50 protein-coding genes and 1 pseudogene (3 of these 51 only partly in view) are annotated in these 57,671 nt (G+C 58.1%); 24 read left to right on the forward strand and 27 right to left on the reverse strand.

Going from position 1 to position 57,671, the window contains the following annotated elements:
- Positions 1 to 1,038: the 3' portion of a PhoX family protein gene (locus ABJD00_RS02620; protein ID WP_413829252.1), read on the forward strand. The gene continues 864 nt to the left of window position 1, outside the view; 1,038 of the gene's 1,902 nt are visible here — the last part of the coding sequence; its start codon lies beyond the left edge, outside the window; the stop codon is at positions 1,036 to 1,038.
- 88 nt (positions 1,039 to 1,126) lie between these two features.
- On the opposite strand, the gene ABJD00_RS02625 is transcribed toward ABJD00_RS02620, so the two are convergent.
- The 6 genes from ABJD00_RS02625 to zwf all read right to left on the reverse strand — a co-directional run bounded on the left by ABJD00_RS02625 (position 1,127) and on the right by zwf (position 9,413).
- A complete protein-coding gene (locus ABJD00_RS02625; protein ID WP_413829253.1) occupies positions 1,127 to 2,053 on the reverse strand; it encodes a Hint domain-containing protein in 927 nt (308 codons plus the stop codon).
- A gap of 219 nt (positions 2,054 to 2,272) precedes the next feature.
- The gene (locus ABJD00_RS02630; protein WP_413829254.1) at positions 2,273 to 3,892 is read right to left on the reverse strand and encodes a long-chain-fatty-acid--CoA ligase; all 1,620 of its coding nucleotides are present in this window, start codon (positions 3,890 to 3,892) and stop codon (positions 2,273 to 2,275) included.
- 149 nt (positions 3,893 to 4,041) lie between these two features.
- Positions 4,042 to 5,529 carry a peroxidase family protein gene (locus ABJD00_RS02635; RefSeq protein WP_413829255.1) on the reverse strand — a complete coding sequence of 496 codons (1,488 nt, stop codon included), beginning with the start codon at positions 5,527 to 5,529 and terminating at the stop codon, positions 4,042 to 4,044.
- Between the two features lie 184 nt (positions 5,530 to 5,713).
- Positions 5,714 to 7,291, reverse strand: a complete 1,578-nt coding sequence (gene pgi, locus ABJD00_RS02640) for a glucose-6-phosphate isomerase (protein WP_413829256.1) — start codon at positions 7,289 to 7,291, stop codon at positions 5,714 to 5,716.
- A gap of 5 nt (positions 7,292 to 7,296) precedes the next feature.
- Positions 7,297 to 7,965 (reverse strand): 6-phosphogluconolactonase, encoded by a 669-nt coding sequence (gene pgl, locus ABJD00_RS02645; RefSeq protein ID WP_413829257.1) that lies wholly within the window; start codon positions 7,963 to 7,965, stop codon positions 7,297 to 7,299.
- On the reverse strand, positions 7,962 to 9,413 hold the full coding sequence (gene zwf, locus ABJD00_RS02650; protein ID WP_413829258.1) for a glucose-6-phosphate dehydrogenase: 1,452 nt from the start codon (positions 9,411 to 9,413) through the stop codon (positions 7,962 to 7,964). The genes pgl and zwf overlap by 4 nt, the downstream gene beginning before the upstream one ends.
- Positions 9,414 to 9,613: 200 nt before the next feature.
- On the opposite strand from zwf, the gene ABJD00_RS02655 reads away from it, so the two are divergent.
- On the forward strand, positions 9,614 to 10,555 hold the full coding sequence (locus ABJD00_RS02655; RefSeq protein WP_413829259.1) for a radical SAM protein: 942 nt from the start codon (positions 9,614 to 9,616) through the stop codon (positions 10,553 to 10,555).
- Positions 10,556 to 10,570: 15 nt separating this feature from the next.
- Here the strand turns inward: ABJD00_RS02655 and ABJD00_RS02660 are convergent, their stop codons facing one another.
- Positions 10,571 to 10,840, reverse strand: a complete 270-nt coding sequence (locus ABJD00_RS02660) for an usg protein (protein ID WP_108837783.1) — start codon at positions 10,838 to 10,840, stop codon at positions 10,571 to 10,573.
- 229 nt (positions 10,841 to 11,069) lie between these two features.
- On the opposite strand from ABJD00_RS02660, the gene gyrA reads away from it, so the two are divergent.
- The gene (gene gyrA / locus ABJD00_RS02665; RefSeq protein WP_413829637.1) at positions 11,070 to 13,772 is read left to right on the forward strand and encodes a DNA gyrase subunit A; all 2,703 of its coding nucleotides are present in this window, start codon (positions 11,070 to 11,072) and stop codon (positions 13,770 to 13,772) included.
- 255 nt (positions 13,773 to 14,027) lie between these two features.
- Here the strand turns inward: gyrA and ABJD00_RS02670 are convergent, their stop codons facing one another.
- From ABJD00_RS02670 to ABJD00_RS02680, 3 genes are all read right to left on the reverse strand, one after another.
- Positions 14,028 to 15,503, reverse strand: coding sequence for a carboxypeptidase M32 (locus ABJD00_RS02670; RefSeq protein WP_413829260.1), 1,476 nt, complete (start codon positions 15,501 to 15,503; stop codon positions 14,028 to 14,030).
- Entirely contained in the window at positions 15,500 to 16,648 is a 1,149-nt protein-coding gene (ctaA, locus tag ABJD00_RS02675) for a heme A synthase (protein WP_413829261.1), read from the reverse strand. The genes ABJD00_RS02670 and ctaA overlap by 4 nt, the downstream gene beginning before the upstream one ends.
- 63 nt (positions 16,649 to 16,711) lie before the next feature.
- The gene (locus ABJD00_RS02680) at positions 16,712 to 17,449 is read right to left on the reverse strand and encodes an RNA methyltransferase (RefSeq protein ID WP_413829262.1); all 738 of its coding nucleotides are present in this window, start codon (positions 17,447 to 17,449) and stop codon (positions 16,712 to 16,714) included.
- 125 nt (positions 17,450 to 17,574) lie between these two features.
- On the opposite strand from ABJD00_RS02680, the gene ABJD00_RS02685 reads away from it, so the two are divergent.
- Entirely contained in the window at positions 17,575 to 18,201 is a 627-nt protein-coding gene (locus tag ABJD00_RS02685) for a thiamine phosphate synthase (RefSeq protein WP_413829263.1), read from the forward strand.
- Positions 18,202 to 18,227: 26 nt separating this feature from the next.
- Here ABJD00_RS02685 and ABJD00_RS02690 read toward each other — a convergent pair whose 3' ends face one another.
- A complete protein-coding gene (locus ABJD00_RS02690) occupies positions 18,228 to 19,421 on the reverse strand; it encodes a HupE/UreJ family protein (RefSeq protein ID WP_413829264.1) in 1,194 nt (397 codons plus the stop codon).
- On the opposite strand from ABJD00_RS02690, the gene ABJD00_RS02695 reads away from it, so the two are divergent.
- From ABJD00_RS02695 to ABJD00_RS02720, 6 genes are all read left to right on the forward strand, one after another.
- Complete coding sequence (locus ABJD00_RS02695) at positions 19,420 to 20,223, forward strand: DUF4198 domain-containing protein (RefSeq protein ID WP_413829265.1); 804 nt, start codon at positions 19,420 to 19,422, stop codon at positions 20,221 to 20,223. The two genes, ABJD00_RS02690 and ABJD00_RS02695, sit on opposite strands and share 2 nt — an antisense overlap.
- A 41-nt stretch (positions 20,224 to 20,264) precedes the next feature.
- Complete coding sequence (locus tag ABJD00_RS02700; RefSeq protein ID WP_413829266.1) at positions 20,265 to 21,158, forward strand: PfkB family carbohydrate kinase; 894 nt, start codon at positions 20,265 to 20,267, stop codon at positions 21,156 to 21,158.
- Positions 21,155 to 22,075, forward strand: a complete 921-nt coding sequence (locus ABJD00_RS02705) for a pseudouridine-5'-phosphate glycosidase (protein ID WP_413829267.1) — start codon at positions 21,155 to 21,157, stop codon at positions 22,073 to 22,075. Before ABJD00_RS02700 ends, ABJD00_RS02705 begins: the two co-directional genes overlap by 4 nt.
- An 84-nt stretch (positions 22,076 to 22,159) precedes the next feature.
- Positions 22,160 to 22,906 carry a DUF502 domain-containing protein gene (locus ABJD00_RS02710; RefSeq protein ID WP_108837773.1) on the forward strand — a complete coding sequence of 249 codons (747 nt, stop codon included), beginning with the start codon at positions 22,160 to 22,162 and terminating at the stop codon, positions 22,904 to 22,906.
- 293 nt (positions 22,907 to 23,199) lie between these two features.
- Positions 23,200 to 25,029 (forward strand): extracellular solute-binding protein, encoded by a 1,830-nt coding sequence (locus ABJD00_RS02715; RefSeq protein ID WP_413829268.1) that lies wholly within the window; start codon positions 23,200 to 23,202, stop codon positions 25,027 to 25,029.
- A 500-nt stretch (positions 25,030 to 25,529) separates the two neighbouring features.
- Positions 25,530 to 25,751 carry a hypothetical protein gene (locus ABJD00_RS02720; RefSeq protein WP_413829269.1) on the forward strand — a complete coding sequence of 74 codons (222 nt, stop codon included), beginning with the start codon at positions 25,530 to 25,532 and terminating at the stop codon, positions 25,749 to 25,751.
- Positions 25,752 to 25,754: 3 nt separating this feature from the next.
- On the opposite strand, the gene ABJD00_RS02725 is transcribed toward ABJD00_RS02720, so the two are convergent.
- Entirely contained in the window at positions 25,755 to 26,378 is a 624-nt protein-coding gene (locus ABJD00_RS02725) for a helix-turn-helix domain-containing protein (protein WP_413829270.1), read from the reverse strand.
- A 68-nt stretch (positions 26,379 to 26,446) separates the two neighbouring features.
- On the opposite strand from ABJD00_RS02725, the gene ABJD00_RS02730 reads away from it, so the two are divergent.
- The 3 genes from ABJD00_RS02730 to ABJD00_RS02740 all read left to right on the forward strand — a co-directional run bounded on the left by ABJD00_RS02730 (position 26,447) and on the right by ABJD00_RS02740 (position 29,972).
- Positions 26,447 to 27,970, forward strand: coding sequence for a class I adenylate-forming enzyme family protein (locus tag ABJD00_RS02730; protein WP_413829271.1), 1,524 nt, complete (start codon positions 26,447 to 26,449; stop codon positions 27,968 to 27,970).
- A gap of 1 nt (position 27,971) precedes the next feature.
- Positions 27,972 to 28,628, forward strand: coding sequence for a DsbA family oxidoreductase (locus ABJD00_RS02735; protein WP_413829272.1), 657 nt, complete (start codon positions 27,972 to 27,974; stop codon positions 28,626 to 28,628).
- A gap of 123 nt (positions 28,629 to 28,751) precedes the next feature.
- Positions 28,752 to 29,972 carry a multidrug effflux MFS transporter gene (locus ABJD00_RS02740; protein WP_413829273.1) on the forward strand — a complete coding sequence of 407 codons (1,221 nt, stop codon included), beginning with the start codon at positions 28,752 to 28,754 and terminating at the stop codon, positions 29,970 to 29,972.
- Positions 29,973 to 30,013: 41 nt separating this feature from the next.
- On the opposite strand, the gene ABJD00_RS02745 is transcribed toward ABJD00_RS02740, so the two are convergent.
- Positions 30,014 to 30,559, reverse strand: a complete 546-nt coding sequence (locus ABJD00_RS02745) for a pseudouridine synthase (RefSeq protein ID WP_413829274.1) — start codon at positions 30,557 to 30,559, stop codon at positions 30,014 to 30,016.
- A complete protein-coding gene (locus tag ABJD00_RS02750) occupies positions 30,559 to 33,024 on the reverse strand; it encodes a penicillin acylase family protein (protein WP_413829275.1) in 2,466 nt (821 codons plus the stop codon). Before ABJD00_RS02750 ends, ABJD00_RS02745 begins: the two co-directional genes overlap by 1 nt.
- A gap of 103 nt (positions 33,025 to 33,127) precedes the next feature.
- Here ABJD00_RS02750 and ABJD00_RS02755 point away from each other — a divergent pair, with 103 nt between their 5' ends.
- Positions 33,128 to 34,000, forward strand: coding sequence for an NAD(P)-dependent oxidoreductase (locus ABJD00_RS02755; RefSeq protein WP_413829276.1), 873 nt, complete (start codon positions 33,128 to 33,130; stop codon positions 33,998 to 34,000).
- Between the two features lie 64 nt (positions 34,001 to 34,064).
- On the opposite strand, the gene ABJD00_RS02760 is transcribed toward ABJD00_RS02755, so the two are convergent.
- From ABJD00_RS02760 to hemB, 3 genes are all read right to left on the reverse strand, one after another.
- Positions 34,065 to 34,631, reverse strand: a complete 567-nt coding sequence (locus ABJD00_RS02760; protein ID WP_413829277.1) for a YSC84-related protein — start codon at positions 34,629 to 34,631, stop codon at positions 34,065 to 34,067.
- Positions 34,632 to 34,971: 340 nt separating this feature from the next.
- The gene (locus ABJD00_RS02765; protein ID WP_413829278.1) at positions 34,972 to 35,154 is read right to left on the reverse strand and encodes a GFA family protein; all 183 of its coding nucleotides are present in this window, start codon (positions 35,152 to 35,154) and stop codon (positions 34,972 to 34,974) included.
- On the reverse strand, positions 35,151 to 36,152 hold the full coding sequence (gene hemB / locus ABJD00_RS02770) for a porphobilinogen synthase (RefSeq protein WP_413829279.1): 1,002 nt from the start codon (positions 36,150 to 36,152) through the stop codon (positions 35,151 to 35,153). Before hemB ends, ABJD00_RS02765 begins: the two co-directional genes overlap by 4 nt.
- Before the next feature lie 141 nt (positions 36,153 to 36,293).
- Here hemB and ABJD00_RS02775 point away from each other — a divergent pair, with 141 nt between their 5' ends.
- Together ABJD00_RS02775 and mfd are read left to right on the forward strand one after the other, a co-directional pair.
- Entirely contained in the window at positions 36,294 to 36,821 is a 528-nt protein-coding gene (locus ABJD00_RS02775; RefSeq protein WP_108837761.1) for a component of SufBCD complex, read from the forward strand.
- A 55-nt stretch (positions 36,822 to 36,876) separates the two neighbouring features.
- The gene (gene mfd, locus ABJD00_RS02780; RefSeq protein ID WP_413829280.1) at positions 36,877 to 40,338 is read left to right on the forward strand and encodes a transcription-repair coupling factor; all 3,462 of its coding nucleotides are present in this window, start codon (positions 36,877 to 36,879) and stop codon (positions 40,336 to 40,338) included.
- Here the strand turns inward: mfd and hflX are convergent.
- The 4 genes from hflX to trkA form a co-directional block, all read right to left on the reverse strand.
- Positions 40,335 to 41,609 (reverse strand): GTPase HflX, encoded by a 1,275-nt coding sequence (gene hflX / locus ABJD00_RS02785; RefSeq protein ID WP_413829281.1) that lies wholly within the window; start codon positions 41,607 to 41,609, stop codon positions 40,335 to 40,337. The two genes, mfd and hflX, sit on opposite strands and share 4 nt — an antisense overlap.
- Entirely contained in the window at positions 41,606 to 41,845 is a 240-nt protein-coding gene (gene hfq, locus ABJD00_RS02790) for an RNA chaperone Hfq (protein ID WP_007119530.1), read from the reverse strand. The genes hflX and hfq overlap by 4 nt, the downstream gene beginning before the upstream one ends.
- 129 nt (positions 41,846 to 41,974) lie before the next feature.
- Positions 41,975 to 43,522, reverse strand: a complete 1,548-nt coding sequence (locus ABJD00_RS02795) for a TrkH family potassium uptake protein (protein WP_413829282.1) — start codon at positions 43,520 to 43,522, stop codon at positions 41,975 to 41,977.
- Positions 43,522 to 44,898: a Trk system potassium transporter TrkA gene (gene trkA / locus ABJD00_RS02800; protein WP_413829283.1), complete on the reverse strand. Its 1,377-nt coding sequence runs from the start codon at positions 44,896 to 44,898 to the stop codon at positions 43,522 to 43,524. The genes ABJD00_RS02795 and trkA overlap by 1 nt, the downstream gene beginning before the upstream one ends.
- 148 nt (positions 44,899 to 45,046) lie before the next feature.
- On the opposite strand from trkA, the gene ABJD00_RS02805 reads away from it, so the two are divergent.
- Together ABJD00_RS02805 and ABJD00_RS02810 are read left to right on the forward strand one after the other, a co-directional pair.
- The gene (locus tag ABJD00_RS02805) at positions 45,047 to 45,508 is read left to right on the forward strand and encodes a hypothetical protein (RefSeq protein WP_413829284.1); all 462 of its coding nucleotides are present in this window, start codon (positions 45,047 to 45,049) and stop codon (positions 45,506 to 45,508) included.
- Positions 45,509 to 45,511: 3 nt separating this feature from the next.
- Complete coding sequence (locus tag ABJD00_RS02810; protein WP_413829285.1) at positions 45,512 to 46,519, forward strand: ester cyclase; 1,008 nt, start codon at positions 45,512 to 45,514, stop codon at positions 46,517 to 46,519.
- A gap of 49 nt (positions 46,520 to 46,568) precedes the next feature.
- Here the strand turns inward: ABJD00_RS02810 and ABJD00_RS02815 are convergent, their stop codons facing one another.
- The 5 genes from ABJD00_RS02815 to dusB all read right to left on the reverse strand — a co-directional run bounded on the left by ABJD00_RS02815 (position 46,569) and on the right by dusB (position 53,762).
- Positions 46,569 to 47,987, reverse strand: coding sequence for a sigma-54-dependent transcriptional regulator (locus tag ABJD00_RS02815; protein ID WP_413829286.1), 1,419 nt, complete (start codon positions 47,985 to 47,987; stop codon positions 46,569 to 46,571).
- Positions 47,984 to 50,194 carry an ATP-binding protein gene (locus tag ABJD00_RS02820; protein ID WP_413829639.1) on the reverse strand — a complete coding sequence of 737 codons (2,211 nt, stop codon included), beginning with the start codon at positions 50,192 to 50,194 and terminating at the stop codon, positions 47,984 to 47,986. Before ABJD00_RS02820 ends, ABJD00_RS02815 begins: the two co-directional genes overlap by 4 nt.
- Positions 50,195 to 50,325: 131 nt before the next feature.
- Entirely contained in the window at positions 50,326 to 51,687 is a 1,362-nt protein-coding gene (locus ABJD00_RS02825) for a response regulator (protein WP_413829287.1), read from the reverse strand.
- A gap of 3 nt (positions 51,688 to 51,690) precedes the next feature.
- Positions 51,691 to 52,779 carry a two-component system sensor histidine kinase NtrB gene (locus tag ABJD00_RS02830; protein ID WP_413829288.1) on the reverse strand — a complete coding sequence of 363 codons (1,089 nt, stop codon included), beginning with the start codon at positions 52,777 to 52,779 and terminating at the stop codon, positions 51,691 to 51,693.
- Positions 52,776 to 53,762, reverse strand: a complete 987-nt coding sequence (gene dusB, locus ABJD00_RS02835; RefSeq protein WP_413829289.1) for a tRNA dihydrouridine synthase DusB — start codon at positions 53,760 to 53,762, stop codon at positions 52,776 to 52,778. Before dusB ends, ABJD00_RS02830 begins: the two co-directional genes overlap by 4 nt.
- Positions 53,763 to 53,940: 178 nt before the next feature.
- Here dusB and ABJD00_RS02840 point away from each other — a divergent pair.
- The 3 genes and pseudogenes from ABJD00_RS02840 (at position 53,941) to ABJD00_RS02850 (ending at position 56,036) form a co-directional block, all read left to right on the forward strand.
- Positions 53,941 to 55,075: pseudogene (locus ABJD00_RS02840) on the forward strand (bifunctional 2-C-methyl-D-erythritol 4-phosphate cytidylyltransferase/2-C-methyl-D-erythritol 2,4-cyclodiphosphate synthase).
- Positions 55,072 to 55,566: a phosphatidylglycerophosphatase A gene (locus ABJD00_RS02845; RefSeq protein WP_413829290.1), complete on the forward strand. Its 495-nt coding sequence runs from the start codon at positions 55,072 to 55,074 to the stop codon at positions 55,564 to 55,566. The pseudogene ABJD00_RS02840 and the gene ABJD00_RS02845 overlap by 4 nt, the downstream one beginning before the upstream one ends.
- Complete coding sequence (locus ABJD00_RS02850) at positions 55,563 to 56,036, forward strand: CinA family protein (protein WP_413829291.1); 474 nt, start codon at positions 55,563 to 55,565, stop codon at positions 56,034 to 56,036. Before ABJD00_RS02845 ends, ABJD00_RS02850 begins: the two co-directional genes overlap by 4 nt.
- Positions 56,037 to 56,055: 19 nt before the next feature.
- Here ABJD00_RS02850 and ABJD00_RS02855 read toward each other — a convergent pair whose 3' ends face one another.
- Positions 56,056 to 56,499, reverse strand: coding sequence for a type II toxin-antitoxin system RatA family toxin (locus ABJD00_RS02855; RefSeq protein WP_413829641.1), 444 nt, complete (start codon positions 56,497 to 56,499; stop codon positions 56,056 to 56,058).
- Between the two features lie 76 nt (positions 56,500 to 56,575).
- Here ABJD00_RS02855 and hpt point away from each other — a divergent pair, with 76 nt between their 5' ends.
- Positions 56,576 to 57,112, forward strand: coding sequence for a hypoxanthine phosphoribosyltransferase (hpt, locus tag ABJD00_RS02860; RefSeq protein WP_413829292.1), 537 nt, complete (start codon positions 56,576 to 56,578; stop codon positions 57,110 to 57,112).
- Positions 57,113 to 57,206: 94 nt separating this feature from the next.
- Positions 57,207 to 57,671, forward strand: the 5' portion of a protein-coding gene (locus ABJD00_RS02865) for a c-type cytochrome (RefSeq protein WP_413829293.1). The gene runs 12 nt beyond the window's last position; 465 of the gene's 477 nt are visible here — the first part of the coding sequence; the start codon lies at positions 57,207 to 57,209; its stop codon lies beyond the right edge, outside the window.
- Positions 57,631 to 57,671 carry the 5' end (the start) of a c-type cytochrome gene (locus ABJD00_RS02870; RefSeq protein WP_413849680.1) on the forward strand. Its footprint extends 907 nt past the window's final position, so 41 of the gene's 948 nt are visible here — the first part of the coding sequence; it begins with the start codon at positions 57,631 to 57,633; its stop codon lies beyond the right edge, outside the window. The genes ABJD00_RS02865 and ABJD00_RS02870 overlap by 53 nt, the downstream gene beginning before the upstream one ends.

Here is a 57,671-nt window from a genome sequence, read left to right on the forward strand (position 1 = left end):
CGCTATAACTATCATGGGTTTGACCCGCGGTTCGACATCTCCAAAAACCCGAATGAGCCACACCGTGCAGGCTACATCGTGGAAATCGACCCTGCTGACCCCGACAGCACACCGGTCAAGCACACGGCCCTGGGCCGCTTCAAACACGAGAACGCCGCCTATGCGCTGGCACCCGATGGCCGGGTGATCGTCTATATGGGCGATGATGAGCGTGGCGAGTTCATGTACAAGTGGCTAAGCGCGGACAAATATGTGCCGGGAGGCGACACCTCGACCCTCCTGAGCGAAGGCCAGTTGTTCGTGGCGAAGTTCAACATGGACCAGACCGGTGAATGGATCGCACTGACCCCCGAAGCCACGGGTATGTCAGCCCCTGAAATCGCCATTTTCAGTCGTATCGCGGCCTCCGCCGTTGGTGCGACGACAATGGACCGGCCTGAATGGGTAGCTGTGAACCCCAGAGCGGTCGAAGGATATTGCTGCCTGACGAACAACAAGAACCGTGGCGTTAAACCCAATGCCGGAGGCGATGACACGTCGGCCAATGGGCCCAACCCGCGTGAGATCAACAACTATGGACAGATCGTGCGTTGGCGCCCCTCGGGCGACAACCACGCATCCAACACCTTCGACTGGGACCTTTACGTGATGGCCGGCAACCCGACCAATCAGGAAGGCGCCTACAAAGGTTCGTCCAATATCAACGAAGGGAACATGTTCAACGCACCCGACGGGATGATGTTCGACTCGACTGGCATCATGTGGATTCAAACAGACGGTAACGACGATAACGAGGGTGAATTCGAGGGCATGGGCAACAACCAGATGCTGGCCGGTGATCCGGTCACAGGTGAAATCCGCCGCTTCCTTACGGGCCCGAACGGGTCAGAAGTAACGGGCCTCACGTGGTCCAGCGACAGGCGGACGATGTTTGTCGGCATCCAGCACCCGGGCGCACCATTCCCTGACGGTGAAGGGTCGCTGCCACGGTCGTCTATCGTTGTGGTCAAACGGACAGACGGCGCGCTGGTCGGGTAAAGGCCGGACTAAAAAACTTAAGGCTGGGCGCCGGGCATTCCTTGCGTCCAGCTTTTTGTTGCTTGCGAGACGCCACACCCCGAGAATCTCAAGCGGCTCGGATCATGGACTGATCAATAGTAGGCAGAATCAAATGCGCCTCGAAAGAGCGGACAATCCGCCGTGCGGCAGCCATCTGCAATTTAACCGCACTCTGCTCAGGGAAAACCACATCTATCTCGGTGCGCAAAGAACTGTTTTCGTGACATAAATATTCACCGGGCAGAAAACTCTCGGCAGCAACGCCATTGGCATAAACAATTTCGTGGCGGTCAAACATGAAATGTACATACTTGACGGTCGGGCACGCTTCTCGGGTGATCGTCTCGCCGTTGACCAGCATTTGGGCCGAACACAATACTTCGTCATCGCCCAGATAAAACGCAGCGCGCCAATCGTCGATCATGATGCGGTGCTGGGGCGACACGGTCAGTGGATCTGCGTTGCCAAGCGCGCCACGTTGAATGTGAACCGGTGCAAAGGCGCCCTGCCCGGTTACCGTTCTCGAACCGATCCAGCATACCCTCTGCGCCCCGTGGTCCCGCGTTTCGACAAGGTCGCCAACGCCAATTTTTTCGACCGGCACCTGCCCACCGGGCACTCTTATCCGGGTTCCGACGACAAAGCACGGTGGTCCAAAATCGCCAACCGGGAACTGTGTGCTCCCAGTGACAAAGGTCTGTGCAGTGATCGTGCCATCTTCCAGAACAGTGTCATCGTCTGGAGTGAAGTACCGGCCACCGTCAGCGGTGTAAAAGGTCACGCCTGAGATGGTTTCGCCATTGAGGACTATCGTGTCGCCAACCCAAACAGCGGTCACGTTGCTGCCGTTAACCTGATCACCGCCATCCGCACGGATCACGTTATCATTGTCAGCGTCATTGATCTCCATCGTAATGATGGTTGCCGTAAACGGAGTTGACGACGCGCCCGGATCGTAATTTCCGGCAATCGTTTGATCTGTATATATGGCCACTGCTGCCCAATCTTTCGCCAGCGGCCATTGAAATCACCGCCCTTACTGAGCTGGATGCCTCAAGAATGTGGTGCCAACGGCGCAGGATCGCGAAAAATCCAAGGCAATTGGTGGGGGTACCCTCAATAAAGAACGAGTTTTCGAACACTTTTGGCGCACCATGGGACAACCATGCGACCCACTCATGTGGGCCAACACTTCCAGCATTGTTCGCCGGCTTTAGCCGATCAAGACATCCCCGAACGTGTCGCGCAAGTTCCGCTTCAACACTTTGCCGGTCGCATTGCGTGGCAGCACATCCGTGAAAACAACCCGATCAGGTACCTGCCAGCGGGCGATTTTGCCCTCAAAGATCGATAACACAGCCTCTTCGCTGGGGGCATGCCCTTCGGCACGTACAGCGATCAACACGGGCCGTTCGTCCCATTTTTCGTGCCGCGCACCGATCACCGCCGCATCCGCCAGTTCGGGATGCGCAAGCGCGATGTTTTCCAGATCTACGGACGAAATCCATTCCCCCCCAGATTTGATGATGTCCTTGGACCGGTCCTTTATCGACAGATAGCCATCAGCATCCAGCGTGGCCACGTCGCCGGTATGAAACCAGCCCTCAGTTAGAGTTTCCGCCGCCGTTGATTGAAAATAGGCATCTAGTATCCAATGCCCTCGCACCATCAAATCTCCTTGTGCCACCCCGTCGCGCGGTAATTCCTTGCCGTCCGGGTCCACAATTTTGAGGTCAACACCCCAAGGCGGGCGCCCCTGACTTTCGCGCAAGGTATGTTGCTCTTCGATGGGTAGATCAGCGTGCTTTGCCAACGGTTGGTTGGATGAACCAAGCGGAGACATCTCGGTCATGCCCCATGCGTGGATCACTTCGACATCATAGTCGTCACGGAAGGTCGCCATCATCGAAGGTGGACATGCCGAACCACCTACCACGGTGCGCGTCAGGCTGGCTAGTTTTGAGCCCGATTTCTTGGCCTCTGCCAACAAACCCTGCCAGATCGTTGGCACACCAAGGGCAATGTTCACGCGATGCGCATCGATAAGCGATACCAGCGATGGACCGTCCAGACCCGGGCCTGGCAGAACCATACGCGCGCCGACCTGCGCACAGGCATAGGGTGTCCCCCATGCGTTAACGTGGAACATCGGCACCACGGGCAAAACCACGTCGCGCGCCGAAAAGCCAATGCAATCGGGCGTGTTCGCGGCCAAGGCATGCAGCACCGTTGTGCGATGCGAATAGAGAACACCTTTGGGGTTCCCTGTTGTTCCCGAGGTATAACACAAGGAAGAGGCTGTGTTTTCGTCAAATTCGGGCCATTCGAAGTCGGGCGAGCCAGTGGCGATGAGGTCATCGTAGAACTTCAAGCCATCGATCATGGCGGCCGCATCTGCGTCTTCTCCACCCATCAACACGATATGTTCGACGCATGGGATCTGATCCCGGATGGCCTTGACCAGCGGGACAAAGCTCTTGTCGATAAACAGCACGCGATCCTCTGCGTGTGTGATAATGTAGATCAGTTGTTCGGGAAAAAGGCGCGGATTGATCGTGTGGCAGGCAAAACCTGCCCCGGAGACGCCAAAGTAAATCTCAAGATGGCGGCGGTTATTCCACGCGATCGTGGCACAGCGGGTCTGCGGATCCAGCCCCAGTTTCGTCAACGCATCACCCAGCCGGTGCGCCTTCGCTCCGACCTGACCCCATGTTGTGACTTCGGCGCCGCCCAAAGTGTTTACGGACACGATCTCTGTCTCAGCATGGAAACGCGCGGCGTGATCCACAAGTGATCCGATGGTCAGAGGGAAATTCATCATTTGGCCAAGCATTTGGCACCTCCCATTCAGTTGTTTGAAGGGAGTCGTTGTTTTTGCCCCCAGTTGTAGGGAACCCTGCCAAGGCGCACGCGCCCATGCAAGTCTGATGAGCGCACTTGATGGAGATGCAAGGCGGAGCTACCCCCGCCTTGCGCTACGTTTTAGCCGCATTGCAGCTCTTCTACGTGCTTCATATGGGCCCGGTTGGCATCGATGTAGGCGATGATGCCTGCCATCACGCTCGGCTGACCCTTGAACCCATGCCACGGCTTGAAGTGCGGCATATGAATGAAGGTTGTCGGGTCGCGCCGCAACAGGTTGGCAAAGACAGACGCCACCAACTTACCCCCTGCCCCGGTCAGCTTACCGCTGCCGTGCGCTTCGGCCTCTTGGAGACAGTAGAACCACAGCGGAGTTTTGGTGAACCCTTTGTGCTTCAGGATATCCGGAACAGGCAGCACTTTGGTCCCCAACTTGGCCGCAAGCTGCTGACCACTGGCCAGTTGGTAGGTGTAGCGGTCGCGTACCATGTTGCGCAGCGCCAAATTGCGAGATTGATCGAGAGTTAGCGTTTCCTCGATATCCGCAAGTTCGATGGGTGCATGCACGAAAGGCAGGTTCAGCAAAGGCAGACCCAGATGAGGGCCAACGGGGCGCGCCTTTTGAGAGGAAACCGCGCCATTCATTTCGAACCACATGGCCATTTCTATGTTGCCATCGACAGGGCGCGGACCAAAGCCGGGCAGCGCGAACAGCCCCTTGGGATCGCCACCATTGGTCAGTACGTACTCAAACTGTGTGGTCGCATGGCCAAAGCGGTACCCGGCCCCGGTGAACTCAACAGGCATCACTGGAGCGTCCCAACCAAATGGATTCGGGTCTTTCAGCGCCCAATCCAGACACTCTTGCTCAATAAAGGAAGGTAGCAACTCGCACCACACCATCCATTGGTAGTGTAGCCGGATAAAGCGGCGGACCTCTTCGAAATTCGACAGCTTCGGGCTAACATGGTCGTGCCAGATATGCTTGTCGATGCCGTCGTGGGCGCAGGCTTTGATGTCATCAGCCTCGCCACCACCTTCTACCCGCTTGCTCATCAACAGGTTATGCAACTCGATAAACACCGCCTGTATTTGGGCGACGATGATGTTCTCGTCATTGCGAAAGTCGCCGATCAGCGCCTTGCCTGCACAAGTGCGTGCCAGATCGCGCGGGTTGTCCTTGCGACCGAACATCAAGAACTGTTCTGCATCGCCCGCGCCATACAGCGTCGGCGACGCCTCGGGGCCTGCGCCGTAGACACAGTCCAAATCAAGGGACGGCGTGCGCACATTCGGGATAGTTGCGGGATCAATCCGGGTGCCAAGGGCGGATGTGGCATCCAGCGTGATATCGTGATCCACGAACTGACCAAAGAAGGTCATACCTGCGTCCGCTGGCCCATCGGTGTTTCCGTTCACGCCCATGCTTTGAGACAATTCATCAAGTGCGGCGATCACATCTGCATGGGTGATGTTGGAAATATGCACCGGGTTGGGTGGCATGACCCGGCCAAGGGTCTGCGCAAACGGGCGTGACGGTCCGTTTGCGTGGATACAAGTCTTTACGAGTTGGTCGAGCCGCGTGAGCCCGTGTTGAGTTCCAGCCATAATCAGGCCTCCTGAATTTGAGTCATAAAAATAGAAGGGCGAAAATATGCTGCGCCCCATTGCAATTGTAGGGCGCCAAAATGGGTCGATGCAACCGGGGGTTAGGTCAGGTATTCCCCCATAGGTAAGCATACGCCAGCGGATAATCGCTGACGCATGCACGGCTTTCCGCCTGCGGAAAAGCCTATTTTTTATGGGTATGCAGGTAACTGACGAGGGCGCGGGTCGAGCCGTCCTTGTCCGCAGGCACTTCTGATCCTTCGATCACAGGTTGAAGTGCTGTGGCCAATTCCTTGCCCAATTCGACCCCCCACTGATCATAGGAATTGATGCCCAAAATCACCCCTTCGACAAAGACCCGATGTTCGTAAAGGGCGATGATCTGCCCCAGCGTGAACGGGTCCAGCTTTGGATAGATCAGCGTGATCGACGGACGGTTTCCCGCAAAGACGCGGTGGGCAGCTTGGCGTTCCAGTTCCGCCCCTTCGAACTTACCCGCTACCTTGCCGCGCGCCTCGTCAAGATCGCGGCCGCGCAGCAGAGCCTCGGACTGAGCAAAGCAGTTGGCGATGAGCAGGTCGTGATGGTGTTTCAGGTCATCCTCGTGCCCGTCACAGGCCACCATGAATTCACAGGGGATCACAGACGTGCCCTGGTGGATCAACTGGTAGAACGCGTGCTGTCCATTGGTGCCGGGCGCGCCCCAGACCACAGGACCGCTGTCTACCGGCAACGGTTGGCCATCCATGCCAACCGACTTCCCGTTTGATTCCATCTCGAGCTGTTGCAGGTAAGCGGGTAATTGCCCCAGCCTTTGGTCATAGGGCAACACCGCGCGCGTGGCATGACCCAGAACTTGCCGATGCCAGATGCCGACAAGGGCAAGCATCAGCGGCATGTTTTCCGTGCCTTGCGCGGCACAAAAGTGGCGATCCATCTCTTGCCCGCCGCGCAGAAAAGCACGGAAACCGTCAGGGCCAATGGCCAGCATAATTGACAGCCCAATAGGCCCCCACATGGAATAGCGCCCGCCGACCCAGTCTTCGAACCCAAAGACACGCTCGGACGGAATGCCGAAATCTGCTGTCTTGTCTTCGGCAGTGGATAGGGCCGCGAATTGGGTCGCAGGATCGCCCCCACCATCAAGCATCCACGCCCGCGCAGTGCGCGCATTGGTCATGGTTTCGATCGTTGTAAAAGTTTTGGAGGCGACAATCACAAGTGTCGTTTTCGCATCCAGTTCCCGCAGCACATCCGCGATATGAGCACCGTCCACATTGGACACGAAATGACAGCGCGGGCCGTCACGGTATGGCGACAAGGCTTGCACCGCCATGCTGGGCCCAAGGTCAGATCCGCCGATCCCGATATTCACCACATCAGTGATCGCTCCGCGGCGCACCTCTTCGGCATAGACCGCCATCCGGTCCAGCGTCGCAAGCACCTCTGGCATGACGTCCTGACCATCCACGATCACCGGGCCACCATCGAGATTGCGCAAGGCGGTATGCAGCACTGCCCGCCCTTCCGTCTCGTTGATCTTTTTCCCGGAGAACATCGCGTCGCGTCGCGCCGGGACGCCGGCCGCATCAGCGAGGGCCAACAATGCATCACGCGTGGCTGCGTCTATGTTTGTCTTGGCATAATCAAACCGCATGAATTGGGTCTGCACGGCGAAGTCGTCAGCGCGCGTCTCATTAAATAACTCAAGGATGTGTCGCTCACCCATTTGGGTGGCCAAAGTGTTCAAGTCGTTCCACATGTTACTTACTCCGCCCAATGGACGATCAGGCCGTCCATTACGGCCCGGATCGGGGCCTCAACTGGTGACATGGATTGCGCAGCTTCAAGCGCGCGCCGTTTTTCGTCGCCGTAAATCACCAGATGTTTGGCCATCGCGCCTGCCAGCGCAGGGCCAGAAAACGATATGCGCGGCTCTTGCCCCTCTACGGATACAGGCACAACTAAAGGCGCGTTGTCATCCATCATCGCCGGCAAACCAGCTGCACCGGGAAACAGCGAAGCGGTATGCATGTCCGCGCCCATGCCCAGCAACAACAGCGAGATCGGCATCTCCTCTGCCAGATGTTCGGACAGGATAGGTGCAGCGCTTTCGGGAGTCTCGCCTTCCATATGGAATGGCATGAACTTGGCCGCCGCGGCACGATCGACAAACAGGTGTTCCTTGAGCAGCTTGGCGTTTGAACGCTCATGCCCCTCGGGCACCCAGCGTTCGTCGCTGAGCATCACATGCACGCGGTCCCAATCGAGCGCCGAGGCGCAAAGGCTGTCAAAGATCGGCCCCGGGGTTGTTCCCCCCGGCACCACAAAGGAGGCCCATGGGTGGATCAACAAACAGTTCTTCAACTCGCTAGCCAATTGATCCGCCAGCCGCATGGCCAGCAGTTCACGGTCGGGATATTCTTGGATCTTCATGAGGCCACCTTTCGCCACACTCGGGTGTCACGGGCCAGCAACTGCACGGCATCCACCGGGCCTTCGCTGCCACTGTCGTAGGTTTTCGGCACTTCGCCACGGGTCTCCCACCCATCAATGATCGGGTCCGTCCACGCCCACGCGGCCTCAACCTCGTCGCCGCGCATAAACAGCGTCTGGTTGCCGCGGATCACATCCATGATCAAACGTTCGTAGGCATCCGTCTGGTCTGCTGCTTCATCGCCGAGCGCGTCCGCAAACGACATATCTAGCGGGACATCAATCAGGCGCATCCCACCTGGCCCCGGCTCCTTGATAGTTACCCCTAGCTTCATGCCCTCGTTGGGTTGCAAGCGGATCGACAGTACGTTGCGATGATCCTCCTGTTCACCAAAGATCGAGTGGTTGAGTTCTTTGAATACCACTACAATTTCGGAACAGCGCGCCTTGAGGCGTTTGCCCGTCCGTAGATAGAAGGGCGTGCCAGCCCACCGCCAGTTGCTGACACCAACCTTCATGGCCACATAGCTTTCGGTGCGGGTACGCGGATCGCCGACTTCTTCGCGGAAACCGGGGCCTTCGGGTCCAGCCTCATATTGTCCCCGGACGATGTGATGCGGTTCCACAGAATCGAGCGCGCGGATGACTTTGAGTTTTTCGTCGCGCACAGCATCTGGGTCAAACTTGCTGGGCGGCTCCATCGCGATCAGGCAAAGAAGTTGCATCAGGTGGTTTTGAACCATGTCCCGCATTGCTCCGGACTTGTCGTAGTACTCTCCACGCCCGCCCACGCCGACGGTTTCGGCCACAGTAATCTGGATGTGATCGACATATTGGCTGTTCCAAAGAGGTTCGAACAGCATGTTGCCAAAGCGCACGGCCATGAGGTTCTGAACCGTTTCCTTGCCCAGATAATGGTCGATCCGGTAAATCTGGCTTTCGTCGAAGTAAGCGGCCAGATCACGATTGAGCTCCTTGGCCGACGCCAGATCGCGCCCAAAGGGTTTTTCAACCACGATCCGGCTGGCATCGTTGGTCAGCCCGTGCTGGTTCAGACGTTCTGCCAGATCGCCAAAGAGGCTGGGTGCAACCGAGAAGTAGAACGCATGTACGCGTCCCGGCTGGATCAACTCTACCAGTTCGAGCCACCCTTTTTCGCCGCGCGCATCGATCGACACATAAGCCATACACGCCAGAAAAGCCTGCAGCTTGTCAGTAGACGCCTTTTCTTCTCCACCAAACTCTTGCACCGCTTCGGCCACGAATGCGCGGTAGCCATCTGCATCCATGCCCGAACGGGCCGCACCTATGACTGTCGCATCGCTAGGCATTTGCCCTGCGCAAAAGCGACGGAATAGACCGGGCAAAATCTTGCGTCGTGCAAGGTCGCCTGTTCCCCCAAAGATCACCAGATCGAAAGGCTCGACCGGAATGACACGCGAAACCATGGCTTGGTACTCCTAAAAAATGTTTGCGCAAACACTATCAGATTCAACAGGGTACTCAACGGTCAAACACGCTGTGCGCCTTATCTGCATCAATGCTTATCACAAAGCTGTCAAAGCGTCAGGAGGAGCCTTTTCCAACCCGCACCCAACTTCTAGGAATGAACGTGTAATGTATCCAATTGACGACAGGACGTTGTCCGATGAAAGACCTCGCCAATCTTGGTAAATTCGAACACCCGGACGTCACGGCCAAGGGCGAGAAACGGGCAAAAGTCGCGCTCAGCAACCCGGAAACGCTGTGGTTCAACACTGGCACGCTTTGCAACATTACTTGCATCAACTGCTATATCGAAAGCTCTCCTACCAATGACGCTCTTGTATATATGAGTGCGGACGAGGTCAGCGACTATCTCGACCAGCTTGAAATGCGTCGGTGGAACGTTCGCGAAATCGGGTTCACGGGCGGTGAACCGTTCATGAACCCGGCCTGTATCGAAATGTTGGAGCGCAGCCTTGCGCGCGGATACGACGTGTTGGTGCTGACCAACGCGATGGCTCCGATGATGCGCCCCACGATGCAGGCGGGAATCAAGGATCTCGTCACCCGCTATGGCAGCAAGATCACATTTCGTGTCAGCCTCGATCACCATGCCCCCGCGGTGCATGACGCCGAACGTGGTGTCGGCGCGTTCGAAAAGTCGATGCGCGGTATGGCATGGCTTGCCTCTGTTGGTGCGCGGATGGCAGTTGCCGGTCGGGTTGAGATGGCTGAAAGCGAAGACGAGGCACGTCAGGGCTATGCCAGCCTTTATGCCTCGCGAGGTTGGGACATCGACGCATTTAACCCCGGATCGACGGTTTTGTTCCCGGAAATGGACGAAGACGTTGAAGTGCCTGAAATTACGACAGAATGTTGGTCGATCCTGAACAAGCGCCCCGAAGCGGTGATGTGTTCATCGTCACGCATGGTGGTCAAACGCAAGGGGGCGGCACGTCCCGCAGTGCTGGCCTGTACACTCTTGCCCTATGATCCACAGTTTGAACTGGGCGCGACGCTGGCCGAGGCCGAAGGCGAGGTTTCGCTAAACCATCCACATTGCGCCAAGTTCTGCGTTCTAGGTGGGGCGTCCTGTTCGGCCTGAACAGAGAAGAGCGCCTTAGTGCACCGTGAACTCTCCGGTCACATTGCGCCATTCCCCGCATGACATCATCTTGCGGTGCGTAAACCGCACCGAATGTAGCGGCCCTTCAATCTCGGCCTTCCAAAAATCGATGAATTTCAGCAAACGCGGATGATCCGGCGCAATGTCATAGTCCTGCCAGACAAAGGTGTTCAGGACATGGGTAAAGTCCGGCATGCGGTAAAAGATTTCAGCCGTCGTCAGCCCATAACCCTTCAACATCAGTTCGGTTTCATTTTGCTCCATTTTGCACCTCTGTTTTCTTTTCTGCGTTCAGTTGAGCGCGACAAAGATTAATAAGCAACAAAAACAATATTTTAGCAGCCTATTGCCAAGACTGCTAACAGCGCGTGCGCTCAGGCGTTGCACATTATCTGTGCTTTCTGATAGGTTGTTCCCCAAGATGTAGAGTGACGCAAAGATTGGGCAGAACCACGTGACCGACACGCCGCAACCCCCTGATAATGATGATGAAATGACGCCAGAACGGCCCAGCTATGATGGACCCTCAGTGTCCATCGAGCACGAGATGCGCACGTCCTATCTGGACTATGCGATGTCGGTCATTGTCAGCCGCGCGATTCCGGATTTGCGTGATGGCCTAAAACCTGTGCACCGCCGCATCCTGTATGCGATGTTCGAGACCGGAAATTCCCACGACAAATCCTATCGCAAGTCGGCTCGCCCTGTTGGCGACGTCATGGGGAAATACCACCCCCATGGGGATTCCGCGATTTACGACGCGCTGGTGCGCATGGCGCAGGATTTCTCGATGTCCCTGCCGTTGCTGGATGGTCAGGGCAACTTTGGTTCGATGGACGGCGATAACCCGGCGGCTATGCGCTATACCGAAGTACGCATGGACAAGCCTGCCGCTTATGTTCTGGCCGATATCGACAAGGATACAGTCGATTTTCAGGACAACTATGACGGCAAAGACCGTGAACCAACCGTCCTGCCCGCCCGCTTTCCCAATATGCTGGTCAATGGCGCTGGCGGTATTGCAGTGGGCATGGCAACCAACATCCCGCCCCACAACTTGGGCGAAGTCGTTGATGCGTGCCTTGCACTGATCGAAGACCCGGATTTGTCCTCTGAACAGCTGATCGACTACATCCCCGGCCCGGACTTTCCGACGGGCGGCATCCTTCTGGGCCGCTCTGGCGCAAGAAAGGCCTATCTCGAGGGACGCGGCAGCGTCATCATCCGCTCAAAGACACGTGTCGAAGAGATTAGGAAAGACCGTTACGCCATTGTTATTGATGAGATTCCCTATCAGGTGAACAAGGCCACGATGATCGAACGGATCGCAGAGGCCGCGCGCGACAAAAAGATCGAGGGCATCGCCCACGTCCAGGACGAATCTGACCGCAATGGTGTGCGCGTTGTCGTTGAATTGAAACGAGATGCAACGGCAGAAGTGGTTTTGAACCAGTTGTTCCGCTTTACGCCCATGCAGGTCTATTTCGGCTGCAACATGCTGGCACTGAACGGCGGACGCCCAGAACAACTCACTTTGCGCCGCTTCCTGACCTCGTTCATCGATTTCCGCGAAGAAGTCGTTGCGCGCCGCACTGCGTTTGAGTTGCGCAAGGCACGCGAGCGCAGTCACATCCTGTGTGGTCTGGCCGTTGCCGTCACCAATATCGACGAAGTTGTCGCCACGATCCGCTCCTCCGCTGACGCCGCCGAGGCGCGCGCGAAGCTGATGGAGCGCCGCTGGCCGGCCAACGACATCCTGACCTATATCGCGTTGATCGACGATCCGACCCATACCGCGAACGAGGACGGCACCTATAACCTGTCCGAAACCCAAGCCCGCGCCATTTTGGAACTGCGCCTGCAACGCCTCACTCAGATTGGCGTAAAAGAAGTTACGGACGAACTGGAAGAACTGGCGGCCAAGATCAAGGAATACCTCGAAATCCTTGGCAGCCGCGAGCGGATCATGGCGATCATCGCCGCTGAGCTCTCTGAAACCAAAGAATTGTTTGCCGTTCCCCGCCGCACCGAGATTGTCGACTGGTCCGGCGACATGGAAGATGAGGACCTGATCGAGCGCGAGGATATGGTCGTGACCGTCACCTCGGGCGGCTACATCAAGCGCACCCCTCTGGCTGATTTCCGCAGTCAAAAGCGCGGCGGCAAGGGCGTCAGCGGCATGCAGACCAAAGAAGAGGACGTGATCACCACCCTCTTTGTTGCGAACACACACACGCAACTGTTGTTCTTCACGACAGACGGGATGGTCTACAAGCTCAAGACATGGCGCCTGCCGCAAGGTGGTCGCACATCCAAAGGCAAGGCGATCGTCAATATCCTTCCCATCCCTACGGGCGTCAGCATTGCAGCCATCATGCCAGTGGATCGCGATGAAAAGGAATGGGACGACCTGCAGGTTGTCTTTGCCACATCCGCCGGAACGGTGCGACGCAACAAGTTGTCGGATTTCACCAATGTGAAGTCCAATGGCAAGATCGCGATGAAGTTCGAAGATGAGCACGCCGACACGACGCTGATCAATGCACGCATCGCCTCAAACGACGACGATGTGATGCTGATCACTAATTCGGGCCGGGCGATCCGTTTTCCGGCCACCGACGTGCGTGTGTTCAACTCGCGCAGTTCGGTCGGGGTGCGCGGGGTCAAGTTGTCCGGGTCGGACAAAGTGGTTTCCATGTCGATCATCCGCCACTTTGATGCGACCAGCGACGAGCGTGCTGCGTATCTAAAAATGCGCAGGGCAGTTGCGGGCTTGGCGGATGATGTTGATGTATCAGATGAGGAAGAAACGGATGCAAATGCGACCATTGATCCGGCACGCTATGCAGAGATGTCGGCGGCCGAAAACCTGATCCTGACCGTCACGGCTAAAGGCTCTGGCAAACTGTCGTCCAGCCATGACTATCCAGTGCGTGGACGCGGCGGCATGGGCGTTGCAGCCATGGACAAGGCCATGCGTGGTGGCCAGATCGTGGCGTCGTTCCCTGTCGAAATGGACGATCAGATCATGCTTGCCACGTCAAAGGGCCAGTCCATTCGAGTACCGATCGAAGGCATCAGCTTCCGCTCGCGCAGCGCCGGAGGCGTCAAGGTGTTTGACACTGGCAAGGGCGAAGAAGTTGTCAGCGTGGCCTGGATCGCAGACCAAGGCGAAGACGATGGGGACGCCGAGTAACCCAAACAGGCCAAGTTGACCGTGTCAGATCCTTTAGTGGCCTTGCCTCTGCATTTCTGTTCGCTTCTTCCCAACGTGCGTTTCACGCGTGAGCTTTCCGCCCGACTGTAACCATTCATTTTCATTTGCAGATGCCTTGCAGTTCAGTCGTGGCAACGGCCCAAGACTATGCCAAAGTAGGCACTGCAAATGGAAAGATGTGCAGTCTGCCTGCAGTCGCAGATCGGTCACCTCAGACCGAAACCGTGCTTGGCACTACAACGCGTAAATGCCGCTGAACTTGTCTTTGAGATAAGTCAGCAATGGCGCTGGGTCGGGTGCCTGCCCACACGCACGTGTAATCACGTCACGCGGCTCGTACAGTCCACCGTGCCGTTGCAAGTTTTCCTGTAGCCAACCCGTTGCTGCCGACGTATCCCCCTGCTCCAGTTGTTCGTCCAGATCTGGCACGGACGCGCGCAGCGCCTCATTCAGACACCCTGCGTAGACATTGCCAAGACTGTAGGTCGGGAAATACCCGAAAAGGCCTTCGGACCAATGCACATCCTGAAGGACACCGTTGGACGGCTTGTCGACTTGATATCCAAAATCAGCTGCGAAGCGATCATTCCAAGCGGCTTCCAGGTCATCCACCCCCAAATCACCTGACATCAAAGCGCGTTCCAGATCAAAACGCAGCAGAACGTGCAAATTGTACTGCACTTCGTCCGCTTCCGTGCGGATGTATCCGTTCGAAACGCGATTTACAGCCGCATAAAACCCGTCTTCATCTGCAATCCCAAAATCGCCAAACGCGTCTCGCATCTGCCCAAACAGCCACCCGGTAAAGGCGCGGCTCCGTCCCAACTGGTTTTCATAAATCCTGCTTTGGCTTTCATGTACGCCCATAGACACGCCTTGGCCCAATGGGGTCAGCAAGTAATTGCGGTCGATGTTCTGTTCATAACAGGCATGCCCCACCTCATGGATGGTCGAGTAGAAGCAATTGAAAGGGTCGTTTGCATTGGTGCGTGTGGTGATCCGCACATCAAGACCGGAGCCGGACGAAAACGGGTGCACTGCCTTGTCGATGCGCCCGTTTTTGGTGTCGTAACCAAAGGCGCGTGCAAGCGTTTCACTCAGGCGCAGTTGCGCCGCTTCGTCGAATGGCCCGCTCACGCCAGCAGGTTCGGCGCGTTCAAGGATGGCAGCGCGCAAGTCGGCCAGTTCAGGACGCAAAGCACCGAACATAGCGTCCAGATCGGCAGCCGTCGTTCCGGGTTCATAGTCTGCAAGCATAGCTTCATAGATATCACCGCCTGCCGCAAGGGCCGCTCCTTCTCCACGTTTGAGGTCGATTACTTCGCTCAAGGCGGGCAGAAAGGCGGCAACATCGTCATTTGCCCGCGCCTCAGCCCAAACTCCATGCGCAAGCGACGTCTGGCGGGCCAAGGCCGCCGCCAAATCGGCAGGTACCTTGCTGGCACGCTCGAAATTACGCCGGATCTCGCGCAGTTGCGCCTGCCCTACAGCGTCCAGAGTCGCCGCATCGATACCTGCCAACCAATCGCCGACGCGAGGGTCTGTGCGGCGGGCATGAAGCACTTTTTCGATGGCTGCCATCTCTTCGCCCCGCTGGTCGCGCGCGCCGTGGGGCATCATGGTCTCCTGATCCCAACCGAGCCGCCCGGCAATCTGCCCAAGCGCCTGCGTGTCATGTTCAAAAGCCATCAGGTCAGCGTAAGCGGTCATGCGGTGTTTCCTCTGAGAGATGTGGCAAGCGGATAGGCCGCCAGGAACCGGGCTCGCAAGATCAGCGCCCACAGCACCACGGCCAAGAATTGGTGCAGGATAGCGACCTGCCAAGGTGCTCCGTACAAGACAGTCACAATCCCAAGCGCAATTTGCAGCGCCATCGCCGCCATTACCGCGTTGAACGCAAACCGCGTATTTGGGTGCGCCGATCGCCGCCCGCGCATCCACACAACCACGGCAAAGATCGCCAACAGATAACCCGACACGCGGTGAACGAACTGCACCAGCCCCGGGCTTTCAAACAGGTTGCGCCACCACGGCTCAAAGATGAACGCAGAGGCCGGAAACACCTGCCCTCCCATCAAGGGCCAGTCGGTATAGCTGCGCCCGGCATCAATCCCAGCCACCAGCGCCCCAATCAGGATTTGCAGGAACGCAAAGTGCATAAGGCCCGTAGACATCGAAAACAGCTTGGCCTCCTTATCCCGGCGCGCCTGCATCAAGTCCCGCTCAGCCCGGCCCATGTGGTAGATGTACCACGCAAGCAGGCCCAGAATGACAAAAGCGAGGCCCAGATGCGTCGCGAGGCGATAGCTCGCAACATCCACCATGCCTTCGCCAGACGTCACGCCGCTGGCAACCATCCACCAGCCAATGGCACCTTGCAGTCCGCCCAGCACACCCAGCCCCAGCAGCGACGGTGTCCAACCAGTGGGTATCTTGCGGCGCAATAGGAACCAAAAGAATCCGATGGCCCAGACCACTCCAATGACCCGACCCAATTGTCGATGGCCCCATTCCCACCAGTAAATCACTTTAAAATCGGAGAGTTCCATCCAGCTGTTCTGGATGCGAAATTCATCGATCACCTGATATTTGGCGAACTCAGAATCCCACTCCGCTGCCGACATGGGCGGGATCGCTCCGGTAAAGGGACGCCATTCCGTGATCGACAGCCCACTGTCCGTCAACCGGGTCAATCCACCCACGGCGATCATCAGCACGACCAGCGTGAACAACATCATCAGCCACACGCGGATCGCACCGCGCGCGCCCCCACGTCCGCGATCGATCACGCCAGTTTCCACGACCTGCTTTTCGGTCGTTCCAACCTCTTCAAAAATGCTGCGATTCTTCGCCATGCATAGTCCTTACGTCTCTCGTTCGCCGCGCAACGTAAGGTCGCGACCCACAGACGTCCAGCGTCAGCGCGTCCGCGCCCAGCGGACCATCTGACGCAGTGTGCCGTGCAGGGTCTGCACATCCGCACGGGTTAGCGGCATGCGGCTCCACATGTTGCGCAGATTAACCTTCATACTGGCAGCCTTGTGGTCAGGAAAGAAAAAACCCGCCTCTTCCAGCCGCTCTTCAAAATGACGTGCAAGATGCTCGACCTCATCACCCGTCGCCCAGTCTGTTCCGGCCATTTCAGTGGTGACCGCCGTCACGGCCCCGGCGGCGCGCATCCATTCATAACCCACAAGCAGCACGCATTGTGCAAGGTTCAAGGATGGGAATTCAGGATTCACCGGGACAGAGATCAGCGCGTTGGCCTGCGCGATGTCCTCGTTTTCCAGACCAGAGCGTTCCGGGCCAAACAAAACAGCCACATGCTGTCCCTCTGCAATGCGCGCGGCTGCGTCTTGCATGGCCGCCTCTGGGCTGAGAACAGACTTGGTCAGATCCCGTTGACGTGCTGTTGTTGCATAGACGTAGGTGCAGTCGCTTAGCGATCCTGCCAGATCATCATGTACCGTCGCTGCGTCCAGAACCCGACCCGCGCCACTGGCCATTGCGACGGCCGCCGGATTTGGCCACCCGTCGCGTGGCGCCACAATGCGCATCCGGTCCACGCCGAAATTCAGCATCGCGCGGGCCGCAGCCCCAATGTTTTCGCCCATCTGGGGCCGTGTAAGCACAAAGGTTGGTGTCATGGCGCGCATCTACCGCGACCAAAGCCGGGCGTGCAATCCCTTCATCTCGCCAAATAAACACCTGACGGAGGCATAAAAGTTTTCTTCTGCACATCAATCCGCTAGAGAACGCCCAAAGCAAAAGGACGACCAAGATGAGTGAGCCCGAGCAAGGCCCGGAACAGCCGCAGCTGTACCTGCTGACCCCGCCGACATTCGACCTGTCGACATTTCCCGATCAATTGGCCGCCCTTCTCGATGCACATGACATCGCCTGCATGCGATTGTCGCTAGCCACCCATGACGAAGACCGCATTGCCCGCGCAGCAGACGCATGTCGCGCGGTGGCGCATGCACGTGATGTTGCCATCGTTGTTGCCGATCATGCAGGTCTGGCCGAGCGGTTGGGCCTTGATGGCGTTCATCTGTCGAGCGCCAAGCAGTCCGCCCGCGATGCCCGTAAGGCGCTTGGTCCTGACGCCATCGTCGGCAGCTATTGCGGGGCGTCCCGCCATGACGGACTGACTGCAGGTGAGGCTGGCGCAGATTACGTGGCGTTTGGTCCCATCACGCCATTTGGCGATATCACCGCGGCAGAAGATGACCTGTTTCAGTGGTGGTCAGATGTGGTCGAAGTCCCTGTGGTGGCAGAGGGTGGTTTGAATACAGAAAGCATCGCCCGCCTTGCCCCGATTACGGATTTCTTTGCCATCGGCGAAGAAATCTGGAGCGCGGATGATCCGGTTGCCGCCTTTGCGGCTCTGACTGCACCGATCGCGTAAGGCGAAGGCGTCCCCCGCCCCCTTGATTACAAAAGCGTCCGCTCGATCACCCAATAAACCGCAATAACTGCGATAATAAGTGAACCAGTCATGGACCAGGCTCGGAACATGACAGGGTATTCCGCCACCAGTTCTTCAACACCTGTCAGCCGCGCTGCCACAGCAGCCCGGCACCCAAGCCAAAGCGCAGTTGCCGCCATCGCAATCACTGCCAATTGCCCAAGTTCGACCCCAACGTTGAACCCGATAAGAGCAGGAATGAACTGTCCCTCTGGCAGGCCAAACTCGCCCAACACCGAGGCGAAACCGAGCCCATGGAGCAGGCCAAATCCAAAAACAACTGCCGGTCGCCAAGGGGTAAGCCCGCGCGAAAAGATGTTTTCAACAGCAACATATACAATGGAGGCCGCGATCAGAGGCTCAACGATACCGCCCGGTACGCTGACATGGCCCAAGGCCCCCAGCGCGAGTGTTACCGTATGCGCCAGCGTAAAGGCTGACACCTGCCACAGCAGTGGGCCAACCTGCGTGGACAGGAAAAACAAGCCCAGCACGAACAGGATGTGATCCAGACCCTTGGGCAAGATGTGGTCAAAGCCGACCGGGATGTATGTACCGAAGGCCTGCCAGCCAGTTGCTTCGTCTCCGCCTGCCAGAGAGATGGGCCCGGACGTGGCACCGCCGTCGATCAAGCCAGTGTAGGGGTCATCAACTCCCTGCTGGCGTACGACCAGATCGCCAGCGCCCTCCGGCCATGTGACTTCTATCGCGGACACACCTTCCGGTAATGTTGCCGTGACGACCATATCTGAGATGCGCGGCAATTCGCCGTCCGTCACATCGGGCACCACCACACTGTCCAGTGTTAGCAATAATTGAACGCCCCCGGCGCTCAACAACGGTGTTGCATCCCATGTCCCGATCAAGTCAGGCGCACGGGCGGCGATATCTGCATTAGAAAGCGCGCGTAATGCATCGTAACCACTTGCGTTTTCCGCCTCATCCGTATCTTCCACCTCGTCCAGATTGATGCCGGACAATTGCGCTTCGATGTTCACGCGCATCTCAAATGTCACTGACCCATCCGCCACCGTCAGGTCGGCAATGGTGGGCACAACTTCGTGAGCACTCGCCATACTGACACACAGCAAAGCCCAAAGGCTTGACATCACCCCCCAAAGCCGCAGCTTTCTGGCAATACTGAACAAGGCTGATGTCATGAAACTCTCCCGATTTGTGCTGACCTTCTGGTGCGCGATTTTCGCAAGCAGTGCAACTGCGCATGAGTTCTGGATCGAAGCAGACAGGTATCAAGTCGCCTCCGGCGAAAATATCGTTGCAAACCTAAAGAACGGCCAAGTTTTTGAAGGCACGACGCTGTCCTATTTCACCCGCAGCTTTTCACGTTTTGACGTGATCCAGGGCAGCAAAGGGGCCAATGTGCAGGGCCGCATGGGCGATCGACCGGCATTTGATCAACCCGCGCCGGGCGAAGGTCTGGTCACCATCGTACACGAAACCACTCCCTCCTTTGTGAATTACAAAGAGTGGGACAAGTTTCAAAAATTTGCAGATCACAAGGATTTCCCCGACATGGCCGCGCGCCACAGCGCAAATGGCTTTCCTCCGCCACCCTTTAAGGAACGCTATACACGCCACGCCAAGGCGCTGATCGGTGTGGGTGACGGTAAAGGAACGGACCAGGCGCTTGGACTCAAAACCGAGTTCGTAGCACTCACTAATCCGTACGCACCCGGTTTTGACGGTCAAATGCGGGTGCTGGTGCTTTATCTTGGTACCCCGCGCGCTGACGCTCAGGTCGAAGTGTTTGATCGCGCGCCGTCGGGTGAGGTGCAGGTCAGTCTGCATCGCACCGACCAGAACGGCCGGGCGACAATTTCTGTTCAACCCGGTCACGACTACCTGTTTGATGCAGTCGTACTCGAGCCGATCTTGAACGATAATGCGGCGGTCTGGGACACGTTCTGGGCGGCCCTCACCTTCGGTATGCCAGCGCGCTAGTTCGGCTTGCCTCTGAGCGCACACAGCGGCACAAGGGTCGCATGAGCAAAGCCGCTGACATCCTTTGTATCGGATCGGTCCTGTGGGACATGATCGCCCGCGCTCCTGTCGCCATGCGCGTCGGGTCAGATAATGCGGGTCGCATTGAGCGTATTCCCGGCGGTGTTGCTCTGAACATCGCAATGACATTGGCACGTACCGGCTTGACCCCTGCCCTGTTATCCGCTGTTGGACGCGACGCGGCGGGAGACGAACTGATTGCTGCCTGCCAGGCGCGCGGCCTGATCACCGACCTTGTCCACCGATCCGAAGACCTGCCAACAGATCAGTATATGGCCATCGAAGGCGCCAATGGGCTGATCGCTGCCGTGGCTGACGCCCATTCTCTTGAAAGCGCCGGCGACCAGATCCTAAGCCCCCTCATCGATGGCAGGCTAGCAACGCAGGACGCGCCCTACATGGGCCTTGTTGCGCTGGACGGGAACCTGACCGTGGACTTGCTTACCGAGATCGCCACCAGTCCAATCCTTGTCGGTGCGGACCTGCGCATCGCGCCCGCATCCCCGGGCAAAGCGGACCGGCTGGCCCCGTTTTTGGCTCACAAACGCGGCACACTCTATGTGAACCTCGAAGAGGCCAGGACACTATGCGACCGCGTCTTAACCAACTCCCACGACGCCGCCGAGGCGATGCTGGATGCAGGCGCTCAGCGCGTGCTGGTCACGGATGGTGGCAGCAAGGCGACTGAGGGCTCCCGCGACGGGCTGATCTCTCAAATACCACCCAAGGCCGATGTGACCCGTGTCACCGGCGCGGGCGATACCTTCATGGCCGCCCACATCGCAGCCGAAGTGCGCGGAGCGTCGCGTGAAATGTCCCTCATGCGCGCTCTAGAGGCCGCTTCAATCTATGTTTCGGGAAAAACACCCATATGATTTCTTTGACCCGCCCGCCCGCCGTGGCCGCCGCTCAGGCGGCAGGCACGCCACTTGTGGCGCTGGAAAGCACCATCATCACCCACGGAATGCCTTATCCTCAAAACCTTGAGGTTGCCCGGCAGGTCGAAGCGGACGTCCGCGCGCACGGGGCTGAACCCGCCACCATGGCGGTAATTGAAGGCATGTTGCACGTTGGTCTGGACGATGGACAGCTGGAAACGCTGGCACAGGCCCGCAATGTCGCCAAACTGTCGCGCGCGGATATGGCCGCGTGTATCGCCACAGGGGGGACAGGCGCGACCACGGTCGCCGCAACTATGATCGCCGCACGGCTTGCCGGGATCGAAGTGTTTGCCACAGGCGGCATCGGCGGCGTCCACAAAGGCGCCGAAGGCACGTTTGATATCTCGGCCGATTTGCTGGAACTGGCCCAGACCCCGGTCACTGTCATTGCAGCCGGCGCCAAAGCGATCCTCGATATCCCAAAGACCCTCGAAGTGCTGGAAACCCAAGGCGTGCCTGTCATTGCTTATGGCCAGGACGACATGCCCGCTTTCTGGTCGCGTAGCGCCGGTATCGCAGCGCCCTTGCGCATGGACAGCGCGAAAAGCATCGCAAAGGCACACGCCACGCGTCGCGAAATGAAGATTCCCGGCGGGCAACTGGTGGCCAACCCAATCCCACCCGAGGCAGAGATTGACCGCGCCACCCTTGCCCCCATCATCGCGCAAGCGGCACAGGATGCGGATACCCATGGCATCAAAGGCAAGGCGGTTACTCCATACCTGTTGCAACGCATTTTCGAACTGACGGACGGGCGATCACTCATCGCCAATATCGCACTGGTACGCAACAACGCGCGACTTGGCGCCGAAATTGCCACGCATTTGAGCAACATGACCCGTAATGCCTGATCCACAGGCACAAAGCCGGGGTGAAGCCATTGTAGTGCCCTCTACCTTCCCCTACGTATCCCACGAACCAGTCGCGGGACGCATATGAATACCCCTTTCGATCCTGAAAAACCGCGCCGCCCCGGTCTGTTGTCCAGATTGCGGGCATCGTTTCTGACTGGATTGGTGGTTATCGCTCCCGTCGGCCTGACGATCTGGTTGATCTGGACAGTGATCGGATGGATCGACGGCTTTGTCTGGCCGCTGGTGCCAAATGTTTGGCAGCCGGATTCGATTGTTAACTACTGGCTCGGCAACCCGCGGATGATCAATCAGGACGGCGTGATCATTCCCAACCCGGACTGGATACGCGTCAACGTGCGTGGCGTTGGTGTTATCGTCTTTTTGCTGTTCACCATTTTTATCGGTTGGATCGCCAAAGGCTATATCGGACGATCGCTGATCCGATGGGCCGAAAGCCTGGTGGAGCGCACGCCAGTGGTGCGTTCGATCTATTCGGGCATCAAACAAATCTCGGAAACGGTGTTTGCGCAGTCCGAAAGGTCCTTCGAAAAAGCGTGCCTGATCGAGTATCCACGCAAAGGCATCTGGGCTATCGGCTTTATCTCAACGACCGCCAAAGGCGAGGTGAGCGAGCGCGCTGGTAATACAGGTGAGCTGCGCAGCATCTTTGTGCCCACGACACCGAACCCGACCTCCGGGTTTTTGCTGTTCTTCCCTGCCGAAGACGTGATCGAACTGGATATGAGTGTCGAGGATGCGGCCAAACTGGTGATCTCGGCGGGACTCGTTTATCCGAATGGCAAAGACCCGACGCAACCGCCCAAGTAAGTTCCGTGTGACCGACGACAATATTCGTCGGCGGCTTCAGGTTCGGGATCGATATCACATCGTTTTTTGGGCAACGTCGTTTTCGACGACACAAAAGCGAACAAAAAAAACGCCAGCACGAAGCTGGCGTTAAGTTATTGAGGCAGGTTTCATACAGGCAAGAAACCTATCGAGCAGTGACTTCGTTATAAGCAAATGCGCTCAAAGAGTCCAAGCTAAAAGTTTGATAATGCGTAAAGGTCCAACGCTCGCTATTGTTAACAAAACAAGGGCAATTGAGGATTGTTTACGATATGGGCCGGGATTATTTCCAATTTGAGAAGGTGCGTTTGATCGCATTTGGCGCGATTCTGTTAACCTTTGTGTCAGGTACGACGCAGACACAAGCAGAGCCAAGCCATGGCATAGCTATGTATGGGGCGCCTGCCCTACCACCGGATTTTGTGTCTCTTCCGCACGCGAATCCCGATGCGCCAAAAAGCGGCGCGATCACGCTGGCCAACACCGGCAGCTTTGATTCGCTCAATCCCTACATTCAGAAGGGCAACGTGCCGTGGCAGCTACGTTTTTTGACCCACGAATCCCTGATGGGGCGCAACCGCAACGAACCTTTTGCTCTCTACGGAGTACTCGCCGAATCAATTGAGGTGCCGGACGATCGCTCTTGGGTGGAGTTCACCCTGCGCCCCGAGGCGCGATTCTCTGATGGCAGCCCGGTGACGGTCGAAGATGTGATCTGGTCCTATGAAACGCTTGGGACCGAAGGGCATGGACGCTACCGCAGTCTCTGGACCCAGATCGAAACTCTTGAGCAGATTGGACCGGCCACCGTCCGCTTTACCTTCAACACCGAGAATCGCGAACTGGCCCTGCTGGCCGGCATGCGTCCGATTCTGCAAAAGGCGCAGTGGGAAGGGAAATCCTTCGCCGACGCTGCCCTTGGCGATATCCCGATCGGCAGCGGACCTTACGTGATCAGCGATTATGAGGCGGCCCGAAACGTTGTCCTGACACGCAATCCTGACTATTGGGGCGCCGATCTAAACTTTATGCGCGGCACCTTCAATTTTGACCAAATCACCATCGACTTTTATGGCGATGGCGATGTGGTGTTTGAAGCATTCAAAGCCGGCGACGTGTCTGCTGTGCGCGAGTTCAACGCTGATGCCTGGGCCAACCAGTACAGTTTCCCCCGTGTCGAATCTGGCGCCGTCGTGAAGTCAGAAATCAAGCACCAAAAGCCGTCCGGCATCACCGGCTTTGTCATGAATACAAGACGGACACCGTTTGATGACTGGCGTGTGCGCGAAGCTCTGATCACAGCATTCAACTTTGAATACATCAACGACACCCTCACAGGCGGCGCGCAACCACGCATCACCTCCTACTTTTCCAATTCGCCACTTGCGATGGAACCGGGACCAGCCAAGGGCGAAGTCGCCGCTCTGCTCGCGCCGTTCAACGGCAAACTGTTGCCCGGTGTGATGGAGGGATATGCCCTGCCCGAGAGTGACGGTACTTTGCGCAACCGCGCTGGTTTGCGCCGTGCTCTTGGCCTGATGGAAGAAGCCGGGTGGACCACCCAAAACGGCAAATTGCGCAATGCCGATGGGGAGGCCATGGCATTTACCATCCTGCTGGATCAGCAGCGCAGTGAAGACCGGGCAATTGCGGATCTCTACACCCAAGCGCTCGAAGGAATGGGAATTGACGTGACGACTGAATTGGTGGACGGCGCGCAATTCACGGCCCGTACCACCACCTATGACTTCGACATGACCTATCATCGCCGCGCCATGTCACTGAGCCCCGGAAACGAACAGTTTTTCTACTGGGGATCTGAGGCGGCGGATCAGGAGGGCTCGCGGAACCTCATGGGAGCCAAAGACCCGGCCATTGACGCAATGATCACCGCTATGCTCACAGCCCGCAGCGCGGAAGAGAGCGTTGCTGCAACCCGAGCCCTAGACCGTCTTCTGATCGCGGGCCGTTATGTGGTGCCATTCTGGCAGTTTACAACAGGCCGCATCGCGCATGTTCAAGAAATGAAACATCCTGACGTCATCCCGATCTACGGCGATGGACCAGACTGGATGCCACAGTTTTGGTGGTACCAAGAGTAGTCCCAAGTTGCTGCAACTTGGTCGCCGAAGGCAATAACATGGCGATACCGATGATCAGTTTTATCGGCTCGGACAACGTTGGATTGGCCCATCAAGGCGGAAAGGGCGCTATCGCTGTGCATGGTCAATTCGACCAGTTCTTCTTGGACTTCGGGGGCTTAAACTATTCCCCGAAGCCAACGGCGCTCCACAGTAGAGAGGTGTACAGGTTTCCCACCAGTCATAGTTTTGCAAACCCTGCCGTCGCAGCCACGAGCAGATATTCCCACACGATTGCAGGCATTTACCCCCGCTACCCCATGCATTTACCATTGACTGGTGGCGGCATGGCCACCTTCTCGCATAGGTTGTTTGCAAAGTTTTTCGCGCGATAAAGCTTGATCGCGAGGCCATTTACAATACAGTCACCCGCGGGGTGGATGTCTGACGTGCGTAAAAGACCTGCTACGTCACTGCTATGGCCTTTGATAGGGCCAGACCTAGACCTTACGGGGGTACGCATGAATTGGAATGATCTGACCCAAAATTGGGCGGCGAGCTATAATGCCTTGTGCAACGAGTTCCCGAACCTTGAACCAAGCGCAATGCCATTTTTGAAAGCGGACCAGGACCGTTTCGAAAGCTATCTGGCCGCGACGCACGATATGTCCCTCAAAGAAGCGCAAGACGCCTTTGATGCCTACCTGACGCGCCAAACTTCCAAGGAACGGCACACAGCCTGATCATCAGGCCAGCGATGTCACCCAAAGGATCAGCGCGTCGTCGTCGCTGGTAGAAACCACATTGTGGCCCATTGTGGCGTCGTAGTACGCACTATCACCGCGCCGCATTTCCACCGGTTCATAAAACTCGGTATAAAGCCGGATCACACCCGTCAGCACGTATAAGAACTCTTCTCCGTCGTGCCGCACCCAGCCATCGAATTCATCCATGGTGCGGGCCCGCACGCGCGCGCGGTAGGGCAACATGGTTTTCTTGGTAAGGGCTTCGGCAAGCAGTTCATGCTCATAGGTCACTGTCGCTTGTGCATTGCCCTCGCCCGAGCGGGTCATCACCATCCGCCCGTTGATCTGCCCTTTTTCCGGAGGCGTGAACAACTGAGGGACCGAAATCTCCAGTCCCACAGCAAGCTTTTTCAGCGCTTCATAGGTGGGTGACATCTGCCCGTTTTCGATCTTGGATAAGGTAGAGCGTGCTAGTCCCGCCTGCCCCGCCGCCTGTTCGAGGGTCCAGTCTCGCGCTTTGCGCAACTCCCGCACCCGCGCACCCAGATCCAGTGGCTCAGGCATCTCTTCGCCCCCAGTGGAACGCGCAATTTCGATCAGCGATTTAGGGTCTTTTCCGGTCATGACGTTCTCTATATAGGTCGCCGCCGTCACGCTTGCAACGCCGGCCTCCAGACCTTAGCGCTAAGGGTATGCTAAGCGTCACAACCCCCAAGCCTTTTCCTGCCTGCCCAAGCCCGTTCAACATGGCGGCGTATGTTCTGGCACGTGCTGAAGCCTTGCCAGACAAGGTGGCAGTAGCGGTCGTCTCCGAAAAAAGCGTTGAGCGACTGACATATGCCGAGCTGGTCGCCGCAGTCCGCGGCACCGGGGCTGGTTTTTTACAGGCAGGATGTAAGCCCGGAGACAAAATTCTGCTGCGTCTGGGCAATACCATCGACTTTCCAATTGCCTATCTAGGCGCCTTAGCCGTCGGGCTTGTCCCAATTCCGACCTCGGCCGCGCTCAGCAAGAACGAAGTCGCGCTGATTGTCGCGCAGATGCAGCCCCGTATCATTCTGCGCGATCCTGATGTTGCTTCAGCATCCGGCGCGCCTGAAATCGGCTTGGCTACATTGCGTGCCATGCGCGCGCACCCTCCTGCTCCGTGGAATATGGGGCATCCCGACCGGCTGGGATACATCGTTTACACGTCAGGGACATCCGGCGCACCGCGTGCCGTGGCGCATGCCCATCGTGCAATCTGGGCCCGCCGAATGATGCATCAAGGCTGGTACGGCCTAAGGCAGGACGATGTGTTGATGCATGCAGGGGCGTTCAACTGGACGTACACACTCGGCACCGGTCTGATGGACCCGTGGAGTGTCAGTGGGACTGCACTGATCCCCGCACCCGGCACGCCACCAGAAGCGCTCAGCGGGTTGTTGGCCTGTCACAAAGGTACCTTGTTTGCCGCAGCACCGGGCGTCTATCGGCAGATGTTGGCACGCGGCCCTTTGCACACCCTGCCCGACCTGCGCCATGCCCTTAGCGCTGGTGAAAAGCTGCCCTCTGCGACTCAAGAGGCATGGCAGGCCGAAACCGGCACCCAAATCTATGAAGCATACGGGTTGTCAGAGTGTTCCACTTTCATCTCGTCAAACCCGGAAGCTCCGTGTGCCACGGAGGCGCTTGGGCGTCCTCAACCCGGACGCTGTGTGGCCATCATTGGGGCGCAAGGGCCTGTTCCAGTAGGTGATACCGGGGTCATTTCAGTGCACCAAAGCGATCCGGGCCTTATGATCGGCTATCTTGGTCACCCGGCTGAAACACAGGCAAAATTTAAGGATGATTGGTTCCTCACCGGGGATCTGGGCCGCATGAGCGCGGATGGGCAGATCCACTACCTTGGGCGCGATGACGACATGATGAACGCGGGCGGGTATCGCGTCTCTCCAATTGAGGTTGAGGCGGTCGTCTCCTCAGCACCGGGCGTGACTTCAGCAGGAGCGGCAGAGGTTGAAGTCAAACCAGGCGCACGTGTGATCGTCGCTTTTTATTCAAGCGCGGCCCCACTGGACGAAGACGCCTTGCGCACATATGTGGAGCCCAATCTAGCAACATACAAACAGCCCCGTGCCTATATCCGGGTCGAACAAATGCCGATGAGCGCCAATGGCAAAATCCTGCGCCGCCGCCTGCACCTGTTCTGGCCCAAGAATACGAAAGCTCGCTGACATGACCGAAACTACTGACGGCCCCATCAAACTCGACATCATGTCAGATCCGATCTGCCCGTGGTGCTATATCGGCAAGGCACATCTGGACCGTGCGCTGGCAGCACACCCGGATCATCCGTTCGTCATTGAATGGCACCCATTCCAGTTGAACCCGGACATGCCCGAAGGCGGCATGGATCGCCGTGCATATCTTGAAGGCAAATTCGGCGGCAAGGAAGGGGCTGTACGCGCCTATGCTCCGGTGGTGGAAAACGCGGCCAAGGCCGGGCTCAAGATCGACTTTGAGGGGATGGAGCGCACCCCGAACACACTGGACGCGCACCGCCTGATCCACTGGGCCGGGATCGAGGGCAAACAAACCGCTGCCGTATCGGCCCTGTTCAAGGCCTATTTTGTAGACGCCCGCGATATTGGCGATCACGAAGTGCTGGCGGACATCGCAGACAGCATTGAAATGGACGCTGCCGTCGTCACCCGCCTGCTCGCGTCGGATGCAGATCGCGCAAACATTGCTGCCCGCGATACTCACAGCCGGAATATGGGCATCAACTCGGTGCCAACGTTCATTGTGGCAGGTAAACAAGCGGTGCCCGGGGCCCAGCCGCCCGAACTTTGGGCACAAGTCATTGATGAGCTGCGTGCAGGCGCTGCCTGACCAAACGTAAACACGTCTAAGTTACATATTTTATGGAAATTGCAACTTTAAGGCGTTGCACCTCGCGCACCCATCGCCCAAAGTGACGCTAACTAGCGTCCACTATTCTGGAGCAGATGGGCAGTGACAACCCCAAAAGGGCAAAACCTAAGCAAAACTGAATTCATCGCACTGATGGCGATGATGTTCGCGACGATTGCGTTTTCGATCGACGCGATGATGCCAGCCTTGCCAGCGATTTCCGCCGACATTGCTCCGCTGGGCGTGGCGCAAGCCGCTCTGGTTATGACATTTTTCGTGATCGGCATGGGCGCTGGCACATTCTTTACCGGACCGCTGTCAGATGCCTTTGGGCGCAAGCCAGTGGTCTATGCGGGCCTCGCCGTCTACGCGTTAGGAGCAATTCTCAGCTGGATGGCACCCACTCTGGAACTGATGCTGGCTGCCCGTGTTTTGCAGGGCCTTGGGGCTGCCGGCCCGCGAGTTGTGTCCGCAGCCATCATCCGTGATCTGTATTCGGGCCGCGCCATGGCCAGTATCATGTCTCTGACCATGGTGGTGTTTTTGCTCGTTCCTGGAATTGCTCCGTTGATCGGGGCCTTGATTTCCGAAGCCTTCGGGTGGCGCGCGATATTCGCCGCGTTCCTTGTGTTCAGCATCGTCTTATTTGTTTGGTTCTCAACACGCATCGGCGAAACACTTCCGCCTGAAGCCCGGCGCCCCTTGCGCGTCCCCTTGATGCTGGATGCGGTGCGCCAGATGTTCGCGAACCCAACTGTACGTTTGTCGATTTATGTTCAAACCCTGATGTTGATGACCCTGTTTTCGGTGCTCACGATGGTGCAACCGATCTTTGATGTCACATTTGGGCGCGAAGAGAGTTTTCCGATCTGGTTCGGCGCAATTGCAATTGCATCGGGAGTGTCGAGCTTGCTCAATGCCGCCGTGGTAGGCCGTTTTGGCATGCGACGGCTGGTGACATGGGCGCTTGCAATCCAGGTTCTTCTTTCTGCTGTCTTCGTGTTGTGGATGTTGGCCGGTCTGCCTTACCTATTCCCTGTCTTTGTCTTTTGGCTTTGGGGTGTGATGTTTCAGGGGGGGCTGACGGTCGCCAATCTGAACGCCATAGCGATGGAGCCTATGGGGCATATCGCAGGAATGGCGGCGTCGGTCATCGGGGCAGTATCGACTGTTTTGGGGGCTGCCCTAGCCTCTCCGGTCGGTCTGTTATTTGATGGAACGCCCATGGCGTTGATCGTAACCGTGCTGCTGGCGAGTATGGCCGGCTCTGTTCTGATGCAGCGGATGCGGCGGGCTGAAGTTGAACAAGGCGTCGGTATTTGACATCAAAGGCCGGTTGGGTATCGACATGATATCAAACCGGTTCAGATTTCGCGCCACTCTCCCGGTCGCAGATTTCCCAATGACCAGTCCCCGATCGCAACGCGGATCAACCGCAGTGTCGGATAACCCACATGCGCCGTCATACGCCGCACTTGCTTGTTGCGCCCTTCACGAAGGGTCAGTTCTATCCAGCAATCGGGAACCGATTTGCGGACCCGGATCGGTGGATCCCTGTTCCAAAGCTGCGTTGGTGCACTTATCCGTTTTGCATTTGCGGGACGTGTGAGGCCGTCTTTCAAGGTCACCCCTTTAGCCAGCGCCACCAAAGCTTCTGCGGTGACATCGCCTTCGACCTGTGCCCAATACGTTTTAGGGGCCTTGAACTTCGGATTCGCAATACGCGCCTGCAGAGCGCCATCACTTGTCAGAACCATCAACCCCTCGCTGTCCCGATCCAGCCGCCCAGCAGGATAGATGTCAGGTACATCGATAAAGGACGACAGCGTCGGACGGGCAGACCCTTCCGTACCCTTATCCGTAAACTGGGACAGTACGCCGAAAGGTTTATTGAACAGGATGGTGGGCACTAGCGCAGCGGCTCCAATCGGGTGACGCCCACGGATGCAGCCCGTGCAAGCCCTTCGTCCAGCGACATCGGAATGTATTCGCCACGCCGCCAAAGCTGCGCCAGATCATCGTAATGACGCGAGAGGAAATGCCCCGATTGGCCCGTCGAGATGACGAAAACCGAACTGTTGGGATCAGCAAAGTCATAAACCCCGCGATAGCCTGCCCCGTGCACATTATGGAACGGGTTGAGCCCCTGCCCGCTCGTTAAACCCCGTTGGAGGGTGTTGTCCCCTCCAGACGTCGACTGCCGGATGTTGACGAAATTGCGCAGCACCGGCACCTCGCCCAGTACCTGATGATCATGCGTGGCCTGATGAGCATCCCCCCAACGCAAGGATTCAAGCTGACTGCCCCATGTTTCGTTGATCCACACCAACGCGTCGTCCAGCGCAAAGCGCGCCATGTCCGCGCAGGTTTCGATCGGAGCGGATTGGCGCACATCACACCAAACAGAGGCTCCATCGATGTCGCGAAAGACTCTTTCGATAAACAGCGGTTCGGGGTGTGTGAGAGTATCGGCCAGTGGCCCCAACTCATCCCGTACCAACCGGTCCTGTAGGGCGCGCAGCCAAGCCGCGTAGATCAGCGGTTCCGGCCAGTGTTCGTTCATCTCCCCGTTCCACTCGGCCAGCAATGCCAGTGCACGCTGACGCTGTCGTTCCGGGGTGCCAGCGGGGGCAGCCTCGCCCGCAAACCACAACTCGGCTCCCATGAAAGGCAGCAGAGTGCGCGCCGTAATCGAAACGGTATCCAATTGTGCTTCGATAAAACTGTCGCGTGTGTGCACTTCGCGGGCCTGCATCAGACGGCGCCAGCGTTGGACACGCTGCGTGTCCCCCCATTGAAAGCTGACATGGTTGGGAAACGGACGGTCGATCGTTTTGTTGTTCGTGTTGCCAAGGATTCCCCCCACGGGTGCGACGAAACCGGGGTTTGATTGATAGGCCATGCGCCCTTGCCAGCGGTTTTCGGAACGCCAGCCAAGCGAGGGCATCCGCCCCTGACTTTGATGTTTCGCGTCACGGCGCGGCACCGCACCAATGGTCTTCATTGCGATGCTGGAACGGTCTACCAGCGTCAGGTTCTGTGCAGGCGCGATGTGCCCTTCGGCGGCGCTGATCGCTTCGGCCACGGTCTGGGCCATCATGAGCTTCAGCCCCGATTGTACCGACGTGTCGCTGGGCGACAACACCGTCCAACTGAGCGCGGCCACGTGCCCCGGCGGGGTGACCGCTTCGAGGTTGCGGAAACTGCCCGGCAAGATGGGGCCATTGTCACTCCACCGCAGCGTTAGAGTAACCGGGTCCTCTCCCTTGATCTGTAAGATAGAGGCCCGGCTCTCAAATTCCTTGAACCCATCCGGAGTGCGGTACTGGTTCGGATTTTCGGGATTCAACTCTTCGATCAAGACGTCTTGATCGTCCACATATGCCGTAGTCAGCCCCCAACCCAGATTGTCTGACCGCCCCGTCAGAACCATAGGCATACCGGGGATCGTCCCACCAATGACCGCCCCGCTTTGCAAGGAAAGACGGGCCAGATACCACACCGCAGGGGCCGAAAAGCCCAAATGCGGATCGTTGGCCAACAGCGTACCGCCGGAGGCAGAGCGTGAAGCCGCCGCAGCCCAAGCATTGGACGCTCCCGTCAGCCCCCGAGGACGGAAGGGCGAGAGCGGATGCGGATCATCTGGCAAAGCTGCAAAGGACGGCATAGCACCGGGCACAAGGCTCGCATATTCCGGCAGGCTCGCCACGCCCGGTCCGGGCACATCAGGCAGGATATCAGCCAATCGGGCCGGATCACCCAACGCCAGTGACACCCGCGCGCGCAACACTTCCTCACTCATGTGTCCTGACAGTTGCAGCCCCATCAGCTTGGCCACAGCCAGACTGTCCGCGGGCCGCCATGGAGCAAGCGCCGTGTTGAACAGGAACATCTCCGGAGCACCACGCCCAAGCGCCTCGGCGTTGATCTGATCAAGGCGGGCATTCACGCCCGCGGCATAGGCGTTAAGGGCGGCAAGCGTCTCTCCGTCTTGCGCCTCGACGGACTGCACCGCCAGTCGGTAGATATCCAGACGGCGGATAAAGCGGTCTACGTCGACGGTCGCAGTACCAAACAACTCGCTCAAGCGTCCTTGCGCCGTGCGGCGCAGCATCATCATCTGCCAAAGCCGATCCTGCGCATGGGCAAATCCAAGCCCGTGAAACACATCGGCGTCCGCGACCGCAAAAATATGGGGTACATTGGCGTTGTCACGCACGATTTCGATCGTGTCGCTGATCCCCGGCACCCGCACCACGGCGTCGTAATTGGGCAAAGACCGCGAGGCGAGATAGTAGACCAGCACGATGGCCATCACACTCAGCACAATCAGAACGGCCGCCAAACGCACAAGCCACTGAAACACCACCGCCATATTGACCAGTCCCCTTGCTCTGCGTTGACCCTTGGCTCAGGACTGTTAGGTAGACAGGGACAAAAGCGCAAGCGGGGCTTGGCGCAAAACGTGAGGGAAAAATATGGCAAAGCTGGCATTCTTGGGTCTGGGCGTAATGGGCGGACCGATGGCGGGGCATCTGCAAAAGGCGGGGCACGACGTCACCGTCTATAACCGAACAGCGGCTAAGGCCAATGCGTGGGTCAACGCCAATGGCGGAGCGATGGCTGCAACGCCGCGCGAGGCAGCGGCAGGCGCTGATTTTGTGATGTCCTGCGTCGGCAATGACGATGATCTGCGCTCGGTCACTCTGGGTGAGAACGGGGCGTTCGCCGGGATGGAGTCAGGCTCAATCTTTGTCGACCACACGACGGTTTCGGCGGCTGTGACGGCAGAGCTTTATGCGGCAGCAGATGCTTTGCAGATCAGCTATGTCGATGCACCGATCTCGGGCGGTCAGGCGGGCGCTGAAAATGCCGCCCTGTCGATCATGTGTGGAGGAGATGAAGGCGCCTATGCGCGTGCTGAACCGGTCATGAACACCTATGCAAAGCTGTGCCGACGCATCGGTGAAAGTGGCACGGGCCAGACCACCAAGATGTGCAATCAGATTGCAATTGCAGGCCTTGTTCAGGGACTGTCAGAAGCGTTGCACTTTGCCGAAAAGGCAGGGCTAGACGGGCGCGCAGTGGTTGAGGTGATCAGTCAAGGGGCCGCGGGCTCTTGGCAAATGGCAAATCGGTACGAAACGATGCTGGATGATCATTTTGATCATGGTTTTGCCGTAGACTGGATGCGCAAAGACCTTGGGATTTGCCTGGACACAGCGGACGAGAATGGGGCCAGCCTGCCAGTTACAGCATTGGTCGATCAGTTTTACAAAGACGTGCAGAAATTAGGCGGCGGCCGTTGGGATACGTCCAGCCTGTTCAAACGACTACGAGCCATCGGCTAGAGTGATCCGGTGGGTGACATTGCGCGCATAGTCGCGCAATGTCACCCACCGACACAAAGACTGCTCAGCGAATGACGCGCGTATACTTCGTGCCTTCCAATGTCGCTCCCAACCGCAGACCAGCCTGAGCGAATACGGCCGCCAACACGGGAGACAGTGTTGTGGTTGTATCTGCCGCAACGCTTTCGCCCTTGTCCGAGATTACATACTCAAGGTCCGCTCCTGCTGCCCAGCCGGGAGAGCGGCGGAAATCGTTCAATGCCTCATTGGTCATAAAGAACAGCACATGGGAGAATTGCTGAGCGCCGATCTGCAAGCCACCCGATCCTTTGATGACAGAATAGTAGTCGACAGTTGCGCCGTTGACCAAAAGCGCACCTTCCCCATAGGCCCCGCCGAAGCCAAATCCTGCTTCAGTCACCACTGGCATGACCAGCATGCCGTCTGCCTTATCTGCCAGTTGGCGTGTATTGGGATAGCTGCGATACATCTCGTCGAGCGTGGCACCAACGCGGGCGTCGATGGTGACCGCCCCGCGACTGCCCACGCCGTTGCCGCATGCTGCAACTGCACCTGTAGATACCAATGCCCCCAGCGTGAAGACACGCCGTGACATACCTGAATGTGTCATGTTTGAACCGCCTGTATTGCTCAATGTGTTGCGCGGTTTGCCCGCGCTTGGCGCAACCATACGCCTATTACCGCGCGCTGTCACGTGTTTGCAGCTGTTTGGCGGGTTTTTGCTGTGTGGTAAGTTTTGCGGGTTAGGTGTCGAAAATAATATCCCGCCCAGGAATGTGCCGGACCTCGATGTTGTCAGTGTCAAACCCATCAAGACACCGCAAGTTGACCGCCCAGCCGTCAAACTCTGTCTGGCCTAGTGCCCTTTCGCCCTGCGTCAGCGCCGCAGGGCGTCGGAATGAGAGGATACCGCAGTGCGGACAGAAATAGTCTTTGGCCGTGCGCGAGCCTCACATGTAAAGCGTCAGTTCGGACAAAGGCGTATGGAGGATCAGAGCATCATCGGGCACTTGGAAGTTCAACGCCCCGCGCTTGTGACAGATACTGCAATTGCAGATGCGCGCGTGGTCAATCTGTGCCTCAACTTCGAAACGGACAAAGCCACAGTGACAGCTGCCCGGATATAGCGTCATGCGCCTTGTAGCAGGCGGGCCGCTGCTGGCGCGAAGTAGGTGAGGATGCCGTCGCACCCTGCCCGCTTGAAGGCCATCAGGCTCTCGAGCATCACCCGATCTTCGTCGATCCAGCCGTTCTGTGCAGCAGCCTTGATCATCGCGAACTCGCCCGACACCTGATAGGCAAAAGTGGGCGCTCCGAATGTGTCGCGAGCACGGCGACAGATATCAAGGTACGGCAGGCCCGGCTTGACCATGATCATGTCTGCCCCTTCAGCCAGATCGCGTTCTATCAACCGCATCGCCTCATCCGCGTTGCCCGGATCCATCTGGTAGGTTTTCTTGTCCCCCGTGAGCGCACCAGACGCCCCAACTGCATCGCGGAACGGGCCATAGAATGCACTGGCATATTTGGCTGCATAGCTGAGGATCATCACCTTTTGGTGGCCTGCACTCTCAAGTGCAGAACGCATCGCGCCGATGCGACCATCCATCATGTCAGAAGGGCCAATGATGTCGGCACCCGCTTCGGCCTGAGCGAGCGTCATCTTCACCAACGCCTCAACGGTGCGGTCATTCACGATCTCACCATCTTCTACAAATCCATCATGGCCGTTTATGTTGTAGGTATCGAGAGCGACGTCCGTCATAACGGCGATCTCGGGCACCGCCGCCTTGATGGCACGGATTGCACGGTTGGCATGGTTGTCCGGATCCCAGGCACCCGCACAGTCTTCGGTGCGCTCTTCGAGCCCTGTATAGGGAAAAAGGCAGATCGCCGGAATGCCCAGATCAGCAGCTTCACGGGCGGCTTCAACCACTTTATCGACCGAGCGGCGAAAAACGCCGGGCATAGAAGAAATAGGCTCTTCTATCCCCTCGCCACTCCGAACAAAAACGGGCCAAATGAAATCATCGACGCTTAGCGTATTCTGGCGCACTAGGTTGCGGATCGCAGGCGTGGCGCGGGTGCGGCGCAGGCGAGTTGCGGGAAATGGGCTTTGGGTCGGGCGCATGGGCAGTTGTCCAGTTTGGGTGACAGGCCATGGGTGGCATGGAATTTTGCGCTTGCCAAGTCTAGGCATCCTGCCCTGCGCGCGCTAAGAGGGTCGCCAAACACTGCGGGCAAGCCCCGTAGGAGGCAAGCAAGGCGACGCGTGGACTGGCACGAAACCATCTTTGAACTCATCGACATGCGCTCGTTCTCGAACCTGTGGTTCTGGATCGCGCTGGCGGTTGTGTGGTCGACAGCCAGCCATTGGGTGCTGGGTGTGCCTTATGACATGGTGGCGCGCGCGCGGCGCTATGGCGGGCAAGCGTCCGAAGATCTGGATGCGCTGGTGCACATCAACACAAACCGACTGCTGTTCATCAGCAAAGTGTCGGGCCTCTGGCTGCTGGGCTTCACCTGCTTTTTCCTCACCGGTCTTGCGCTTTTGGGCTTTGTCTATGGCGTGGAGTTTGCACAAGCGGTGTTTCTGCTGGGTTTTCCGATGTCTCTTGTGGGCGCTCTAAATCTCTCCACCGCCCGGTTGATACAGATCGAACAGGCGACGGGCGAAGCGCTGTGGCGCCGCCTAGGCCGACATCGCACCTATGTTCAGGCTATTGGGATGGTCGCGATTTTCGCAACAGCCCTATGGGGGATGTACCAAAACATGTCCGTGGGCCCCTTCGGCGGTTGACAGAGCACGCGATTGCCCCAATTGAAGGCGCTCGCTTTCATTACCGCCCGAGCCCATGAGCCAGCCAGACCACATCACCGTTTCCGGCGCCCCAGAGGGCTTTGACGCCAAGCTGATTTTGGACGAAGTCGCAGCGCGTAGCCCGGTTGTGCACGTGGCGCGCGACGACAAGCGGCTGGCGGCCATGCAGGGGGCGTTGCGCTTCTTTGCTCCAGATATGCCTGTGTTGGTCTTTCCTGGGTGGGACTGTCTGCCTTACGACCGCGTGTCGCCCAATGCCGATATCTCGGCGCAGCGGATGGCCACGCTGGCCGCGCTGACCCACGGGATGCCGGACAAGTTCGTGTTGCTGACAACCATCAACGCCGCCAGTCAACGGGTGCCGGCACGCGATCTGCTACGCGAGGCTGCGTTTTCTGCCCGTGTGGGTGGTCGTGTGGATGAGGCGGCGTTGCGCAATTTCCTTGTGCGCATGGGATTTGTGCAAAGCCCAACGGTGATGGAGCCCGGCGACTATGCGGTGCGCGGCGGCATCATCGACATCTATCCGCCGGGCGATCTGGGTCCTGTGCGTCTTGATCTCTTTGGCGATGTTCTGGACGGCGCGCGCCGTTTTGATCCGGCAACGCAGCGCACCACCGAAAAGCTGGACGTGGTGGAACTAGCGCCTGTGTCCGAAGTGATCCTCGACGAGGCTGCTGTCACGCGGTTCCGCCAGTCTTACCGGCTGGAGTTTGGCGCGGCAGGCACGGACGACCCGCTGTATGAGGCGATCAGCGCGGGGCGCAAACATCAGGGGGCCGAACACTGGCTGGCCTTTTTCCATGACCGCCTTGAGACGCTGTTTGACTACCTGCCGGATGCCTCGATCTCACTCGATGATCAGGTGACACCGACCCGGCTCGCCCGTTGGGACAGCATCGCGGATCAGTACGAAACCCGCCGATTGGCGATGGCGCACCGGTCCAAGATGGATTCAGTCTATAAACCCGCGCCACCCGAGGGGCTGTATCTAGACGATACCGCATGGGAGGCGGCGGTCACCGACAAACGCGTGTTGCAATTCAGTGCACTGCCGCAAGCCACCGGGCTGGGCGTCACAGACGCAGGTGGTCGGATCGGGCGCAACTTCTCACCCGAACGCCAGCAGGAATCACTGAGCCTTTTTGGGGCTTTGGCGGATCATATTAAGGCTAAAATGGATGCTGGTCCGGTCGTTGTTGCGAGCTATTCCGACGGGGCACGCGAACGCCTGACAGGCCTAATTGAGGATGAGGGACTGGCTGAAGTGATCCCCATCACCGACGCAACCCGCATTGGCAAACGCGGGCTGCATCTGGTCGTCTGGGGGCTGGAACACGGATTTGAGGCACCCGGCCTGACCGTCATCAGTGAACAGGACGTGCTGGGCGACCGCCTGATCCGCGCGCCCAAACGCAAGCGGCGGGCCGAGAACTTCCTGACCGAGACGCAATCCCTGTCGCCCGGCGATCTGGTGGTGCATGTCGATCACGGCATCGGGCGCTATCAGGGCATGGAAGTTGTCACTGCCGCCGGAGCCGCGCATGAATGCCTGCTGCTGGAATATGCCGAGCGCTCCAAACTGTACCTGCCGGTTGAAAACATCGAACTGTTGTCCAAATACGGCCATGAAGAAGGGTTGCTGGACCGCTTGGGCGGAGGCGCATGGCAGTCCAAAAAGGCCAAACTCAAGGAACGCATCCGCGAGATGGCCGACAAGCTGATCCGCATCGCCGCCGAACGCGCGTTGCGAAAAGCGCCCGTCCTCGAACCCCCGCCCGGCATGTGGGACGCATTTTCGGCCCGCTTTCCCTACGATGAAACCGACGACCAATTGACGGCCATCGGCAATGTGATTGACGATCTGACCAGCGGCGCGCCGATGGATCGCCTGATCTGCGGCGATGTCGGCTTTGGCAAGACCGAAGTGGCGATGCGCGCTGCCTTTGTTGCGGCGATGTCTGGCGTGCAGGTGGCCGTGATCGCGCCCACGACGCTTTTGGCCCGCCAGCACTACAAGAGCTTTGCAGAACGCTTTCGCGGCTTCCCGATCAACGTGCGCCAACTCAGCCGGTTTGTGTCTGCCAAAGACGCAAACGACGCACGCGACGCCATGGCCAAGGGCACATGCGACATAGTTGTGGGCACCCATGCGCTGCTCGCCAAGGGCGTGAAGTTCATGAACCTCGGCCTGCTTGTCATTGATGAAGAACAGAAATTCGGCGTCACCCACAAGGAACGGCTGAAACAGATGCGAAGTGATGTGCATGTGCTGACCCTTACCGCAACGCCTATTCCGCGCACCCTGCAACTCTCGCTGACGGGAGTGCGCGATCTTTCGATCATCGGCACGCCACCAGTCGACCGTCTTGCTATCCGCACTTACGTCTCTGAATTCGACACGGTGACGATCCGCGAAGCCCTGCTGCGCGAACACTATCGCGGCGGGCAGTCGTTTTACGTGGTCCCGCGCATCTCTGACCTGCCCGAGATCGAGGCGTTCCTGAAGGATCAGTTGCCCGAACTCACCTACGTCGTAGCCCATGGGCAGATGGCCGCCGGAGAGTTGGATGATCGTATGAACGCCTTTTATGACGGCAAGTATGACGTGCTTCTGGCCACAACAATCGTGGAGTCCGGCCTCGACATACCCACCGCTAACACGATGATCGTGCACCGGGCCGACATGTTCGGGCTTGCCCAGCTTTACCAGATCCGCGGGCGTGTGGGACGCTCCAAAACCCGCGCCTATGCGTATCTCACCACAAAGCCGCGCGCCAAACTCACCGCCACGGCCGAAAAACGGCTGCGCGTGCTGGGAAGCCTCGACACGCTTGGGGCCGGGTTCACGCTGGCCTCGCAAGACCTCGATATTCGCGGTGCGGGCAACCTTCTGGGCGAAGAACAATCGGGCCAGATGCGTGACGTGGGCTTCGAGTTGTACCAATCCATGCTCGAAGAGGCGATTGCCAAGATCAAGTCCGGGCAGATGGAGGGCCTGAGCGAAGAAGACGGCCAGTGGGCGCCGCAGATTAACCTTGGCGTGCCTGTCCTGATCCCCGAAGCTTACGTGCCCGATCTGGACGTGCGGCTTGGATTGTACCGCCGTCTCAGTGGGTTGAGCACCAAAGTTGAACTTGAAGGCTTTGCCGCAGAACTGATCGACCGCTTTGGCGAGTTGCCCAAAGAGGTGAACACGCTCATGCTGGTCGTGCGCATCAAAGCGATGTGCAAACGAGCCGGAATTGCCAAACTGGATGGTGGGCCCAAAGGCGCGACAGTGCAGTTCCATAACGACAAGTTTGCCTCACCCGAAGGGCTCGTGACCTTCATTCAGGATCAACGCGGATTGGCCAAGGTCAAGGACAACAAGATCGTTGTGCGCCGTGACTGGAAAAAGGACAGCGACAAGATCAAAGGCGCCTTTGCCATCGCGCGCGATCTGGCCGAAAAGGTGATCGAAGCCAAAAAGAAGAAGAAAGCGAAGGCAGGCTAAAGCCCGTCAAACCGCGCCTTTTGCATCGCGCTCCAGCGAACGTGGAATTCGAAACCGTCCTCGCTCTGACGTTCCGCTTCGACCACATCCTGCTCAAACAGCCATGCCCGTTTGCGCCCGTCAGCATAAGGTAAATGCAGCGTCTCGGCCGTGACAGTGGCCCGCAAGACCTCCGCCACGTGATCCAACAACGGCGCGATCCCCTCGCCCGTCAAGGCCGAGATTGCAAACACATTTTCCTCTCGGGCAGCACGTGCGCGCGCCGCGTCCGCCAGATCATCCGGCAGCGCATCCAGCTTGTTCCACACCTCGATCTGCGTGCGTTTTTCATCCACGCCCAGATCGTTGAGGATGGCCGCCACGTCCTCGGCCTGCGCTTCGGTCTCGGGGTGCGAGATGTCGCGGACATGCACGATGATGTCTGCGGCCAGCACCTCTTCCAGCGTGGCGCGGAAGGAGGCGACGAGTTCGGTGGGCAGATCTGAGATAAACCCAACGGTGTCCGACAGGATCACCTCGGGGCCAGAGTCGAGCTCGACCCGTCTCATCGTTGGGTCAAGCGTGGCAAAGAGCATGTCTTTGGCCATGACCTGTGCGCCCGTCAGGCGGTTAAACAGGGTCGACTTTCCCGCGTTGGTGTACCCGACAAGAGCCACAATGGGGTACGGGACCTTGGCGCGCGCGGCGCGGTGCAGGCTGCGGGTTTTGACCACCTTGTCCAATTGACGACGCAGCCGCACCAGTTGGATGTCAATCGCGCGTCGATCCGCCTCGATCTGCGTCTCACCGGGGCCACCGACGAACCCAAGGCCACCACGCTGCCGTTCAAGGTGGGTCCAGGCCCGGACCAGCCGCGTGCGTTGATAGCTGAGTGCGGCCATCTCGACTTGCAGCACCCCTTCGCGCGTGGCCGCACGATCGGAGAAGATTTCAAGGATCAGGCCAGTGCGGTCGAGCAATTTGACCTTCCAAGCCTTTTCCAAGTTGCGCTGCTGCACAGGCGTCACCGCCCCATCCACCAGAACCAGCTCAATCTCATTGTCTTTGAGATGGGCTGCGATCTCGTCAATCTTGCCGCTGCCAAACAACAGACCCGCTCGGGCCCGCGGCAGCCGCGCAATCTCTGACCCGACCACATCCAGTTCCGGCAGAGCATGAGCCAGCGAAACAGCTTCAGCCAGCGCAAGAGAGGCCTCGCGCCGGTCCAGATCGGATTTGATTTCGGGATGGATCACCCACGCGCGGGTGACATCAGGTGCGGTTTCGCTCAAGAGGCGTCTTCGCCCTCATACAAACTGATCGGCTGGCTTGGCATGATGGTCGAAATCGCATGCTTGTAGACAAGCTGGCTTTGACCGTCACGGCGCAACAACACGCAGAAGTTGTCAAACCAAGTGATAACGCCTTGCAATTTCACACCATTAATCAGGAAAATTGTCACGGGCACCTTGGTCTTGCGCACGTGATTCAGGAATGCATCCTGCAAATTCTGTCTGTCCGAAGCCATCTCAGGTTCGCCCTTTTTTCTTGCTTGGCCTGCGGATCAGACCGTCCCTCAAGACTTGAGTATGTCGTGGGGTCACAGAAGATTCCACCCCAAAAAACAGTCCGTTACGGACCTGTTGCAAGGGCTCGCCTACCCGCGCCACAAATCCGGTGTCAAAAGAGCGATGATGGCCAACATCTCAAGGCGTCCCAACACCATGGCTGCGACAAAAACGCCCTTGGCTGTCCCGCTTAGTTCAGCCAGTGAAATCGGCGCCCCGGCGGCCACCTCCAGCAACGGCCCGGTTGTGGAAAGACCCGCGACCACAATCACAAGGCTAGTCTCAAAGGCAACACCCGTGGCGGTCAGTGCAATCGTCAGAAACGCAAGGCTGAGCGCGAACAACATAAAGAAGATCCAGGCGATAAACGCCCCACCCTTTTGCAAGCGCCGCCCCATAGGATTGCCGCCGCTGACAGAAGATGGGTGCACCAACCGCTCCATTTCGCGCAGGCCATTGAGGTAGAGCGCGAAGACCCGCAGCAATTTGACGCCGCCGGCCGTTGTGGCGACCCCGCCACCAATGACGGCCAGCCCCATGAACAACAATCCCGGCGTGCCAAGACCCGACCACGCCTGCGCCTCTCCCCAGTTGGCCGAGATAAATCCAGTCGTGGTGAGAAAGGACAAAACCGTAAACGCACTGCCCCAAAACGCACGGGCCGCGCCCTGTAGGTCGTCTTCGGCGTTCACGTCGAACGCGCCCAGATAATGGCGAAAGAACAAAACCAACGGGACAACTATGACCAGCGCGATACCGATCCGAAATTCCGGGTCGGTGCGCAACCCTCCTGTGTCGGACGTCACTGTGTCGGTCGAAAAGGTCAGCCGTGACAAGGCAAACAGCATGAACAGCATCATCACCGCCTCACCCGTAATGCCCGAGTTTGCCCCCGTGAGCCCCCCGACCGGTGAGATGCCAGAGGTCGCCATGATCGACATCGCGTGACACAGCGCCACCAGCCCCGTATCCCCGCCAACCGCCAGCAATATCCACAACAAAACCGTCAGACCGAAATAGATGGGGATCAGAACGGTGCTGACTTTTGTGATGCGCACACGCACTTCCGGCGCGGACATGGTCGTGTCACGGGTCTGCATACGCCCGGGTTCGGCCCGTGCTGTCACCTCGAACCCGCCAAGGTTCAGAGGGGCCAATATGGCAGAGGCCGCAATCCACATCAGCAAACCACCCATCCACGCCACCTGCGCACGCCACAGATGCAGCGTCCCATTCAGCCGCTCAGGGTCATCGAACATCGTGGCCCCGGTGGTGGTGATCGCACTGACCATTTCGACATAGGCGTTCAGAAAGGTGGTTGTACCCAGTCCTTCGTAGAAAGGGACTGCCAGCAACAAGGGCAGAAAGACAAAGGCGCACAAAAGCGACATGAGCGGACCGAGGCTCCCATGGCGTGGATCGCGCCCCGCATGGGCCAGTCCAATCATGGCAAAGGCACTTACGCCGAGGATGGCTGTGTAAAGAAAGGCGCGCGCGGCCTCCAGATCTCGTGCCACGCCGCCGTAGACTGCAGGCAACATCATTGACGCCGAGAACACGCCAACCAGCAGCAAAAACAGCGGCAAACGCAGAATGTTTGCCCCGATACGCGATGGCTGTCGTGCGGGTAGTTGCATCAGAAAAAGTCGATGGAGACCTGCATCAGGCGCTCCACCTCGGGCACATCCTTGGCCAGCGCAAACAGCGCAATCACATCACCTTCGTCAATGCGGGTGTTGCCGACCGGACGCGTGACCTTGTCCCCTTTACGGATCGAGCCGACAAGTACACCTTCGGGAAAGTCTATCTCGTTTATCTTTTGACCAGCCATCGGAGAGGTCGACAGCACCTCAGCTTCAATCACTTCGGCTTCGGCATCTCCAATGGAGTAGACAGAACGCACACGCCCATGACGGATGTGGCGCAGGATCGAACTGACGGTGGTTGCGCGCGGGTTGATGTAGGCGTCAATGCCCAGTGGCCCCATCATCGGCACCAGTGTTGGGTCGTTGATCAGCGCAATTGCATAAGGGCAGCCTTCGGCCTTGGCACGTACGGCCGCCAGCATGTTGGTCTTGTCATCATCCGTCACCGCGAGCATCGCATCGGCCCTCGCCACGCCCGCCTCGGACAGCAACGCCACATCCAGACCGTCGCCATGCAACACGATTGTGCGCTCTAGCGCTTCGGCGGCCAGTTCCGCGCAACGGCGGTTGCGTTCGATCATCTTGGTGCGCACCCGGTTGGTGCGTTTTTCTAGAGCGCGGGCCACTGCTAGACCCACGTTGCCGCCACCGACGACCACAAGACGCTCTTGCTTGGTCATTGTCTTGCCAAACACTTCCATCGTGCGCGGCACGTCATCCACATGGGAAAAGATGTAGGTCTCATCCCCCGGAAGCAGATGGTCACCGGCCTCCGGCGCGAACAGCGTGCCTTCACGGCGAACTCCCACTACAACCACGCGCAGCGTGGAAAATAGATCGGTGAGTTGGCGCAAAGGTGTGTTCACCACTGGGCAGTCCTGATCCAATGAAATGCCCAGCAGTTGGGCCTGCCCGTCGATAAACATCTCCGTGTCAAAGGCGGCTGGCGCGCTGAGGCGCTGCAAGGCGGCGGCCGCCACTTCTCGTTCGGGGCTGATCACCACGTCGATCGGCATGTGATCGCGCCGGAACAGGTCAGAATAAATCGCTGTCAGATAAGCCTGAGAACGCAGGCGTGCGATCTTGCGATTGATGCCAAAGACCGAGTGCGCCACCTGACAGGTGACCATGTTGACCTCATCTGAATAGGTGGCCGCGATGATCATATCCGCATCCCGCGCACCGGCTCGGTCCAGCACATCGGGATAACTGGCAAAGCCCGCAATCCCCTGAACGTCCAGTGTGTCCGTGGCACGTCGCACAAGGTCGGGATCACTGTCGACCACGGTGACATCGTTGCGCTCACCTGACAAATGGCGCGCAATTTGCCAGCCAACCTGACCTGCCCCGCAGATAATGACCTTCATACGTATCCCCGGTGTTTGGGCCCGCTCGAGGCCCTTTTTCATCCGTTTGCATGACAGAGCGGGCGTTTCCGGTCAACGGTTGCAAACGTGTGCAAAAATCAGCGAATTACGATTGTAAACGCACAAGTCTTCGGCCAGAGTCGCTCACATGCGTGCTCAGTTGGTTGCCATCGCCCTTGTTTGTTTGACCGGTTGTCTCCCGGTTTCAACCTACTATGCGGAAGGGGTGACAGCTGCCCAGTTTACCCGCGACAACACAAATTGCGACGTACAAGCCTTGCGCGACGCGCCTGTGGCAAACCAAACGCGCCAAACTGCCCCCCGGTACATTCCGCGACGCGCCTGTGACGCACGAGGCAATTGTTACAATCGGGGCGGATATTGGGTGCCGGGAGAGATCTATACCGTCGACGTGAACGCAAGTTTGCGCGCGCGCGTAAAAGGGTTGTACATGAGTGATCGCGGCTACTCCCCGGTCGAGTTGCCCACCTGCCCGCGCGGTGTGGCCGAGGTCGCTCCACCCGGCCCCTCGCTCGTTTTGCCACGCCTGAATTCCAATAGCTGTGCCATCAAAACTGACGGCGGCCTCCGGATCGTGACCCAAGGATAACCAATGATCGACTTTTCCCATGCCAAGGCCTGCGTGCAGGCCCATCACGCGGCCATGGCCGGTGCAACTTCTGAAACGGTCACAAGGGCCCTAAGCCAGCACATGGCGCCAGAAGCCACATGGCGGGGCATGCATCCGTTTCATGTTCAGAACGGTCCACAGTCAGTGGCGGAGGTGTTCTGGACCCCTTTCCTGCAAGCCATGTCGCGGGTGCAACGGCGCGAGGATGTGTTTTTCGCCGGTGACAACTATTTGGAGTCAGGCGGTAGATGGGTAGCCTCTATGGGCCACTTCATGGCGCTGTTTGACGCGCCGTTTCTCGGCATTCAGCCCACCGGCAAGATCGTCATGGTCCGATATGCGGAGTTTTCGCGCGTTGAGAATGACCAGATCGTCGAACAGGCCTTGTTCATCGATCTGCTGCACCTGATGGCACAAGTGGGTCAGTATCCGCTGCCTGACATGACCGCGGCACAACTGGTCCAGCCTGGCCCGATGACCCACGACGGGCTGCTACGTGATGCACAGGACACAAATGAGAGCGCCAAGACTCTCGCCCTGATCGAACGCATGATCGGCGCGATCGACAATGCCAACAAGGCAGAAAACCCACCTACCCCGCAAGAAGAACTGGCCGAAGACTGGATGGATGACATGGTCTGGTGGGGACCTACGGGGATCGGTGCGACTTATACCATCGACCGCTACATTCAGCAGCATCAGCAACCATTTCGCACCCAACTGGGTGCGCGCCAGTTCAACGGGCACATTTGCCGCATGGCCGAAGGAAACTATGGCGGCTTCTTTGGTTGGGCCAACCTGACGATGGAATGCACAGGGCCTTACCTGGGACTGCCACCATCAGGGAAATGGGCGGATATGCGGGTGGTCGATATTTACCGGCGTGATGGGGACAAACTGGCTGAAAACTGGGTCTTCATCGACATGCTGCATTTCCTGAACATGCAGGGGCTAGACGTGCTCGCACAGCTTTCGATACGGGCTCGCTAGACGTCGCTTGATGCCACAGAAAATGGGCCGAAACCGTGTCGGTGTCCGGTTAGCTGGCTTCGGCGTCCTGCTCTTCTTCATCCAGATGCGCCACGCGGGCCCCAGCCTTTGACGACGTGACCACGCCCAGCGACTTCAGCTTGCGGTGCAGGGCAGATCGCTCCATCCCGACAAAATTCGCCGTCCGGCTGATATTTCCGCCAAAGCGATTGATCTGGGTCAGAAGGTACTCCCGCTCAAACGCCTCGCGTGCCTCACGCAATGGCAGAGTGGCCAGCGCGCCCGATAGCACCACCCGCCCGTCTTCGTTGCTCGGCTCTTCGGACCCGGGCAACTCACGGGCCTCAATTGGCCCTGTCCCATCCCCAAGGATCAGGACGCGTTCCACCATGTTCTTCAACTGCCGCACATTGCCGGGCCACACCATGGTTTGCAAAAGAGCCGCGGCATCTTCGCTCAAATCGCGTTTGGGCAGGCCTTGGGCGCTGTTGCATTCCTCAATGAAGTGCGCAGCCAGCAGCGGAATGTCCTCGCGCCGCTCTTCAAGGCTCGGAACGGGAATTGGGACCACATTTAACCGATGGTAAAGTTCCTCGCGGAAAGTGCCTGCCGCAATCTCTTGTTCCAGATCGCGGTTGGTGGACGAGATCACGCGCAGATCGACGCGCACCTTGTCATTGCCGCCTACCCGTTGGAATTGCTGGTCGACCAGAACACGCAGGATTTTGGATTGAGTACCGATGGGCATATCAGCCACTTCGTCGAAATAGATTACGCCACCATGGGCCTGTTCTAGCAGCCCCTTTTCCAGACCCCGATCCGTTGATTCACGGCCAAACAACATGTCTTCCATGTTCTCTGGTTCGACCCCGGCACAGTTGACTGTGATAAACGGCGACTGAGCTCGGCCCGATTTGGCATGAATGTAGCGCGCCGCCAATTCCTTGCCTGCCCCCGCCGGGCCTGACAGCATCACGCGGCCATTCGACTTGGTCACTTTGTCCAGCTGCGAAATAAGACCGCGGAAGCTGGCCGAGGCGCCAACCATCGTGGATTGCGCGGCCTCAGGGCGGCGCAGACTGGAGTTTTCACGGCGCAGACGAGACGTTTCCATCGCGCGCCGGATCACCACCAGTAACTGATCAATGTTAAAGGGCTTTTCGATGAAATCGTAAGCGCCCTGCTTGATCGCGGCGACGGCAATCTCGATGTTGCCATGGCCCGAAATTATGACGACTGGTACATCCGGGTTGTCACGCTTCACTGCCTTCAGGATATCGATCCCGTCCATCTGGCTGTCCTTCAACCAGATATCGAGGATCATCAGCGCCGGAGGTTCGGAGTTGACCTCAGCCATCGCGTCATCCGAGTTCCCCGCAAGCCGCGTCTTATACCCTTCATCCTTCAGAATATCCGAAATCAGCTCTCGAATGTCGCGCTCGTCATCAACGATCAGAATATCGCTCATACCACCTGCTCCTGCTCAAATTGTGCCAGGACATCGTTAGGCAGTGTCACCACCGCCATGGCCCCGGAATGGGTTTGGCCCTCAAACAGGGCCGCATCATCGAGGGTCAGTGTGCCCCCGTGTTCTTCAATGATCTTCTTAACGATGGGCAGGCCAAGGCCTGTGCCCTCGTCGCGTGTCGTTACGTAAGGTTCGAAAAGGCGCGCGCGGTCAGCGGGCAGTCCGATGCCGTTATCGGATATTTTCACTTCCGCACCCAACGCGCCAAGAGACATTGCGACTTCGATCTGACGCGAATGCCCTTCCGGCGCTTTGCCTTTTTCATACAAGTTATCAATCGCTTCGCCCGCGTTCTTAATCAGATTGGTCAGCGCCTGAGACAGCATCGTCGCATCGACATCGACCAGTATGGGCTCTGTCGGAAGGTCAGCCGTAATCTTGACACCGGGCTGACCGGACTGCTGCAGGACCACTGCGTCTCGCACTATGGACACCAGATCATGAGTCTGACGATCTGGCTCCGGCATGCGGGCGAATTTGGAAAACTCATCCACGATCCGGCGCAGATCACCCGTTTGGCGGACAATCACATCCGTCATCTGTTCCAGACTATCGCTGTCCTCACCCAGCTTAGGGGCAAATTTCCGTTTGATCCGTTCCGCGCTCAACTGGATCGGGGTCAGCGGATTCTTGATCTCATGCGCGATACGGCGGGCAACGTCGCCCCACGCAGCCATGCGCTGCGCGCTCAACAGATCCGTCACATCATCAAAGGCGACCACGTATCCTTCAAGCCGACCGTCATCCCGCCGCCGTTTAGCGATCCGGACCAACAGATTCTCAAGACGTCCGCCGCGTGTCACTTTGACTTCGCCCTGAACCACTTCCTGTTTGCTGGCACGAACCAGTGCAAACAGGGCCGCAAACTCTGGCACTGCAACAGACAGCGGCGCGGATTCATGATCATCCCGCCATCCCAGAAGGCGCGAACCCGACCGGTTCACAAAGGTCACCCGCCCCATGGCATCCAGTCCAATGACGCCCGACGTCACCGATCCAAGTACGGAATCAAACAACCGCTCGCGTCGCTCAATTTGCTGCGTGTTGTCCAGCAAGGTCTTGCGCTGAGCTTTGAGTTGTTTTGTCATCTGGTTGAAGTACCTGCTGAGCATTGCGATTTCGTCATCGCCCATCTCTTCGCGCACCTGAACATCCAAATCACCCGCGCCAACCCGTTGCGCCGCACCCGTCAAACGACCCACCGGGCCAGAGAGGCGTTCGGCGAACCAAAGCCCCAGCCAGATCGCCGCCAGAATAAGGATAACAGCAAAGCCGAGATACAGAATGCCGTATTGAAACAGCACCTTGCCCCGTTCACTTTCCAACTGCTGATAAAGACGCACAGTTTCCTGCGTTTCGTCGAGTAGTGAAAGAATTTCCCCATCTACTTCACGACTGACGTACAACAACCTGTCCACATAGCTTGCCAATGGCACCAACGCGCGGAATTCATTGTTGGGCCAGTCCTGAATGCCTATGCCGCCCGCGGCAATGGCTGCGCTAATTTCGTCGGCGGAAGGGCGCTCGAAATCAAAAAGGTAGGAACGATTACCGCGTGCGCGCATCTCTCCAGTGCCGTCGATCATGTACGCTTCGCGCAGGCCACGCTGCACTTGCACCTGCCCCTCGCTCAGCACCTCTCGGTCGCCGACCGTCTGTTGGCCGCGAATGGTGTCGATGTAACGCGCAAGAGCGCGGGCGTCAGTGATCAGATCTTCGCGCTGCTCGGTATCATAAGCTTGGGCCGCCGCCAGTGACGCACTGACAACGCGGCTGACGCGATCTGAAAACCAACCCTCAAGTCCAATATTCACGGTCAGCCCCGCAAACACAGCCACAGTGACTGTGGGGATAAGCGCCATCACAGCAAACACGCCAGTCAGCCGCAAGTGGAGTCGAGATCCTGCGGATTTTGCCCGCCGCGCCGCAATCAGACGCGCGATTTGAGACAGGACAAGGGCCGCCACAACCAGCACATAAACAAGGTCGGCCAGCAAAACGAGGCGCAGAGCAAGTGCGCTTGCCCCTTGATCGAGAGGTCCGAGGACAAGATACGTGACCAACGCCAGCACGGGCCCAAGAACCACAAGCCCAAGCGTCGCTGCATTGCGATAGCGTTTGCGGCGGTAAAGACGGCTAAACGTCAGCCACAAACTGGTACGTGTCCCGGATGCCACTTGGCATGACCTCGATGATGTGGCGCCAATGGCACCTAACCGCTAAATCCATTGATCTGCTGCACCATTGCGGCGCAGATGCCACTGGTTGTGTGGCAGTATTACATCAATTTGCGACGCCGTGTCACCTCTATATCGAGGTCCGTGATCTTCTTGCGCAGTGTATTGCGGTTAATCCCAAGCAGATCGGCACATTTAGCCTGATTTCCGCCTGTCGCATCCAGCGCTATTTCGATCAGAGGAATTTCAACTTCGCGCAGGATTCGCTGATACAGGCCGGGGGGCGGCAGCATGTTGCCGTGTAGGTCAAAATAGCGTTTGAGGTGGCGCGCCACAGACGCGCCCAGCTTTTCCGTATCGCCTGCACTGCGGATCGGCTCCAGCTCTGGCTGACTGCCAAGCACCTGCTCCACCTCCGGCGCAGTGATCTCAACTGCTCGACTGGTCAGACCCAACCGGCGCACCGCGTTTTCCAGCTGGCGCACGTTTCCAGGCCAGCTGTAGGTGCGGAAAATTTCGGCTGCTGCTTCGGACAGGACGCGCGGAGCCTGTCCCGACTTTTCACCACGGACTAGAAAATGGTCGGCCAGCAACGGGATATCATCGACGCGTTCACGCAAGGCAGGCACGTTTAGCGTGGCCCCAGACAGACGGTAATAGAGGTCCTTGCGTACGCGCCCTGCCTCCATCGCCGCCGTCAGATCCGATTGGCTGGTCGCCAGAAACCGCGGAACATATTCGCCAGGGGTGTCCATCATCCGCACAATGCGGGCCTGTAGTTCTTCAGGAATATCGCCAATCTCATCGATCAACAGCGTACCACCCTTGACCCGCGCCAGCACCCGTGCAGGTCCCTCAAGGTCCTGCAGATCAGCGGCGGTAGCAGTGAAAAATGGCAGCGAGCGACGGTCGGAAAAATCATGAATTGCGCGTGCAATCAGAGACTTACCTGTTCCGCTTTCACCCCAGATCAGCACTGGCAAATCCGTGTTCATCACCCGTGCGACAACCCGATAGAGCGCCTGCATGATCGCCGTGCGTCCCACCAACGGCAACTCGTCCGGGCGCTCATCCTCAGACACGCGGGCCGGGCTCTGCGCTTTCATCTCCAGCGCCTTGGCGGTGCGTTTCATCAGGTCGGGCAAATCGAACGGCTTGGGCAGATAATCGTAGGCCTCCGCCTCTGCCGCCTGGATCGCCGTCATGATCGTGTTCTGCGCGGAAATCACGATCACAGGCAGACCAGGGCGATCTAGGCTGATTTTGGGCAGCATTTCGAGGCCATTGCCGTCGGGCATCATGACATCGGAAATGACGACGTCGCCTTTGCCCTCACCCACCCAACGCATCAAAGTGGTAAGGGAAGACGTCGCATGCACCTTACACCCGGCGCGAGTCAGCGCTTGGGTCAGAACAGTGCGGATCGTGCGATCGTCATCGGCAACAAGTACGGTTCCATCCATGGATCAGTCCTCTTTTCCTGCAGTGGGTATGGCGGATTTGGGCGCGCGTGGCAGCGACAGGCGAAACACGGTTTGACCCGGCACAGAGGTAACGGAAATCCAGCCCCCGTGATCCGAAATGATTTTTGAGACCAGCGCGAGGCCAAGGCCCGTGCCGTTTTCCTTGCCCGAGACAAACGGGTCAAAGATATCCGCAGCAATGCCGTCTGGCAGACCGGGGCCATTGTCGATGATCTCGATCTGCAATGGCAGCGATTGGCCTGTCCCATCCGCGCGACGCAAACGGAAGGAATGCTCGAAATAGCTGTGCAAGCGTATCTTGCCGCCCTTTTGGGCCGCGGCCTCGGATGCATTCTTGAGCAGGTTCAGCACCACTTGGAGCAGTTGATCCGGATCACCAAACGCCAGTGGCAAAGAGGGATCATAATCCTCAATGATCTGCATGTGCGCACCAAAGCCAAGCAAAGCAGAGCGACGGGCGCGATCCAAAACATCGTGGATATTCACGGGGCGCAGGTCTGGGGGAGACAGGTTGCCAAATTGCTCAACCTGTTCCAGCAGCTTCACAATGCGGCGGGATTCCTCGACGATAAGATCAGTAAGTTCAAGATCTTCAGCACCCAAGTTCATGCTAAGAAGCTGCGCTGCGCCGGTGATACCGGCGAGCGGGTTTTTGATTTCGTGCGCCAGCATCTCGGCCATCCCGATCGCCGATTTGGCTGCAGACTTCACCGAATTGCTTTGCGTCATGCGACCGGCCAGCTCGCGCGGGGAGATCATCAGCACCATATGGTCCGAAGCGCCGACCAGAGGCGCGATCTGCAAGGCACATTGCAATGGAGCGCGCTGGCCAGAGCCGACGTCAACGTCATTTACAAAAAGTGGCGTTCCATTCTTACGCGCCCTAGCGAGGCTTTCCTCAAGCGGGGCATCAACAGCAAGCTGATCCCAAAGAGGCGCACCCCGCATTGTCTTGGCGGAGACATTAAAGAACCCTTCAGCAGCCGAATTGATGTCCACAATGTCGTCGTTGGGTCCGATCACAATTGTGGGCACCGGCAAAGAGGCCCAGAGGTCTCCAACAGTGGTCATGCCGCCACCTGCCCGGCATCCGCCATCAACGCATCCGGCAATAGCGCCAAAACCTCTTTTGCCGATTTCGCCGTCAGCACGGACCGCCGCGCATCAGCACCTGTTTTGGCTATGTCCATAAACCAACCCAGATGTTTCCGCGCTACACGCAGGCCCAAAACTTCACCATAAAAGGCCAGCATTGATTCATAATGTCCGATCACAAGGTCAACAAATGCGGCCGCCTTCGGAACCTCTGGCGCAGGCGTGCCATAAAGTGCATGGGCCACTTCAGCGAGTAGCCAGGGGCGCCCTTGCGCACCTCGTCCGATCATCACGCCATCGCAACCCGACTGGCGTAAGGCGGTGGCAGCACTGTCGGCATCAACAATATCGCCGTTGGCAATCACGGGAATGCTAACGGCCTCTTTGACCGCGCGAATAGCGGCCCAATCTGCACGTCCCTTGTAAAACTGGCATCGTGTGCGCCCATGGATCACGATCTGCTTTATTCCTGCGGACTCGGCGCGCGCCGCAATCTCGGGCGCATTCATCATTGCATCGTCCCAGCCAAGTCGTGTTTTCAATGTCACCGGAATGTCGACCGACCGCACCACCGCCTCGATAAGTGTCAACGCATGGTCCGGATCGCGCATCAACGCAGAGCCGGAATAGCCTTGGGTGACCTTTTTGGCGGGGCACCCCATGTTGATGTCGATCACTTGTGCACCCTGCCCGGCGACCATTTTGGCGGCCTCCGCCATGGGTGCAGCCTCGCGCCCGGCAAGCTGTACCGCCGTGCTGCCAACACCGATCCCGAGCTCTGCTTTTTCGCGGCTGCCGGGGCGTGCGTTCAGCATGTCATGACTGGCCACCATCTCAGACACAACCATCCCTGCCCCGAACCGTGCCACGAGGGCGCGAAACGGAAGGTCGGTGATCCCGGCCATTGGGGCCAACATCATTGGGGGTGTCATATCTAGGGGGCCAAGGGCCGTGGACATTGCCTAATCCTTGTGCGGTCAACTTGAGCTATAGCAGCGCCAACGCATTCTCAATGCGGCCAAAGCCATTCAGTGCCACCACTTAGCGCATCTGCACATTATTTAGGCACATTTGCTGAGCATGGACAGTACCTGTCATAGCACCTAGAGATTTTAGCATGGTTTTAATGAGCGAAAGATGAGCAAGGCCGCAGCAGTCATCGTGGCTGCCGGGCGCGGGGTCCGCGCCGGTGGAACAGAGCCCAAGCAATGGCAGAACCTATGTGGAAAGCCAGTGCTGGCCCACACTTTGGCTGCGTTCCAGAGCCATCCAAGCATAGAGCAAGTTGTACTTGTTCTACACGCCGATGACGCACAGCGGGCCAATCCCTATCTGAATGCAAATACGATCACTGTGACCGGTGGCAACGACCGAACAGCGTCCGTCAAAAATGGACTGGCCGCGGTCACTGATGCCCCCTTGGTCCTGATCCACGACGTTGCGCGTCCTTTGATCACTCACGCCCTGATCTCGCGGGTGATCGACTCCTTGGGCCAGCAAACCGGCGCGGCTCCGGCACTCGCAGTGACGGACGCCCTATGGACTGGGTCCGAAGGCCACGTCACAGGGACAATGGACCGCTCGGGCCTTTATCGCGCGCAAACACCGCAAGGGTTTGATCTGGAATCAATTATCGCCGCACATGCAGCCCACCCCGGAGGTGCTGCCGACGATGTCCAAGTGGCGCGCGCCTATGGGCTGGACGTTGCCATCGTGCCGGGAGATGAAGACAATCTAAAGATCACCCATGCGGAAGATTTCGCGCGGGCCGATCAAATATTGCGAGGACGTGATGGACATTAGACTGGGCAATGGATTTGACGTGCACGCCTTTGGCCCCGGCGACCACGTCACGCTGTGTGGCGTCAATATCCCTCACAGTCACGGCCTCGTTGGCCATTCGGATGCTGATGTGGGTATGCACACGGTGACGGACGCCATCTATGGCGCGCTGGCAAAAGGTGACATTGGCCAGCATTTTCCGCCCTCTGATCCGCAATGGAAAGGCGCTGAAAGCCATATTTTCCTAACCCATGCGGTCAATCTGGCCCGGGACATGGGGTTCGAAATTTCCAACATTGACTGCACCGTGATCTGTGAGTTCCCCAAGGTCGGGCCGCATTCCGACCGTATGCGCAGCGTCATGGCCGATATCATGGAGCTGAAAGAGGCGCGCGTTTCGGTTAAGGCCACCACGTCCGAACGGCTCGGTTTTACCGGTCGGGGCGAAGGGATCGCCTGCATCGCCACAGCCGCGCTGGTGCGCCCATGATCGCGCATCTGATCGGAACGGTGGGTGGCGCTGGTCATCTGCGTCCTGCCCCCGGCACATGGGGGTCGGCCGTTGCCTTGCCATTGGGCTGGGGCCTCCACGCTCTCGGTGGTTTTCCCTTGCTTTTGGTGGCTGGATTTGTGGCTTTTGCCCTTGGATGGTGGGCCACCATCCAAATGACGGCTGGCAAAACAGATCACGACCCATCCGAGATCGTTATTGACGAAGTGGTCGGCCAGTGGATCGCACTTGCTCCACTCAGCTATGCGGCGTGGGACCGTGGGATGGATATTCTGGTGATGTGGCCCGGCTGGATCGCGGCTTTTGCTTTGTTTCGGCTCTTTGACATCTGGAAACCGCTTTGGGTCGGGCGCGCAGACCGGCGCGGCGATGCGCTGGGGGTGATGCTGGATGATGTGATTGCGGGTGTGTTTGCCGCCATGGGTGTGGTGGTACTTGCGGTCCTTGTGCATGAACTGGTGTTAAGATGAGCCTTTCCACGCAAGTTCTTGATGCAGCAAAAGAACGTGCGGTCATGATTGCTACCGCAGAAAGCTGTACAGGGGGCATGGTGGCCGCTGCGTTGACGGACATACCCGGCTCGTCGGACGTGGTCGAACGCGGTTTTGTCACCTACACGAACCAAGCCAAGATTGATATGCTAGGTGTCTCCCCGGCGACACTCGACACGCATGGTGCTGTTAGCGAAGAAGTTGCGCGCGAGATGGCCGCAGGCGCACTGACACGCGCGCCTGTTGACCTGACGGTTTCTATCACCGGCATCGCAGGCCCCGGCGGGTCCGAATTCAAACCAGAAGGGCGCGTGTGTTTCGGGATTGCAGACAAAACTGGCGTCGTCAGCGAAACCGTCGAGTTTGGTGCGCCAGGTCGTGCAGTCGTACGTGCGGCAGCCAAGGATCACGCGCTGACACTTTTGCTGAAACGACTGCAATCCCTTTAGGGAAACGCGCCGGACCGCACTATCCGTAGAGCGCCGCTGCGCGCCGCTCAAACGCCCGCACAATCCGCTGCATCGCCTCGTTGAACACCACGCCAATGATTCCCTGAAGAATCGCGTTCTTGAATTCAAAATCGACAAAGAAAGACACGTTGCACCCCCCATCGGCAGGCGAAAACGACCAATTCGACCGCATGTACCGGAATGGGCCATCCAGATATTCTGTGTCGATCTTGTGCAAATCTGGCCACAGAACGACCCGGCTGCCAAAGCGTTCACGAAACACTTTGAAGCTGATCACTAGATCCGCTTCCATGACTTCACTGTCCCCGACCGAGGTCACCTTGCGTACTCTTGCGGCAGAACACCATGGTAAGAACTCCGGATAAGACGGCACATCCGCCACCAGCGCGTACATTTGTTCGGGTGTATATGGCAAAAGCCGGGTTTCGGAATGCGTAGGCATCGGGTTACACAAGACCTCGAAGGAAAAAGTTGCGACCGATGTGTCCCGGTTGCGGCGTGAAATCAAGGGGATGACCATGACAGAGCGGCCATATGTCATAGACAAGATGATCTCGGCCAAGGCCATCGCCGCGCGGATCGAAGCGTTGTGCATGGATATTGAGGCTGAGTTTTCCGGCACAGACAAGTTGATTGTGGTCGGTCTGTTGCGCGGATCATTCGTGTTTATTGCTGATCTGGTGCGCGAGCTGGACCTGCCAATCGAGGTCGATTTTCTTGAAACCTCTTCTTATGGCGACGGCATGGAAAGTAGTCGGGAAGTACGCATTCTCAAAGACTTGCGCGGCACAATTGAAGGGCGCGATGTGTTAGTGGTCGAAGATATTGTCGACACCGGGTACACGATGAGCCACGTGATACGACTGCTTAAGGGGCGCAAACCCGCCAAGCTGCGCAGCATTGCGCTGCTCGACAAACCAAGCCGCCGCGAAGTCGACGTTAGCTCGGACTGGATAGGCTTTGAAATCCCAGATGAATTTGTTGTGGGCTATGGCATCGACTTTGCTCAGAGAAACCGTAATCTGCCTTACATTGGCAAGGTTCGGTTTACCTAAGGCGCTGTGCAGGATTGTATCATGAAATTGTGACATGGGCTCCGCACACATTCGCGCTACACTTTGTCGCACAGTCATTCAGGAGTTTCTCAAAATGCGCCCATTCAGCCTTTCCGTTCTCACCTTAGTCGCCTCATCCCTTGCGGCCCCCGTTTTGTCGGACGGACACTCCAGCAAGGCCCTTGAGGCGGCTGCAAAAGCAAGAAACGCAAATATGAGTATGATCGGCTATCATATGGGCGTTTTGGGCAGCATGGCCAAAGGCGAAGCACCCTATGATGCGGCCCTTGCAACAGCGGCTGCCGAAAACTTGCAGGCCGGCGCGGCGATGTCGCGGATCGTGCTTTATCTGGAAGGGTCAGAACAAGGTGCAGTAGCGGGATCTCGTGCTAAGGCCGAAATCTGGTCCGATTCAGCTGGATTCGAAGCGCAAGCGATCGCGTTCGAAACTGCAGCTGCTGCCATGGTGACGGCCGCGGGCACTGATCTGGAGGCCCTGCGTGGTCAAATGCAGGCCCTTGGCGGGACATGCGGGGATTGCCACAAGCCGTATCGCGGC

Source organism: Tateyamaria sp. (assembly GCF_039945315.1).
Classification (GTDB): Bacteria; Pseudomonadota; Alphaproteobacteria; order Rhodobacterales; family Rhodobacteraceae; genus Tateyamaria.

Coding starts and splice junctions, on each gene's coding strand:
- ABJD00_RS02685 (WP_413829263.1), top strand. CDS start 17,575: ATGAGTGAGCCCGAGCAAGGCCCGGAACAGCCGCAGCTGTACCTGCTG.
- ABJD00_RS02695 (WP_413829265.1), top strand. CDS start 19,420: ATGAAACTCTCCCGATTTGTGCTGACCTTCTGGTGCGCGATTTTCGCA.
- ABJD00_RS02795 (WP_413829282.1), bottom strand. CDS start 43,522: ATGCAACTACCCGCACGACAGCCATCGCGTATCGGGGCAAACATTCTG.
- ABJD00_RS02715 (WP_413829268.1), top strand. CDS start 23,200: ATGGGCCGGGATTATTTCCAATTTGAGAAGGTGCGTTTGATCGCATTT.
- ABJD00_RS02830 (WP_413829288.1), bottom strand. CDS start 52,779: ATGACCACTGTTGGAGACCTCTGGGCCTCTTTGCCGGTGCCCACAATT.
- dusB (WP_413829289.1), bottom strand. CDS start 53,762: ATGTCCACGGCCCTTGGCCCCCTAGATATGACACCCCCAATGATGTTG.
- ABJD00_RS02845 (WP_413829290.1), top strand. CDS start 55,072: ATGATCGCGCATCTGATCGGAACGGTGGGTGGCGCTGGTCATCTGCGT.
- ABJD00_RS02850 (WP_413829291.1), top strand. CDS start 55,563: ATGAGCCTTTCCACGCAAGTTCTTGATGCAGCAAAAGAACGTGCGGTC.
- ABJD00_RS02630 (WP_413829254.1), bottom strand. CDS start 3,892: ATGCTTGGCCAAATGATGAATTTCCCTCTGACCATCGGATCACTTGTG.
- hemB (WP_413829279.1), bottom strand. CDS start 36,152: ATGCGCCCGACCCAAAGCCCATTTCCCGCAACTCGCCTGCGCCGCACC.
- ABJD00_RS02720 (WP_413829269.1), top strand. CDS start 25,530: ATGAATTGGAATGATCTGACCCAAAATTGGGCGGCGAGCTATAATGCC.
- hfq (WP_007119530.1), bottom strand. CDS start 41,845: ATGGCTTCGGACAGACAGAATTTGCAGGATGCATTCCTGAATCACGTG.
- ABJD00_RS02730 (WP_413829271.1), top strand. CDS start 26,447: ATGCTAAGCGTCACAACCCCCAAGCCTTTTCCTGCCTGCCCAAGCCCG.
- ABJD00_RS02680 (WP_413829262.1), bottom strand. CDS start 17,449: ATGCGCGCCATGACACCAACCTTTGTGCTTACACGGCCCCAGATGGGC.
- ABJD00_RS02810 (WP_413829285.1), top strand. CDS start 45,512: ATGATCGACTTTTCCCATGCCAAGGCCTGCGTGCAGGCCCATCACGCG.
- ABJD00_RS02725 (WP_413829270.1), bottom strand. CDS start 26,378: ATGACCGGAAAAGACCCTAAATCGCTGATCGAAATTGCGCGTTCCACT.
- ABJD00_RS02805 (WP_413829284.1), top strand. CDS start 45,047: ATGCGTGCTCAGTTGGTTGCCATCGCCCTTGTTTGTTTGACCGGTTGT.
- ABJD00_RS02750 (WP_413829275.1), bottom strand. CDS start 33,024: ATGGCGGTGGTGTTTCAGTGGCTTGTGCGTTTGGCGGCCGTTCTGATT.
- pgl (WP_413829257.1), bottom strand. CDS start 7,965: ATGAAGATCCAAGAATATCCCGACCGTGAACTGCTGGCCATGCGGCTG.
- pgi (WP_413829256.1), bottom strand. CDS start 7,291: ATGTGGAACGACTTGAACACTTTGGCCACCCAAATGGGTGAGCGACAC.
- ABJD00_RS02755 (WP_413829276.1), top strand. CDS start 33,128: ATGGCAAAGCTGGCATTCTTGGGTCTGGGCGTAATGGGCGGACCGATG.
- ABJD00_RS02635 (WP_413829255.1), bottom strand. CDS start 5,529: ATGGCTGGAACTCAACACGGGCTCACGCGGCTCGACCAACTCGTAAAG.
- gyrA (WP_413829637.1), top strand. CDS start 11,070: ATGACGCCAGAACGGCCCAGCTATGATGGACCCTCAGTGTCCATCGAG.
- ABJD00_RS02710 (WP_108837773.1), top strand. CDS start 22,160: ATGAATACCCCTTTCGATCCTGAAAAACCGCGCCGCCCCGGTCTGTTG.
- ABJD00_RS02760 (WP_413829277.1), bottom strand. CDS start 34,631: ATGACACATTCAGGTATGTCACGGCGTGTCTTCACGCTGGGGGCATTG.
- hpt (WP_413829292.1), top strand. CDS start 56,576: ATGACAGAGCGGCCATATGTCATAGACAAGATGATCTCGGCCAAGGCC.
- ABJD00_RS02735 (WP_413829272.1), top strand. CDS start 27,972: ATGACCGAAACTACTGACGGCCCCATCAAACTCGACATCATGTCAGAT.
- mfd (WP_413829280.1), top strand. CDS start 36,877: ATGAGCCAGCCAGACCACATCACCGTTTCCGGCGCCCCAGAGGGCTTT.
- ABJD00_RS02825 (WP_413829287.1), bottom strand. CDS start 51,687: ATGGATGGAACCGTACTTGTTGCCGATGACGATCGCACGATCCGCACT.
- zwf (WP_413829258.1), bottom strand. CDS start 9,413: ATGGTTTCGCGTGTCATTCCGGTCGAGCCTTTCGATCTGGTGATCTTT.
- ABJD00_RS02855 (WP_413829641.1), bottom strand. CDS start 56,499: ATGCCTACGCATTCCGAAACCCGGCTTTTGCCATATACACCCGAACAA.
- ABJD00_RS02655 (WP_413829259.1), top strand. CDS start 9,614: ATGAAAGACCTCGCCAATCTTGGTAAATTCGAACACCCGGACGTCACG.
- ABJD00_RS02700 (WP_413829266.1), top strand. CDS start 20,265: ATGAGCAAAGCCGCTGACATCCTTTGTATCGGATCGGTCCTGTGGGAC.
- ABJD00_RS02660 (WP_108837783.1), bottom strand. CDS start 10,840: ATGGAGCAAAATGAAACCGAACTGATGTTGAAGGGTTATGGGCTGACG.
- trkA (WP_413829283.1), bottom strand. CDS start 44,898: ATGAAGGTCATTATCTGCGGGGCAGGTCAGGTTGGCTGGCAAATTGCG.
- ABJD00_RS02670 (WP_413829260.1), bottom strand. CDS start 15,503: ATGACCGCTTACGCTGACCTGATGGCTTTTGAACATGACACGCAGGCG.
- ctaA (WP_413829261.1), bottom strand. CDS start 16,648: ATGGCGAAGAATCGCAGCATTTTTGAAGAGGTTGGAACGACCGAAAAG.
- ABJD00_RS02765 (WP_413829278.1), bottom strand. CDS start 35,154: ATGACGCTATATCCGGGCAGCTGTCACTGTGGCTTTGTCCGTTTCGAA.
- ABJD00_RS02705 (WP_413829267.1), top strand. CDS start 21,155: ATGATTTCTTTGACCCGCCCGCCCGCCGTGGCCGCCGCTCAGGCGGCA.
- ABJD00_RS02815 (WP_413829286.1), bottom strand. CDS start 47,987: ATGAGCGATATTCTGATCGTTGATGACGAGCGCGACATTCGAGAGCTG.
- ABJD00_RS02690 (WP_413829264.1), bottom strand. CDS start 19,421: ATGACATCAGCCTTGTTCAGTATTGCCAGAAAGCTGCGGCTTTGGGGG.